This window comes from Acinetobacter sp. GRABPA_MV_2, assembly GCF_056725885.1.
This window is the reverse complement of record NZ_JBWZNA010000018.1, coordinates 1-57,671: the sequence shown is the minus strand read 5'-3', so window position 1 is coordinate 57,671 and position 57,671 is coordinate 1. Positions and strand designations below refer to the sequence as shown.

The window sequence follows — 57,671 nt, the reverse complement described above, 5'->3', positions numbered from 1 at the left end:
CGTCTCAGGAGTGTTTCACGCCTAGTGAACCTGTGGCTAAAAAGAGTCAATGGGTAAGTTATTACCATATCCCCCGAATGGACTGTGCAGCCGAAGAGCAAATGGTACGGATGGCTTTGGTCTCTTACAATGACGATATTCAAGAACTTCATTTTGACTTACCAGCGCGTCATTTGGCGATTTATCACAGTGTTCAGGCTGAAATGATTACTCAAAGTTTACAGCGTCTAGGATTAGGAGCAGAGTTACAACAAACGCAGCCACATTATGAACCAGTTGAAAAACCTAAAAAGGTTCGAGCTAGTTCTTCAACTAATGCAGCACAAAAGCAAGTTTTACAATGGTTGTTACTGATTAATGGCGTCATGTTTGTCATTGAGTTTATGGCCGGCATCATCGCTTCCTCTACAGGATTAATTGCCGATTCGCTCGATATGTTTGCTGATGCGGCAATTTATGGCATTGCTTTATTTGTGGTGGGTAAAAATCTAAATGTGCAATTAAAGGCTGCGCATCTTTCAGGATGGTTGCAGTTTGGCTTAGCCATGATTGTGTTAATCGATGTGTTGCGCCGTTTTATTTATGGCAGTGAACCTGTTTCAATTCTCATGATTTTAATTGGCGGATTAGCTCTTGCGGCCAATATTAGTTGCCTTTATTTAATGAGAGACCATAAGGAGAGTGGGGCACATATGAAGGCGAGTTATATCTTTTCTGCAAATGATGTCATCGTTAACTTAGGTGTCATTATTGCAGGGATATTGGTTGCCATTACTGGTTCGCGTTATCCTGATTTAATGATTGGATTAATTATTGTTTTGTTTGTTTTAAATGGTGCACGAAAAATTTTACAGTTAAAAAACGAATAATATTTTCTAAAACAGGCAAGCTTTAGATAGGGGTTTGCCTTCATTTTTTATTTTAAAGTAAACTGAGTCCTCACATAAAGGAGGAACGACCTCCCCCATAATGGGTAATCATGTCGGGACGACCTGACACTATAAAAATTAGTGAATGTTATGGCTTGGGCTATTTTAATTTTAGCAGGTGTATTTGAAATCATTTGGGCATATTCTATGAAAATGTCTGAAGGTTTTACACGTTTAACACCTAGTGTTATTACCATAGTTTTTATGATTTTGAGCGTAATTCTGCTTTCAATGTCAATGAAAACTTTACCGCTTGGTACTGCTTATACGGTTTGGACAGGAATTGGCGCAATCGGGTCATTTCTAGTCGGTATTTTCTTTCTTCATGAGCCTGTTGGCGCTATGAGAATGATTGCCGCTGTATTGATTGTGTCAGGTTTGGTTTTAATGAAAATTTCATCGCCTTCCTAAGAGAATAAATTATGTTGCTGTCTTATAAGTATATCAATTCGCCTGTTGGGCAATTAAAACTAGTTGCAAATGAAAATGCTTTGGTGGCAATACTCTGGGACAATGAAAATCCAAAACGTGTTCGACTGGCCGAGCTGGTCGAACAACTTGAGCATCCAGTTTTATTAAAGACGGAACAACAATTACAAGAATACTTTGAAGGCAAACGCCGTGAATTTACATTGTCGTTAGATTTCGAAGGGACTGCATTTCAAAAACAAGTATGGGCTGCTTTACTGACCATCCCTTATGGTGAAACAAGAAGTTATAAAGATATTGCTGTTCAAATTGGCAATGAAAAAGCGGTGAGAGCAGTTGGCGCGGCAAATGGCAAAAACCCGATTTCAATTATTGCACCTTGTCATCGAGTCATTGGTGCGGGTGGGGCATTAGTTGGTTTTGCTGGTGGGCTTGATAAGAAAGATATTTTATTAAAACTAGAGCAACAATGAGCCGTTTTTGCGCTCGATTTTTTTAGACTTTTCTACTAAGCTGTCCACTATGATATTTCATACGGTCGGTACTTTACTGCATCGCTTTTTTTGAAATATTGATCTTATTCAACAAACTTTGGATGTTCTAAAAATGGCTGTCGGTGACGTAACAATGCCACAAATGCATGTGGTAAAAGGTGTAAAAATTGGCTCAACAGAAGCATATGTACGTTACCAAAACCGACGAGATTTAGTCATTTTTGAGTTTGCAGAAGGTTCAAATGTTGCTGGTGTATTTACTCAAAATGCATTTTGTGCAGCGCCTGTTCATGTCTCTAAAGCTCATCTTGCCAAAGGTAATCCTCGTTATTTAGTGATTAATACAGGTAATGCCAATGCAGGAACTGGACCTACGGGTTTGAAAAATGCTCAGGATACTTGTGCAAAGTTGGCGGAGATTGCTGGGGTCAACAGCTTTGAAGTCCTTCCGTTTTCTACGGGGGTGATTGGTGAGCAGCTTCCGATGGAGCGTTTACTTGCCGGTCTTCAGCCTGCATTAAATAGCGTACAAGACGAGGCTTGGAATGATGCTGCATCTGGCATTATGACCACAGACACAGTACCTAAAGGCGCATCTGAACAATTTGAGCTTGATGGCATTACTTATACCATGACAGGTATTAGTAAAGGCGCTGGCATGATCCGCCCGAACATGGCAACCATGTTAAGTTTTGTGGCAACAGATGCACCTATTAGCCGTGATTTAGTACAAAAGCTATTAAAGACCACGGTTGAGCATTCATTTAACCGTATTACGATTGATGGCGATACTTCGACCAATGACTCTTGTATTTTCGTAGCAACAGGTCAGGCGGGTGGCACTGAAATCACATCGGACAGTGATGCACGCTACGCTAAAGTGTTAGAAGTTCTTGCTCGTGTAATGAATCGTTTAGCACAGTTAATTGTCCGTGATGGTGAAGGGGCGACGAAATTTATTACTGTTGCTGTAGAAGGCGGCGCAAATACTCAAGAATGTTGTGATATTGCTTATAGCATTGCCCATTCACCACTTGTCAAAACTGCACTCTTTGCATCGGACCCGAACTGGGGACGTATTTTAGCTGCCATTGGCTATGCAGGCGTTAAAGACTTAGACGTGTCTAAAATTCAAGTGTGGTTAGACGACGTGCAAATCTGTAAAGACGGTGGCGCAGCTGAGGACTATACCGAAGAAGCGGGCGCGCGTGTTATGGCTCAAACCGAAATTACCATTTGTGTTGATTTAGGACGTGGTCAGGCCAAAGACACGGTATATACCTGTGACTTATCTTACGACTATGTCAAAATTAATGCTGATTACCGTTCTTAAATATCAGTTATAATCAAGCCTCGACAAAGAGGCTTTTTTATTAGCCCCATCTTTTGATATTAAATGATTCAATCCCTAAATCATTTAAGCAGTAACGTTATATGCGAGCAGGTATGCCAGCATGAAGGATAGAGAAGACGTTTTATGAGTGATGCGACTTTAATTGCCAACGATGCAAAAAACATTGTACAAGCGCATTTAGACCGTTTAGGTGAGCCAAAAGACAATCGCTTGAGTGAAGAAGCAAAACAACAAAAGTTTGCACAGATCGAAGCAGAGCTCAAAAAACGTGATGCTGTCCTTGTTGCTCATTACTATTGCGACCCTGAAGTACAAGAACTTGCCGAAAAAACAGGTGGATGCGTTTCTGACTCTTTAGAAATGGCCCGTTTTGGACGAGATCATGCTGCCTCAACACTGGTTGTTGCTGGGGTCAAATTTATGGGAGAAACAGCAAAAATTCTGTCTCCTGAAAAAACAATTTTAATGCCGACACTCGAAGCAACCTGTTCACTCGATTTGGGCTGTCCTGTCGATGAGTTCACGGCATTTTGTGATCAGCACCCTGACCATACCGTAGTTGTTTATGCCAACACATCGGCTGCTGTTAAAGCACGTGCCGATTGGGTCGTGACTTCGAGCTGTGCTGTTGAAATTGTTGAACATCTAGATAGCTTAGGCGAAAAAATTATTTGGGCGCCAGATCAGCACTTAGGTCGCTATATCCAAAAGAAAACTGGTGCAGATATGTTGCTTTGGGATGGGGCATGTATTGTGCATGAAGAATTCCGTGCACGTGGCATTGCCAACATGAAAGCACTGTACCCAGACGCTGCTGTATTGGTACATCCAGAATCGCCAGAATCGGTTGTAGAAATTGCAGATGCAGTAGGTAGTACTTCTCAACTGATTAAAGCTGCGCAGACTTTGCCAAATGAAAGACTGATTGTGGCAACTGACCGTGGCATTTTCTACAAAATGCAGCAAGCGGTTCCCAATAAGATTTTAGTTGAAGCGCCAACAGCGGGTGAGGGGGCAACTTGTCGTTCATGTGCTCACTGTCCGTGGATGGCAATGAATGAACTCGACGGAATTTTAGAAGTTTTACAAAAAGGTGATCAGGAAATACACGTCGATCCAGCGCTTGCTGAACGTGCCAAAATGCCTTTAGATCGAATGTTAGCCTTTAGTGCATCGTTAAAACGTTAAAAAACCTCAAAATGCTTGTTAAATATACATTTGATAAGGATTTTTAACTTTTTTTGAGAATAGGTGTTGACGTCTGAGGGCGTCGCGCCTAGAATGCACACCGTACCGCACGATGTGCGATACAGCAAAAGCTGAGATAGATCGGAGCATAGCACAGCCTGGTAGTGCACCTGGTTTGGGACCAGGGGGTCGTAGGTTCGAATCCTACTGCTCCGACCACTTAAAATAATATTTTAAGATCGGCGAAGTATCGCATGATAAGCATCATCGGTTAAGCGCCTGTAGCTCAGTTGGATAGAGCATCCGCCTTCTAAGCGGATGGTCACAGGTTCGAATCCTGTCAGGCGCGCCATTCGGTAGCTTGGTATATAGAACTTATTTGATGGTGGATGTAGCTCAGTTGGTAGAGCCCTGGATTGTGATTCCAGTTGTCGCGGGTTCGAATCCCGTCATTCACCCCAATTTCGGAGCATAGCACAGCCTGGTAGTGCACCTGGTTTGGGACCAGGGGGTCGTAGGTTCGAATCCTACTGCTCCGACCATATTTAAAAGCGTTCAAGCTTTATAAAATATCCCAAATATTAAAAATAATTTCTTCTTGTCTTATTGATAGAAGGAATTTTTTTGTTTTATATATCTAAATTTTAATTCAAACGCTTCCAATATTTGAATTCGTCTCCTTATATACATATAAGCTCTGTTCTCTGTTCTCTGTTCTCTGTTCTCTGTTCTCTGTTCTCTGTTCTCTGTTCTCTGTTCTCTGTTCTCTGTTCTCTGTTATTGATATTTCTGCCTTAACTCATCTTTTTCTTGATCTGATAAAAATGCGATTTTAAGTCCATTTTCTTGGGCTGTATAAATTTGCTCAGGGCTTAAACCTGCTAATGGAGCGGCACTTAAATATTCATGTTGTATCTCAATGCCTTCTACTGCTGGGTCATCTGTATTAATAGTGGCAAGTACACCATGTTCTAAAAAAGTCTTTAATGGGTGCTCTGCTAAAGAGGGAACTGTATTGGTTTGAATATTTGAGGTGAGGCAAGATTCAATACCAATCTGGTGTTTAGCCAAATAATCTAAAAGTTTTAAATCTTGAACTGCTTTAACACCATGTCCAATTCGTTCAGCACCTAATTCTTCAATGGCTTGCCAAATACTTTCTGGGCCAGCAGCTTCACCTGCATGTACAGTAATGTGCCAACCTGCATTACGTGCTTTTTTAAAGTGATCAATAAATAAATTGCCCGGAAAACCAAGTTCATCCCCAGCAAGATCCAACGCTTTAATATCATTTTTATAGGCGAGTAGAGCATTTAATTCTTTTTCGCAGGCTTCCTGACCAAAAGTACGGCTCATAATGCCGATTAAATTCGCTTTTACTCCGTAAGCTTGACTACCTTCTTTTACTCCAGCAATCACAGCTTCAACAACGCCCTCAAGGGGGAGTTGATGTGTCATGCCCATATAACCCGGTGAAAAACGTAGTTCTACATAGTCTAGGCCTTGTTGTGCTGCATCCTGCATATTTTCAAAAGCAATGCGTTTGCAGGCATCTAAGCTTGCTAATACTTTTACGCCCCAATCGAGCTTAGATAAAAAACTTAATAAGTCAGGTTGGTTATCCATTACTTGTACGTGTGGTCGTAAAGATTCAATGTCATAAGCTGGCAAATCTAAATTGTATTGTTGCCCCAATTCTAAAATGGTTTGAATGCGGATGTTGCCATCAAGATGGCGGTGTATATCTGTAAGTGGAAGCGTTTTAGTAATCATAAACTTCTTCTTATCTGTTCGTATCAATTCATCATGCCCGTTTAAGACTGCTGATAAAAGTTTGGATTTGCTATGTTTTTGTGAAAAGCGTTGAGTTGAGTTTTTTGAACTTACTATATTTGTATAAGTTTTAATTTTGATGACATTGTTCTGGCCTAAGAAGATAACGCAGTCTGTGTAAGATACAAGCATCAAGATTTTTATTGTTTTAATTTCGCTGAGCCTGTTTTTTGTTGACTCTTCAAGAGTGGATTGGCTGAAGAATGGTCATTGGTATTTTGCCTTTTACTTGTAAAGTTGAATAAAGGCTTGCTAAAGACCAAACTGATAAGGCGATTAATTTATCTGTAGAAATCTATTTCTGGCAAGTAAATGAAAAAGAAGAAATAGGAAGCGCTCAAATGAAGTCGGTACTTTGTCATCAAGCAACATTGCAAGTCGTGGACCAACCGAACTTACTGCCTGCAAAAGGGCAGGTTTTATTGGAAGTGGTGCGATGCGGGATCTGTGGTTCAGATTTACATATGCAGCATCACTGCGACCACATGCATGATTTAGCGGCACGTGTCGGGTTTAATGGTTTAGCCAAGTCTACAGATCCGTTTGTATTGGGACATGAGTTCTGTGGCAGGGTTTTAGACTACGGTCCAAAAACACGTCATAAATTTAAAGCGGATACACTCGTTTGTGCAATGCCGCTTTTAAACGTTGATCAGCATGGTTATTTGTCTACGGGGCTTTCCCCACATGCTTCGGGTGGCTATGCCGAGCAAGTATTGGTTCAATCAAGCTTGATGTTTGAAGTACCCAACGGTCTAGATGCAGATAGTGCTGCAATGACTGAACCTATGGCGGTTGCATTGCATGCTGTTCGTCGTAGCCGTGTAAAAACTAGTGAACCTGCGATTGTAATTGGCTGTGGTCCTGTCGGGCTAGGTGTCATATTAATGCTTAAAGCAGCTGGTGTTAAAACTGTAGTTGCCAGTGACTTTTCACCAAACCGCCGTAAGCTTGCCGAGCAATGCGGTGCTGATATTGTGGTAGACCCTAAAGAGACATCGCCATTTGCCAACTGGAAAGAGTTTGGTTTGCTTGGTAATGTTTCTGATGCCATTAACATGGGTATGGGGCTGTTTGATAAGTTACAAGCGACTCGCTTACCGTGGTGGCATGGATGGCGCATGATTGATAAATTGGGAGCTCTGCCAAAACGCCCTGTTATTTTTGAGTGTGTCGGTATACCGGGTGTTTTGCAGCAAATTATTGAAGGGGCGCCTTTGTTTTCCCGAATTGTTGGGGTGGGTGTCTGTATGCAAAGTGACAAAATAGAACCCGCACTTGCGATTAATAAAGAGCTAGAAATTCAGTTTGTGTTGGGCTATACACCGCTTGAGTTTCGAGATGCGCTACATATGATTGCAGAAGGTAAAGTAAACTGTTCACCGCTAATTACAGGTGTTGTTGGCCTAGAAGGTGTTACGAGTGCATTTGAAGCATTACGTGACCCTGAACAGCATGCAAAAATCTTAATTGACCCGAAACGTAGCGGTTCAGATATTCAATTGATGAGTCATTAATTCAAAGTCATTTACGCTTAACTAAAAAGATTGTGATCTCATCAATCACAATCTTTTTTATGAGTAGTTCGCGTTATTGGGCATAAATAAAGGCTATTGAGCTAATTCGTATTGGTCTTTAGTTGTTCTAGTTCTTGGTAAATCCACTCAACAAATTTTTGAATAGTCGGTGAGATATCTTGGCTCGAATGAATAAGGTAATACTTTCGACTACCTTTTAGTTTTTTATTAGAAACAATCACCAGTTCCTTTTTTTGTAGTTCAGACTCAATCAACATTTGCGGAATTAGAGCCATTCCCATGTCATGACTGGCAGCAACCGCAAGCATCGAAAATAACTCATGGCGCTGTCCATCAAAAGGTTTAGGGTGCTGCATGTGATGGGTCAGAAACCATTCTTGCCAAATGCTTGGCCGAGTGGTTTGTTGTAGCAGGGGAATTTTTAGCAAATTTTCTGAGCTTAAATCATAGGTATTTTCATTAATCATCACAGCATCTGGAAGATACTTTTCGATTAGACTTGGCGAGCATACAGGTACAATTTCTTCATCCATTAAATAATGCGCTTGTATGCCGGGCCAGTGGTCAATTTGCTGCTGCGTACCTGCAAAAATCGCAGCGTCAAAAATATTGTCATTAAATAAAAAGGGCTTGGTACTGGTTTCTAAATGAACCGTAATTTCAGGGTGTTTTTGATTTAAAAGATGGAGCTTGGGTAATAACCATCGCGTTGCAAAGGTAGGAACCACACCTAACTTTAATGTTCCACCTAAACCCTTATGAGAAATCACATCGGCCGTACATTTCTCTAGCCCTAACAAGTAGGGTTTAATGCTTTTAAAATACTGCTGACCAGCAATAGTGAGTTCAACACCATGCCGAGTACGTATAAAGAGTTCAACGCCCAAGAAGTCTTCTAACTGCTGAATTTGGCGAGAGACAGCGCTTTGGGTAATACATAACTCTTGCGCAGCATAGGTATAACTTAGATGTTTTGCTGCACTTTCAAAGCAAATTAGACCCTGAATGGACGGGATACTTCTTCGCATAAATAAATCCTTTTATTTGTCGTCATATTTCAAAACAGCATATGACCTAAATGCAGATATCAAAGTTTAGTATAAAAATAAGCCATTTTTAATGAAATACAATGAATTAAATAGTTAAATTTAAAGTAACTCATTTTAAATATGCGTAAGTCGCATATCTGCATGAACATTTATCGTTTGATTACTGCATTTTTCACGCATAACATCGAGTTAAATAAAGAAGATCCAATCAAGCAGAGGATGCGATGAATCACATGGTGACAACAAAAAAAGCAAAAGTTCAATTTAACTGGCAAGACCCATTTTTAATTGAACAACAGCTTACCGAAGATGAGCGCATGATTCGTGATGCGGCTCATGCCTATTGCCAAGAACGCTTGCAACCCCGTGTACTTGAACAATTCCGTCATGAAACAACAGATCCATCTATTTTTCGTGAAATGGGAGAGCTTGGCTTACTGGGTCCAACCATTCCTGAGCAATATGGCGGTGCGGGTTTGAACTATGTGAGTTACGGTTTGGTCGCACGTGAAATTGAATATGTCGACTCGGGCTACCGCTCTATGGCGAGTGTGCAAAGCTCATTGGTGATGGTTCCGATTCATGAATTTGGTACCGAAGAGCAAAAGCAAAAGTATTTACCTAAACTTGCCACTGGTGAATACATTGGTTGTTTTGGTTTGACCGAACCTGATCATGGTTCAGACCCGGGCAGTATGATTACCCGTGCTAAAAAAGTTGACGGTGGTTATCGTTTAAGTGGTGCAAAAATGTGGATTACCAACAGTCCAATTGCCGATGTATTTGTCGTCTGGGCAAAAGAAGTTTCTGCTGAAGGTAATGTCGGTGATATTCGCGGCTTTATTTTAGAAAAGGGCTGGGAAGGTCTATCTGCACCTGCCATTCATGGCAAGGTTGGTTTACGTGCCTCAATTACTGGTGAAATCGTGATGGATAACGTATTTGTACCTGAAGAGAATGCGTTCCCTGAAATTCGAGGTTTAAAAGGCCCATTTACCTGTCTAAATAGCGCCCGTTATGGTATTGCATGGGGTGCAATGGGTGCTGCCGAGTTCTGCTGGCATACTGCACATCAATACGCCATGGACCGTAAACAATTTGGTCGCCCGTTGGCTGCAAATCAGTTGATTCAAAAGAAACTGGCAGATATGCAAACTGAAATTGCTTTAGGTTTACAGGCAGCTTTACGTTTTGGCCGTATGAAAGATGAAGGCATTGCATCAGTTGAAGGTACATCTCTAATTAAACGTAACAACTGTGGAAAGGCGCTTGATATTGCCCGCATGGCACGTGACATGATGGGTGGAAACGGCATTAGTGACGAGTTTGGCGTAGCACGTCATTTGGTTAATCTTGAAGTCGTAAATACCTATGAAGGTACACATGATGTTCATGCCTTAATTTTAGGTCGTGCACAAACAGGCATAGCCGCATTTAGTAACTAACTCACTCATTTTTAAAAATAGAGGTGTTCTTTCGGGAGCACCTTTAGGGATTTTTACGCAAAAATTTATGGATAATGACAAGATTCATCGTAAGGATACTCATGTGTAGATGTACCTCTGTGCACTTAAAACTAAATGTAAGATGATGAAAAGTATAGAAGATTAAGTCATACAGAAAACATAAGTAAGCTGCCGATGACTCATTTGGGAAAATGAGGAACTAAAGATGAACAATGACGTTCAAGTAATATCGAAAGAATTAAGAAATACATTTCCAAGTAACCTTGGAACATATGAAAAAATTGGCCCTCATACATGGAAATGGGCATTGTTATTTGCCTATTTTGCGATGGTGGTCGATGGCATTGATATTATGCTGCTGTCTTATAGCTTGACCAGTTTAAAGGCAGAGTTTGGTTTAAGTACCTTTCAAGCGGGTGCATTAGGCAGTGCTTCTTTGGCAGGTATGGGGATTGGCGGTATTTTGGGTGGTTGGGCATGTGATAAGTTTGGCCGTGTACGAACCATTGCCAACTCGGTGACTTTCTTTTCTGTAGCGACTTGTTTGTTAGGCTTTACGCAAAGCTTCGAGCAATTTATGGCTCTACGTTTTATTGGTGCTTTGGGAATTGGAGCGCTTTATATGGCCTGTAATACCTTAATGGCTGAATATGTACCAACCACGTACCGTACAACGGTCTTGGGCACATTACAGACGGGTCAGACCGTAGGTTATATTGCTGCGACGTTATTAGCTGGTGCAATTATTCCAGATCATGGCTGGCGTGTTTTGTTCTTCCTGACCGTAGTGCCTGCTTTCGTTAATATTTTCCTACAACGATTTGTGCCAGAGCCAAAATCTTGGCAGCTCACCAAAATTGAAAGCTTACAAAGCAACAGACAACCTAAAGAAAGAGTGGTGGCTGAAAAGCCGAAAAGTAGCAGTATCTACAAACAAATCTTTAATAACTTTAAGCACCGTAAAATGTTTTTGTTGTGGATGACCACAGCATTTTTCTTACAGTTTGGTTATTACGGCATTAACAACTGGATGCCAAGTTATTTAGAAACAGAAGTACATATGAACTTTAAAAACTTAACCAGTTACATGGTGGGTTCATATACTGCAATGATTCTAGGAAAAATTTTAGCGGGTTATCTTGCTGACAAATTTAACCGCCGTGCTGTTTTTGTGTTTGGAACAATTGCCAGCGCTGTGTTCTTGCCAATCATTATTTTCTTCAATACCCCTGACAATATTTTGTATTTATTAATCACTTTTGGCTTCTTATATGGCATTCCATACGGTGTGAACGCGACTTATATGGCTGAAAGTTTTTCAACCGATGTGCGCGGAACAGCCATTGGCGGTGCTTATAACATTGGTCGTGTCGGGGCCGCTATTGCACCAGCTACGATTGGTTTCTTGGCATCGGGCGGTACGTTTACCATGGCCTTTATTGTGATGGGCGCTGCGTATTTTGTTGCGGGTGTATTGCCAGGATTATTTATTAAAGATCGTCAGTACGATCCACAAAGACAATCATAAACAATGACAAGAAGGTGCGTTGAGTACCTTCTAAAAAGATAAGGGTATCGTTATGGGTGCATTACAAGGAATTCGAGTTTTAGATTTAAGTCGTGTGCTTGCTGGGCCTTGGTGTGGGCAAATCTTGGCAGACCTTGGCGCGGAAGTGATTAAAATTGAACGTCCTCGAGTCGGTGATGACACCCGTATGTGGGGCCCACCATGGATGCCCGATCAAGACGGAAGCATGACCCGTGAATCTGGCTACTTTCAGTGTACGAACCGCAATAAATATTCGGTTGCTGTAGACATTACCACCCTCGAAGGTCAGGCCTTAATTTATGAAATTGCCAAGACTGCCGACGTGGTAATTGAAAATTATAAGACAGGATCTTTGGCTAAATATGGTTTGGATTATGCTTCCTTAAATGAGTTAAACCCAAATATTATTTATTGCTCGATTACTGGTTTTGGGCAAGATGGTCCACGTGCAGAAGAACCTGGTTATGATTTTATTATTCAGGGTATGTCTGGCTTAATGAGCATTACCGGTGAGCCTGATGATGTGGCAGGTGGTGGTGCGCAAAAGGTTGGAGTGGCTGTTGTAGATATTCAAACTGGTCTATATTCCACCATTGCCATTCAGGCAGCATTGATTGCACGCTCGCACACGGGGCGCGGTCAGTATATTGATATGTCCTTACTTGATGTACAGGTCGCGGCACTGGCAAATCAGGGAATGAACTATTTAGCCTCAGGTAAAGCCCCACAGCGCATGGGTAATCAACACCCGAGTATTGTGCCGTATCAAACTTTTAAGGCTAAAGATAAAGAATTTATTATTGCTTGCGGTAACGACAAGCAGTTTAAAGATTTGTGTATTGCGATTGGTTATCCAGAGTTACTCGAAAATGAAAAGTTTGTCCGTAATCAAGATCGTGTCAAATATCGAAATGAACTGATTCCTTTATTGTCCGAGCACTTTTTGCAAAAAACTGCTAAAGAATGGGTTGAGATGATTCATGCTTTTAAAGTACCCGTAGGTGTTATCAACTCTATTGAAGATACTTTGGCTGAACCACAAATCGTACATCGCAACTTGGTGGTGAATATTCCTCATCGTTTAAATGAAAACTTCCAAACCATTGGCTCACCCATCAAACTGTCTGATACTCCAGTTGAATATCATCATGCGCCGCCAGAACTTGGTGAACATACTGCTCAAATCTTATCGAGATTTAAAACAGCAGAGGAGCTGGCTACGTTAAAAGAGAAAGGCATTATTGATGGGAAAATTGCTTAAGCTATTGTGGTTTTTAATGTGATTCAATTTAAATGGAAACTGTGATTTGCCATAAATCACAGTTTTTTTATTAAAAAATAAGAGCTTTAATATTTAAAAATAAGCGGCAGTTCTGGTCTGAAATCATGAATCATTCCTTGAAGTTCATGATCAAAACTAATTTCCATTAAGTGTTCCGATCCATCAGTCACTTCAAAATTATCAACTGTATTGAACAGTAATGAAGTAGGATGCTGATTAAGGTTTGGAATAGAAACCTTAATCGCGGTGATCTCTGATAAATCTTTGCTATGCACAAGAGGTTGTTGTTTCTCTTTTGCAGCAAGGTCTGGTCGTGAAGCAAATGAAAGGAAGAACCACATTGGCTCAGATACAATAGAGTCTTTGGCAACATTTACTTCTAAGCTGGCTGGTAAATAGCTTGGCTTGTAAACCCAATTAGGAAATTTTGCGCCGTTATCATCTTTATTTTTAGGTCTAAAGCAAATTCCAAAAGGGGATGCGATATTATCTTGGGCACTGAGCCGTTCAAAAAGCAGAGTTGGTTTGGTGAGATCGCTTGAGGCTTCTTCTGGATTATTTAAAAAGATTAATTCGATAAAGCTATTTTTAAAGAAAAATCGTCTGTTTTCGGTACCTTGACCGGGATGCTTATTGGATGAACCTTCTGTTAGACCGAATTTTTTTAAAGTTTCAGCTTCGGGAGCGCCTGATTGTACACAAATAAAAATATGGTCCACTTCCATTTTAAGTTCTCATGCTAATGTTTATGAATATTAAATAATTGATTAATAGAGTTTTTCATGTTTGTCGCAAGTGTTTCATCGAAACCATCGACTAAAAAGCGGCTAATTAGCCCTTCAATCACCGTATAGATCAGCTCAGATAAAGCTTCACCATTGGGTATACTGCAGTTTTGTGCAATCAATACTTTAATCCATTGTTTATGGGCTTTAGAAATAGAAATAATGTCTTGATCATCTTGGTTAGATTCAGCGACAGCTCTTACAAATAAACAGCCCTTAAAAAAATCTTGTCTAAACCAGTTAGTGTGCCAATCCAGAATTTTATTGATGGCCTCTAACCCTGTTGCATCTCCCACATAGCCCAAAAGGCTTTGCTTGAATCGCTCATCACGTGCAACGAGCACAGACTTAACCAGTTGATTTTTATTTTTATAGTACGTGTACATGGTGGTTTTAGAGCAGCCAGATTCATCGCGAATCAGGTCAACGCCAACCCCGACAAAACTATTTTCATTAAATAACTTCTCGGCTGTATCTAATATTTTTAAGGCAGATTTTGACATGTGTCTTTTCCAAAAAATAAAATAGTACAGATCTGTACTATTTGAAATTTTATCTATATGCTTTTTAAAAAGCAATGTCTGTTTAAGGAATAAAACCATGTTCTCGATCTTTTATGGCAAAGAAAAACTGGCTCCGTCGCCCACTAAAGTTGATGTCTTAAGAAGCCTTGTTGGGGGTACGCTCAGTATTTTTATACTTCTGTGGTTGAGTAAGTTCACACACAATATCTTTATCATGGCGCCGTTTGGTGCGACCTGTGTATTGCTCTATACCGTGTCGCAGTCACCTTTGGCACAGCCCAGAAATATTATATTTGGGCATCTTATCTCGGCTTTTGTGGGTTTGTTTTTTCTAAAATTTGTCGGTGTTTCCATTTTTACAATTGCTTTTTCAGTGGGCTGTGCAATTGCACTCATGCAGGTTTTTAAATGCGTTCATCCACCTGCTGGAGCTAATCCTTTGGTTATTTTGCTCACCGCAAGCAGCATACATTACGAGTGGAATTTCTTAATTTTCCCTGTTTTGGTCGGTGCAGTGTCTTTAGTTTTAGTGGCGATGCTGATTAATAATATTAAAGCGAGTACCAAGTGGCCGATATATGGCTTGGGAATTTTAAATAGTAAAAAGTAGGGAAGCTATGAAGTGTTTTGAGCTGAAAAATAAGAAAAGTATTCACTACACCAAGATAGTGAATACTTTTGAATGAAATTATGACTTCTTCGAAATACGTTCTTCGATGGCAAATTTGAGTAAAGAGGCACTGCGGTAAAAACCGTGTGCGAACTTTCCAAATGGCATGGTAATAAAGAAGGTCATGACTGTGGCTAAATGGAAAATCAGTAAAAGTGCCATGTAAGGGGTATTGCGAAATGCCATGAGTGCTAACCCTGAAGCGCTAACGATAAGTAGAAGGAAGATAAAGCCTCGATCTACAGGTTTTTGCTCACGGTCACCATGCAACGGATGGCGTTTAAGATTTAAATAGAGCAAGCCGGATGGTCCAATCACTAAGCCAATTCCACCCAGAGTTCCTAAAATCACAGGTAAGCTTAGGTAGGGATAAGGTGCATGTAGGTCAAGAAAATAATGATATAAAGTCGCTACACCCGTAGCTGCGAAGCAGAGCATAAAGCCATAAAACGTCAGGTGATGGAACACACGGCGGATTTGTGTGTAACGATCATCTTGTTCATTACAGCCTTTGCCATGACCGCCATCTAAATATTTAAGTGTTAGTACATTTTGGGTAGCTTGAACAAGGTCGGGTTTCTCAACTTTGCCATGAATGACTTTAGAAGTTTGTCGCCAGAATTTGCTAATTCCAATGCCGAGCAGAACAATTGCAACTGTAAAGGTCGCTCCAAATAATAGAGCTAAAAAGTTATGCGGGAAAATCGCATAGAAATTACCTTGATAGCCTGCAAACAAGTCGGTACCTTTGTACCACACCACAGCTAACATGCAAAAAAAGAAAATAAGTGTTAGCACCGAGACAAAAGGAATCCCAACAGACTTATAAAGTCGACCTAAAGGCTGAGGGGTCGCAAATTCTTGGTAAGTTTCTAAACGTACTTGCGCCATCGCTTTAGGAATGTTTACGCCAAACTCATGCGGTGGGGCATATTGGCAAGCGTGTAAACACGCACCACAGTTATGGCACAGGTTTGCTAAGTAATGAATATCGGCTTGGTTAAACTCAAGACGTTTGGTCATGGCCGCAAAAACTGCGCAAAATGACTCACAGTAGCGACAAGCATTACAAATCTGTAGGGCTCTTTGGACTTCTTGCTCATGGTCAGAGAGCTGAACAACTGGAATTAGGGCTTTGCTATTAGCATTCATGTTCAACTCCTTGTGAAAGTGCATAGCGGGCGGCATTTTTTCCGGCAATTCGCCCAAATGTCGTTCCGATCGACATACCAACGCCTGCGGTATAACCCTGACCAAGTACGTTACCTGCCATCATTTCACCTGCGACAAACAGGTTGCGGCTTGGCTTATTGTTAAAACGTACAGCAGCATCATCTTCGACTTTTAAACCTAAATAGGTAAAGGTAATGCCGGGTTTAAGGGCATAGGCATAGAAGGGTGGCTGGTCGAGAGGAACGGCCCAATGAGTTTTGTTGGGAACAATATTTTCGGTGGTGCAGTCATCTAAAACAGTATGGTTAAAGGTGCCTTGCACACAGGCTTGATTAAATTCTTCTACGGTATGGCATAAGGTTTTGGCATCTAGCCCGATTTTTTCGGCTAACTCTTGAATGCTATTTGCTTTTACGCCAGCAAATACAGGTGGCATAAAACGACCAATGGCTTTTGAATCAATAATTGAATAAGCAATTTGCTGTGGCTGTTTGGCAACAAGACGGCCCCAAATCGCATAACGTTTTGGCCAAAAGTCTTCGCCTTCATCATAAAAACGTTCAGCTTTGTTATTGACCACAATTCCCAAGGAAACGCAGTCAATACGAGTACAAATACCACCGTCATATAAGGGTGCGCGTGCATCTACGGCGACACAGTGCGATTGTGATGGATCACCAATAATATCGGCGCCTTGATCTATCATAAATTTAAGCAAGTTGCCTTGATTAAAGCGGGTACCACGAATAATGAAATTATCGGCAGGCCATTCGCCGTTTTCATTTTGTCCCCATGCTTCTCTTAACCATTCAAGATTTGACTCAAAACCACCTGCGGCCAATACACAGCTTTTTGCTTTAAACACACGGCCATCTTCAGCAATTGCAGCTTCAAAATGTCCTTGATTTAACTTTAGATCTTTAATTTTTGTGCTGTATAAAATTTCGATACCAAGTTCTTGGGCACTACGGTAATACGCATTTATGAGGGCTTTACCACCACCCATAAAAAAAGCATTGGTACGTGCAACATGTAAAGCACCCGATAACGGCGGCTGAAAATTCACACCATGTTTACGCATCCAGTCGCGGCAGGTTGCAGTGCTACGAATGACCAGACGGGCTAAGTGCTCATTGGTTTTGCCTGCAGTCACTTTAAGTAGGTCTTGCCAATATTCTTCTTCGGGGTAGGCATCGACCAATACGTCTTGAGGAGCATCATGCATGCAGCGAAGGTTACGAGTGTGTTGTGAGTTACCACCACGCCATTCTTTAGGTGCTGCCTCTATGACAAGCACAGAAGCGCCGCTTTCTTTTGCCGTGAGCGCGGCACACAGTGCGGCATTCCCACCACCAATTACAATCACATCATGCATGGATTTCTCCCTTTCTCAGCTAGGGCTAATGTAGCTTTAAAAGGAAAGGTGAAGTGAGAGGCTAAGCTTGAATGGGTGTTTAGTAAAAATAAACACTAAGCGCTTAAGTATTTATGAGTTCCGCACCGGGCCAGCGCTTTTCATTAATCAAGTTGCTTATACAGGCGCGAATCACTACTTTGGTGGCTAAAGTAGCAGGTGAGAGTTCTTCTTCAGAAAGACTAATTAAATAGTTAATGCGTTCAATGGCAGGTTCTACAACACGCAGTAAACATAGGTCTTGCCGCGAGTTTAACGATGCACCCGCAGGTTGGATGGTTGCCATTTCAAGTTGGTTAATGCTTTCCATTAACAAATGCAGTCCATCAATTTCATATGCCACTTTAAGTTGGTGAATTTTCTGTTCGAGCAATAAACGCAGTCCATGTCGTTGACTTGGTAAAATCAGGGGAAGTTCTTTAAGCTGTGAATGATTAATGGTCTGAGTGTCTATACAGTTTTCAAGCCCGTACTGACTCAGCACTTCTTTAGGTGAGATTAAAAACATCTGTTCTTTGACTAAAGGTTGTATGGCCCACTGTGGGTCGACATCGTCACTAAAGATGATGGCAACATCGAGTTGCCTTGCATTAACTAAAGCTTTTAAGTCACCCGATAACCCTTCAATTAGACGGACTTTAATGTCGGGGTAACGGTTTCTCATGAGTTTTAAAAAGTGTGTGCCAATAACTGCTGCAACACTCGGCGAAAAACCGACGGTGACGTGGCCACTTAAACGTGAAGAATGCGCAGAGTCTACGGCATGGTCTAGGTGTCTAAGTGCCAGTTGCACTTGTTGAAAAAAAGCTAAGCCCGCAGGGGTGGGAACCGTACCCAAAGCGGTACGTTGTAAAAGGCGAATAGAAAGCTCGCTTTCTAATTTTGAGATTTGCTGGCTTAATGCAGAAGTTCCAATATCGAGATTTTTTGCAGCTTTACCCAAGCTTCCTGACTCGATCACTGCAATAAAATACTTTAATTGTTTCAGTTCCACGGCAAATACTACATTAACCCTTATGGATTAATTCTACACTGGTTTGTCGCTATAGTTTTTACTCTATTGCTTTGAGTAAACTGGCAATAGAGTAAAGGCAACATCACCTCAAGATGTTGCCTTTTAGAGCTTTTATTCTTTAACCTGCTCAAGACCCTGTTCTTCAATAATTTGTGTTGCTTGTGGCGATTTCACAAATTTAATTAACTCTTTTGCGACTTTTGCATGTTCCGAGTTTTTACCAATGCCTGCCGCAAATACCGTCACTTTTTGATACGGTGCAGGGATTGGGCCGACTAATTCAACTTGACCATATTTGCCTGTAAAAGGTTTGATTTCACTAATTTGCTGGAAACCAATATCAAACTGGCCTTCGGCGATACGTTTTGCAACGCGGTCACCCACTACTTTTTCTGCCTTACTCGAAATTACTTTGTACTCGACAGGCGGGAAGCTTGGGAAAACATCTTTTTCAAGATGCGTACCGCTCGCACTTGCTGAATAGCCGATGTGCTTGGCATTTAATAAAACTTTTTCAAATTTTTCTGCAGTACTAATATCTGGCTTTGGTGCACCTTTAGGCACAGCCATGCCAATGCTTGAATTCACTAATGCACTTTGTGAATTTGGGTCTACATAACCCTTTTCTGCGAGTTTGTTGAGTTCAGGAGCAGCCAAGACCACCACATCAAAACGTTCACCACGATCGAGTCGATTTGGAATTGCAGTCGGTGATGCACCCATTGATGAACCAGACGAGAGATGCACGGTATGGCCTGTTTGTTTTTCAAATAATGGAATGAGTTTTTCCATAGATGAATAAAAACCACCTGAGCTAATTACTTCTATAGTATCTGCGTTAGCAAGAGTTGAGCCTAAGCCAGCACTAGCTAGGCAAATGGTCATGAAGATAGGGGACTTTTTCATAGTATCTCGCTTTAATGACAGGAGAACACAGTACGGAGATTTAAAATCTGCCGTACTGTTCATTAAAATTTCAGGTTAAGTAGTAGTTGTTTTAAGCGCTAATTTTTGCAGGTTCAGCAATCGCGTCAGTATTTTTCTGTTTAGAACCGCGGCATAGATACAAGCTTGAGATGAGGCTACAGACCGCAGCAAGCATGAGCCAGAAAGCAGGGGTACTTGGGTTGCCTGTGTTTTCGACAAGGAAGGTACAAGCCATTGGTGTCATACCACCAAAAATAGCGGCTGCAAGGCTGAACGCTAAAGAGAAACCAACTGTACGCACACGTTTCGGCATTACTTCGGCAAGGGTTGCGACCATGGTTCCGTTGTACATACCAAAGAAGAACGAGAAGTAAGCAAGCGTAATTAGGAGGTTTGAGAAGCTAATGTTGCTCACTAACCAATTTAAAACTGGATAACTTGTAAAGAGAGCAAGAGTGGTAATACCGACTAGTACTGGACGGCGGCCAATTTTGTCTGAAAGCAAACCACCCATTGGTAACCAGAAGAAATTAGACAAACCAACAAACACTGTTGCTAAAAGGCTATCTGTTACTGACATTTCTAAAGTACGTTTTGCATACACTGTGGTGTAAACCGTAATAAAGTAGAAAGTGGTCGTCGTCATTGCACTCATCATCATGCCTGCAAGGACGATGCGCCAGTTGGTTGCCAGTGTGCTAAAAATTTCTTTTGTTGAAGGATGAGTCTTTTGCGCTTTAAAGTCTTCAGTTTCCTCTAACGTACGACGGAACAAGAAGATTAAAGGAATAATCAAACAACCGATTAAGAACGGAATACGCCAGCCCCATTCACCCACTTGAGCCGTAGTTAAGATGGTGTTGAGCCAGTAGCCAAGTAATGCGGCAAACACAACAGCAACTTGTTGGCTGCCAGACTGCCAGCTTGTGATAAAACCGCGGTTTTTATCCGTTGCAATCTCTGCGAGATAAATCGACACACCGCCAGATTCAACACCTGCCGAGAAGCCTTGTAATAGACGTCCAATCACCACCAAAATCGGCGCAATAATACCTATGGTTTCATAACCTGGTACAAAGGTAATTAAGATGGTTCCGATGGCCATAAGACTTAAAGTAACAATAAGACCCTTACGTCGACCAACTCTGTCGACATAAGCGCCCAAGAAAATAGCGCCGAGAGGACGCATAAGAAAACCCGCAGCAAATACGGTAAATGTCATCATTAAAGAGACATATTCATTTTCAGAGTGGAAAAATTTTGCCGCGATATAAGTGGCATAGAAACCAAAAAGAAAAAAGTCGTACTGCTCTAAAAAGTTGCCACTCGTTACATTTAATATTTTTTTAAAAGTAGCCCTACGGTTATTCACGACATCCATTGGAGACCTCCTTGGCCTGACAAAATGGAAACATTCACGATTTTCGAGGCTGGACCTAAATTGATTCAATCAATAAATCTAAAGAGCAAATGGGTTAGAGATGAGATTTAGCGAGGTCCTTTGCAGAAAATGTGATGCCTTGTTTCCAGTTCAAACTACACATCTATATTTCGATAAGCGGAAAACCACTTATCATTCGGACGAAAATGTAATCTCAAAAAGCAGGAGGGAGTGAGAGGGCAAAATTAATTAGGTATTTAATAAAATTAATGACTCTTTATAAAATAATTTCCGAACATGGCCAAATTTGGTTTTGAATCAAATCTTTCACGCAAGCCTTAATGGCTGACTTTGCAGCAAGTGCAGCAGGTGACAATTCTTCTTCGGCAAGGCTTACCAAGTAATTGATTCGTTCAACTTCAGGGTCTACTAACTTGAGTAATTGAAGCTTATGTTTGTACTCTTGCAGACAAGCGCTACCTGGGCGGACACTGGCAAGGTCGAGGTGAATTAGACTGTCCATGAGTAAGTGTAGGCCATCAATTTCATAGACGACATTAAGCTGACCAATCTTGTGCTCAAGCAACTTTCTTAAGCTATGGCGCTGACGTGGTAATACTAAAGGAAGGTCTCCAATTTGTTGAGACTGAATCACACCACTTTTGATGCAATCGGCAAGACCATATTCTTCTAGAACTTCCTTTCGTGCCATTAAATACATTTGCTCGCGTACCAAGGGTTGAATTGACCACTGTTTATCAATTTCATTGGTAAAAATAATGGCGATATCGAGCTGACGCGAGTTAATGGATTGAATTAGATTCCCCGATAGCGTTTCCACAATCTCTAAACGAATATCTGGGTAACGTTCAGACATTAGTTTCATTAAAGGGATGCCAATCAAAGCAGTAATGGTCGGTGGAAAGCCAAGGCTGACATGTCCAGACAGTCGTGCAGAATGAGCAGCATCTACCGCGAAGTTCACTTGACGTAAAATAAGTTGAGAATGTTTTAAAAAGGCGAGACCTGCTGGAGTAGGGGTTACACCAAAGGCATTACGCTGTAATAGGCGAATGCTTAGCTCTTGTTCTAATTTACTAATTTGCTGGCTAATAGCAGAAGCACCCACATCGAGTTTTTGGGCAGCTTTACCAATACTACCTGCTTCAACCACAGTCAAAAAATACTTTATTTGTTTGATTTCCATAATAAATGTGTTCGCTCATCATCCTTGATTTAATTTGTACAGATATGAAGGATTGGGAAATCTATCATGTGCTTTAATATTAACAGCAATCCATAAAAAAGATCTTTAATTTGATATTCTAAAAACAATAAAAACGATCTTTTTCAACTTTAATATTAAAATTTCTCCTCTAACTTTTAATTATTATTACGATAAATTTACCCTTAAATTTTCAGTCTCTCCCATTCTCTTTTCTTAGAGTTTTAACCTATTTAATTTTACTAATGCCCCCTTTAATTTATTGGTATCACGATGTTTTCTTGATCTGTGCTTTAATCTTTTCAAATGAGAAAAGGAGAGCATTAAATGCATGATGCATTAAAAAATATGATGGATTTTCAAATTATGAAGAAGAGTAACTGATTCAATAACTATTGGAAAAATATATGAGTATTTCGCTCATTTGATCAGAAGGGAAGATTGGGTAAACAGCGTTATTGATTTGAACATTAAACGTTACCCATAGCATGGATATGCAAAAGACAACACAATGGATTATTTTTTACTATCTTATTGTTATTCATCAGTATTATTTAACCGTAGCATTTCAGGATATTTTTGCAAAGGTTTTAATTCTCATTACAGATCTGGTGATTGTCCTAACTTTCCCTCTCCTTAGCTATTTCTTTCAGTCGATTGATTCGTAATTTTTATCGTAACGCTGCATTACAGAAGTTCGCTGTGAAAAGCGCATTTCAAACATAAGACCAAAACTAAAAACCGATAAGCATGATCGTGCCAAGGAGGTCGATTATGGAGATTGGTAAAAATCAAAATATGAATAGAGCAAACGTTATAAGGATGTATGTAACATGAAAAATTTAACTTTACTCGCATTAACATGCGTCAGTGTGACAATGGCTGGGTGTGGTTCAGGAAATGCTTCTAAAGAGGCGGGTCAGCCAAAACGTCCGGAATGTATAGCCCCAGCTAAGCCGGGTGGCGGGTTTGATATGACCTGTAAACTGATTCAATCTGGCTTTAAACAAACAGACCAGCTCAAAGATCCAATACGCGTAACCTATATGCCGGGTGGGGTAGGTGCCGTAGCCTATAATAAGATCGTAAACAGTGATCCTGCGAATAATAATGCCGTGGTTGCATTTTCCACTGGTTCACTCTTGAACTTAGCACAAGGAAAATTCGGACACTTCACTGAAAAAGATGTGAAATGGTTGTCTGGCGTCGCCGTCGATTATGGTCTGGTTTCGGTACATAAAGACTCACCATTGAAAAACCTTGATGACTTGATGAAAGCACTCCGAGAAAACCCAAAAGCACTTAGCTTTGGTGGTGCCGGAAGTGTGGGTGGTCAAGACTGGATGCAAACAGCAATGTTGGCAAAAAAAGCAGGTATTAGTCCTGCCGATTTAAGATTTGTTGCACTTGAAGGCGGTGGGGAAGTGCTGACTTCATTACTGGGGCAGCATATTCAAGTTGGGGTCGGCAATATTAGTGAAGTCAGTTCATACCTAGAGTCTGGTGATATTCGGGTATTGGCAGTTTTTGCTAACAAGCGTTTAGACGGAAAGTTCTCAAAATTACCTACTGCAAAAGAGCAAGGCTATGACATTGAGTGGCCGGTGATCCGTGGTTTCTATATGGGGCCAAAGGTCAGTGATGAAGCTTATGGTTGGTGGAAAAATGCCTTCGATAAAATGATGGCTAACCAGAAATTTGATGCAGTCCGTGAAAATCAGGATCTACTCCCATTCCAGCTGACAGGTGAAGAACTCACTGCTTATGTTTATAAACAGACCGCGGAAATGCGGCAGTTATCGCAAGAATATAAATTATCACAATAACAAATCGGCTGGGTTGAGAAGCTATTTTTCAGCTCAGTTTTTTTCTGAGGATAGATGATGAAATCTGAACGGATTCTTACCGCCATTATTACGGTTTGTGGGTTATTTTTGTTGATTTATGCGAGCAATTTTGAAGCCCCAATTTCCTACGATCCAGTGGGCCCTAAAGCTTTTCCTATTTTATTAATGGGCTTAATTACAGCGAGTGCAGCGTATCTCACTATTCGACCAGCCATTATGTTTGAGCCCGTGGAATTGGGATGGACAAAACATCTAGTCGTTAAGTTAGCGTTATGTGCGGTGGCTTTAACGTTATATGCATTAGTTTTTGAATGGCTAGGTTTTATTGTTGCAACCCTGTTGATGACCATTGCAGTGGGCAAACTTTTCCATGGCAAAACCATACCGGTTTTGGTGACAGGTTTGGTACTGAGCATGAGTACCTACTATATGTTTGACCGTTTCTTGGATGTGCCATTACCACTTGGATTTTTTGGTTAAGGATGACCCGATATGGATGTATTAAGTTTTTTAATGATGGGGTTTGAGGTTGCTTTACAACCACAGAATCTTTTAATTGCTTTGATTGGCGCATTTATTGGAACGATTGTTGGCTTATTACCGGGTTTAGGTCCAATTAATGGAGTGGCAATTTTATTGCCGTTTGCTTATGCCTTGGGTTTACCTGTAGATAGTGCCTTGATTTTATTGGCAGCAGTTTATTTGGGCTGTGAATATGGCGGACGTATTTCAGCGATTCTGTTAAACGTACCCGGAGATGCTGGAGCCATTATGACCACGTTAGATGGTTATCCATTGGCACAGCAAGGTAAGGCAGGAATTGCATTGTCTCTGTCATCGGTCAGTTCCTTTGTTGGGAGTACTGTCGCCTTTATTGGGATTGTGTTGTTTGCTCCTATATTGGCGAAATGGGCAATTGCGTTTGGACCTGCTGAATATTTTGCTTTGATGGTCTTTGCAATTGTTTGTTTAACTGGTCTGGTCAGTACGCAGCCTTTTAAAACCTTAATTATGGCACTCATGGGCCTAGCACTTTCAACTGTGGGAATGGATGCAATTACAGGTGTATATCGCTTTACCTTTAACAGTGTGGGTTTAAGTGACGGTATTGCTTTTACTACTTTGGTTATTGGCCTATTTAGTGTAAGCGAAATCCTATTAATGCTCGAACGTACGACAATTGGTCAAGTTGCCTTAAAACAAGGAAAGCGTTCTCTTTTTAATCTTAAAGAGTTCTTTTTCTCGTTGGTTGCTATTATCCGCAGTTCAGTGATTGGTTTCTTCTTGGGTATTCTTCCAGGAGCAGGTGCAACCGTTGCAAGTGCGATGGCCTATACCACTGAACGAAAAATGGCAAAAGATAGTAGCAAGTTTGGTAAAGGTGACTTACGTGGGCTTGCTGCACCAGAAAGTGCGAATAACGCAGCCGCTTGTGGTTCATTTGTACCTATGTTGACACTAGGTGTGCCGGGCTCGGGAACGACTGCGGTCATGATGGGCGCCTTGCTTATGTACAACATCGCACCAGGACCACAGTTATTTGTTCAGCAACCTGTATTGGTGTGGTCACTGATTGCATCGCTTATGGTGGGTAATATCATTCTATTGGTATTGAACTTGCCATTGGTAGGCTTCTTTGCCCGTATGCTGAGTATTCCTAATTACATTCTGATCCCGATCATTGCAAGTGTAAGTTTTGTTGGTGTGTATGCTATTCATAGCAATATCTTTGACTTGCTGTTATGTATGGGTTTGGGTGTGTTTGGATATATTCTCAGAAAATTTGATTTTCCCTTAGCTCCATTAATCTTAGGTTTTGTACTTGGCGAATTAATGGAATCGAATCTGCGCCGTGCACTTTCAATTTCTCAAGGGGAACTTAATGTCTTATGGAGCAGTAACATTAGTATAGGACTTTGGATCATGTCAGGATTATTATTGATCTTGCCAATCGTTCGTAAGTACTTGTTTATCAAAAAGCAGCAAGCTTAATAGGACAGCAATAATAGTCAGCATTGGTTGGCTATTATTGCTCTGAATTATGGAAAAAATAAGCTCAAATCTCAAAGGATTAGCAATTGCTCTGGTCGGAGCTTTAATTGCCAAATATTTGCATATTCCCTTGCCTTGGTTGCTTGGACCTTTATTGACGGCCTTATTGTTCGGTAGTGTTGGTCATCCACTTGCCTGTGATCCCCAGTGGCGACGCATAGGACAGGTCATTATTGGTATGGCTTTAGGCCTATACTTTTCACCAGCTTTGGTACAGGCAGTGGCAGCATATTGGGGCTTTATCCTCATAGGTTTGGCATGGTCACTTGTGTTGGGTACGTTGCTGGCTGGATTGCAATATCGAGTTAATGCCTTGGATTGGGCAACTGCATGGTTTTCTTCTGCGATTGGTAGCGCCAGTGAAATGGTGAATATTGCAGAACGATATCAAGCTCAAGTCGATAAAGTCGTTGCTGCCCATAGTTTGAGAATTGTGATTTTGGTTGTGCTGGTTCCAATTTTTATGGAGCTTTATTTTCATGTTGAATGGACTGGTTTAAAGATACCAGTGTCGGATCAATTTAGCTTTTTTCAGGTTGTATTGCTGTTTTGTCTGGCTCTGTTTGTGGGTAAGGTTTTTCAATTTTTTAATCTTTTGAATGCTTGGATTTTGGGGCCACTCGCCATTATTGGGTTATTGTCATTTTGTGGAATACTTCAGATGAAATTGCCTGAGTGGTTTACTGCCTTTGGTCAAGTCTGTATTGGCTGGTCATTAGGTAGCAAATTTCCATTTAGCTTTTTAAGGAAAAATAAAAAATTTATTGGAGTCACACTGATATTCAATTTACTGGCTTTAGCGTTATCGATCAGCGTTGCTTTATTACTGGTTAATTTAAGTCATACAGAAAAACAAATCTTGATTTTAGGGCTTTCACCCGGAGGCATCGCAGAAATGTCACTGATGGCTAAAGCTCTCGGACTCGCAGTACCCATCGTCGTTTCCTTTCAACTCTCAAGATTAATTTTCGTCATTCTCACTACACGCTTTTTTTATCAATACAGTCTGCAATTGTTTTTTAAATCTAAAAAGTAAGTAAGACATTTTTAAAGAGCTGAAAAGCTACTTAAGGGGGGACTATATCTACAATTTTTGTAAATGGATGAACAGCACGCTTTATTGAAATAAAACAAAGGAATGCAAAATGAAATTTAACTCACCTAAGACAGTACTAATCGTTAGCTTGACCACGATTACTACATTTACCCATGCCAATCAGAGCAGTGAACTTGAACAGTTACGTGCAGAAGTGAATGAACTCCGACAAATGCTTCAGGCTCAGCAAGCAATACCTACAAATAGCGTACAGGTTCCACACGTACCTACGGCAAGTGTTATCACGCCGCCTGAAAAAAATACTCAAGCTATATTCAAATGGCAAACAAAATCCGGTGCCGATGTTAATTTGTATGGCTTTGTTCGTGCTGATACTGCCTATCAGTTTGAAGGTGCGAAAGGTATGTTTAACCGCATTAATGGTGTGTTACTAGAAGGTGATCCTGATAAAAAATCGACTGAAGATCGCTTGGATTCGACCGTCAATGCCTCTCGTATTGGTTTAGATTTTAATACTCCTATAGGGAAAAAGACGTTAAAAGGGAAAATTGAAATAGATTTTCGTGGTGGGACAAATAAAGACAATGCCCGTCTGCGACATGTTTATTTAAACTATGATCGGTGGTTGATTGGTCAAACCACGTCTACTTTTCTTTCAACTGAAACAGCACCAGAAATGCTAGATTCAAATACCGCATTAGGTGGAGGTACCAATCGTAATCCAATGGTGCGTTATTCTGGGCCAATTAATGCATCAACCTCTTATTTCTTAAGCTTAGAAAAAGGCAATGACGAGAACCGTCTGCCTTTACTGGCGAGTAAATTGAAATATGAATTTGCTACGGACAAAGGTGTAATGACCGCACGTGGTTTGATCCAAGAAGTCCGTCTACGCAATGAAAATGATGAAACTAAAACGGGATGGGGTGCTGCATTAGGTCTTCGCTATAAAATCACGCCATCCTTATTATTTAATAGCAACTATTCGCATGTTTCTGGAGACAATAAGTTATTACTGGCAACTTCGGATAATGTCCGTCATATTCAAAACGGGGATGATGTCGAATTAATTGATTTTGATGCATTTCAATTGGGTCTTACTTATCAATTTAATGAAAAGCTAAGGGGCACAATAGGTCATGGTGCATTGATCTATGAAGATAAAGACGTAATAACAAAAGATGCCAATAAAAAGTTACAACAGAGTTGGGCGAATCTGATGTTTAAACCCAATAAACCACTAACTTTTGGGGTTGAATATGTCTATGGTGAGCGTAACACTGTCAGCCAGCAAGTAGGAAAAGATAAGCGTATAGAAATGATGGCGAAATATGAATTTTAGATCAGCGCTTATATGGTTAAGTCATGTAATGTCTTAATCTATTGACCAAAATAAGCTAAAGCGATGTTATGTATTTATTATCGCTTTAGCAATCAAGTGCCTTTACTGAAACTTAGTAAAAAGCAAAATCACACCTAACACACATAAAATTGAGCCAATCACCTTATTAATCTGTACTTGCTTGGCTAACATTTTCTGTCTCAGTAGCATGGATGAAAACAGCACAGCCACCAGTGAAAACCATACAAAATGGGCAAATGACATAAAAAAGCCATAAGCCAAAAGAATGGTTTTAGGCGTGGTTAAACTCACAATTTGCGTATAGGTACTAATCACAAATAGCGTGGTTTTAGGGTTCAGGGCGTTAGTAAAAAAGCCGTATTTTATGGCTTGCAAAGTACCTATAGAAGTTAAAGCCGCAGTGTCTAAAACTGGTTTTTGAGTAAAAGTTTTATAGCCAATATAGATCAGATAAAGTGCGCCAATATACTTAACAATATTCAAAATTTGCGGCGTATAAGTCATCACAAAGGCAACGGCAACTAACGTATAGGTTACATGTACCAACACACCAAGCGATATTCCCAGTGAAGTGAACACACCTATTTTTCTGCCGTACAGATAACTATTTTTGGTAACGATCGCGAAGTCAGCGCCGGGGCTAACCACCGCCAAAATCGTAATGAGCATAACCGCAATGAACTCTGCCATTATTTTGCCCCTTCACTGAAAACGAGGGGGTTCATCTGTACTTTTTGGAATGTATTTGAGAGGAGAGCTGTTCTACTTAGAGCTGTTATTTTTTTGGTGAGGAAGATTGGGGCTTTACATTTATGAAGATAGATAGCGATATCCAATATGTTTTTCATCATCTAAAATGGGGTTTAATAAAGATGATTTTTATTTTGAACAGAAATCTAAAAATAAAAATCGATAAAAACGACTACACATTTATGAGTTTTTGGAATGATTGAAAGAATATCGCTGAATTCATTAAAATTTTTCTATTTTGTGGCGAAGTATGGCAGCGTTACTTTAGCTGCAAAGAAATTATTTGTGACGCAAAGTGCGGTCAGTAAACAGATTTATAATTTGGAAGAAGCTTTAAATACGACTTTATTCGATCGTAAAAATAAAACACTTGTGATGACCGAGCAGGGCGAAATTTTATTGAGTTGTTGCCATCAAGTTTTTGGTCAACTCGATGAATGTTTAATAGAACTCAGCCAGCCTAAAACTCACAATAAACAACTGGTTTTGTCGTGTGAACCGACTCTTTCCATGAAATGGCTTATTCCACGGTTATCAAAATTTAAAAAGCTTGGTCATGATTTTGAGGTTGTGCTACTCACAGCAGGCGGCGTGGTCGATTTTGAAAAAGATAATATTGATATCGCAATTCGCCGAAATGACTTTGATTGGGGAGAACATATTTATAGCGAAAAGATTGCCGATGAATATATCGCTCTAGTTCAAGCAATCAAGCCATCGGAAACAAACGACGTACTCATTTCGACCTCTAGACCCAATTTTTTCAAAAGCATGAGTCGCATTGTTGAATTAAAGCAGAGTTTAAAAGGCTACACCAAAGTTGAACTCGAACATTTTTATCTATGTTTAGAAGGCTGTTTGGCGGGACTTGGCGCAACAGTCATCTCAATTTATATGATTGAAAAAGAGCTTGAGTGGAACTTACTGAAAAAAATTTCACCTGTTGTGCAAGATAATTCAGCCTATTTTTTAATTTCTCATGGCGCTTTTGAGGAAGATTCACGCAAAACCATATTTTTAGAATGGCTAAAAGCAGAGATGAATGAAAGTCAGCACACATTACTTTAGCTTGATTCTTTTTAACTTAAATTTTTGCTATTAAGTATTTGAAAATAATAATTAATATTTGAAATGATTAAGGTGCTGTGTGAGCGCCGTATCTTGAATTTCTGCTGTCTAAAATTCCCAAAGATGAAAAATATTTAACTTCATACTTATTTATTAAACCCTAAACATGAATTTCACTCAGTTTGTAATGAGACTAAATCATTTTTATTCATGTTCTGATTGCGGTATAAATCTATTCATGCTCTGAAGCGCTCCAGTAATTCACTTTGATAAGACCATAAGGCACAAATCTGACAAGTCTGGAAAGTTTAAAAAGAGCAAAAAGTTTTTATTTAGGTTTTATCTCAGAAATTAGGGTACTGATCACAATGAGTAAAGAATTTACATTTACGATTAAGAGTATTTGTTTCGATGAGAACTATCGTCCAGCAGACAATACACGTATTACAACCAACTTTGCTAACTTGGCAAGAGGGATGAGCCGCGAAGAGAATTTGCGCAATACATTGCAGATGATCGACAATCGTTTCAATGCCTTAGCTCATTGGGACAACCCTAAAGGTGACCGCTATGGCGTTGAACTTGAAATCATTTCAGTTGAAATGAACATTGATGCCGAAAACCGTACTAGCGGGCTTCCTCTCATCGAAATATTGAAAACCAATATTGTTGATAAGAAAACCAATGAACGCATCGAAGGTATTGTAGGCAACAACTTCTCGTCTTATGTACGTGACTATGACTTTAGTGTGCTGTTGTTAGATCACAACAAAAACAAGTCTACGTTTAGCACGCCAGAAAAGTTTGGTGAATTGCACGGTAACTTGTTTAAGAGCTTTATTAACTCTGAAACTTACAAAGCCAACTTTAAAAAAGCACCTGTGATTTGCTTAAGCGTTTCGACGACTAAAGAGTACCACCGTACTGAAAACGAACATCCAGTTTTAGGTGTTGAATACAAGCAAGAAGACTATTCACTCACTGATGAATATTTCCAAAAAATGGGCTTAAAAGTTCGCTACTTCATGCCGCCAAATAGCGTTGCGCCGTTAGCGTTCTATTTTACAGGCGATTTGTTGAGTGATTACACCAACCTTGAGTTGATTAGTACCATTAGTACGATGGAAACATTCCAAAAGATTTACCGTCCAGAAATTTACAACGCAAATTCAGTGGCTGGAAAATCTTATCAACCAAGCTTGAAACACGAAGATTATTCACTTACTCGAATTGTGTATGACCGTGAAGAACGTAGCCGTCTGGCTATTGAGCAGGGGAAGTTTGTTGAAGAGCAATTTATCAAACCATACCAAGCGATTCTTGAGCAGTGGTCTGCTAATTACGCTCCTAATTAATCAACATACGGGTTATTGATCATGAAAAAATTATTACCGACTTCAACTGCTGGCAGCTTACCAAAACCGTCTTGGCTTGCAGAACCTGAAAAGCTTTGGTCACCTTGGAAACTTGAAAACGAAGGCTTAGCCGAAGGTAAAAAAGATGCGTTACGTTTGGCGTTGCACGAACAACAACTTGCTGGCATTGATATTGTCAGTGATGGTGAACAAACTCGCCAACACTTTGTGACTACGTTTATTGAACACTTAAATGGCGTAGATTTTGAGAAGCGCGAAACAGTTCGTATTCGTGACCGTTACGATGCAAGCGTGCCATCTGTTGTAGGTGCAGTGTCTCGTCAAAAGCCTGTGTTTGTTGAAGATGCGAAGTTTTTACGTCAGCAAACCAATCAACCAATTAAGTGGGCATTACCTGGCCCAATGACTATGATTGATACGCTTTACGATGGTCACTACAAGAGCCGTGAAAAACTTGCTTGGGAATTTGCCAAAATCTTGAACCAAGAAGCACGTGAGCTAGAAGCTGCTGGTGTAGACATTATTCAGTTTGACGAACCTGCATTTAACGTATTCTTTGACGAAGTAAATGACTGGGGCATCGCGACTTTAGAGCGTGCAATTGAAGGTCTTAAGTGTGAAACTGCGGTGCACATTTGCTATGGTTACGGCATTAAAGCCAACACTGACTGGAAAAAGACACTCGGTTCTGAATGGCGTCAATACGAAGAAGCTTTCCCGAAACTTCAAACGTCTAACATTGATATCATCTCGTTAGAATGTCACAACTCACATGTGCCTATCGATTTACTCGAACTCATTCGCGGTAAAAAAGTAATGGTCGGCGCAATTGATGTCGCATCTAACCAGATTGAAACACCAGAAGAAGTGGCTAACACACTACGTAAAGCGCTTCAGTTTGTAGATGCTGACAAGCTTTATCCTTGCACAAACTGCGGTATGGCACCTCTTTCTCGTGAAGTGGCACGTGGCAAGTTAAATGCTTTAAGTGCAGGTGCAGAAATCGTTCGCCGAGAACTGACTGGTTATGATCTTACTGCTTAATATTTACCAATAAGTGGTATAAAGGGTTACTTTTTTGATGGCAGTTGATAATCAAACAAGTAACCCTCATTTTACTTACTACATGTCGCTCTAATCAGAACGCATGTCGAGAGTACCTTCCTGATGGAGTTGGGCGGTATAGCAAACACACAGGACAAGGTACGGTTCAATTTAGGAATAATGTCATGGTTCAAGCAACAGACTTTAGAAATGCAATGTCTTTACTCACAAGTGCAGTCAGTGTTGTGACTACGGCAGGCATGTCTGGCCGTTTTGGATTTACTGCCTCTGCTGTTTGTAGTGTGACTGACACACCTCCGACATTATTGGTGTGTATGAACCAATCTGCGAGTTCACATGCACATTTCCTAGATAATAAAATCTTAACTGTGAATGTGTTGGGCGCACACCACGAACATATTTCAAAAGCATTTTCATCTAAACTCACACCAGAAGAGCGCTTTAAACATGGCGCATGGATTGAGTTAGAAACGGGTTCACCTGTGTTGGACGATGCTTTAGTAAGTTTCGATTGTGAGATTGAGCAAATTCAACAAGTCGGCACACACACGATTTTTATATGTCCGATCGTGGCAATTAAACAAAGCCAACATGACCAAAGTTTGGTTTATTTTAACCGTGCTTATCACCAAGTTGGGCAGACCGAGATTGTCTAATCCCACTTTCCATTTTGTTGTTTCAAATTAAAAGTTAAAAGATAGAAATGAAGAAGCATGGATCGCTTCACTTAATTAAAAATACAATTAAATATAATATCTAAAATAATAATTAAGTTAATCTAATGAAAAACAATAAGAAATTTAAATACTTGTCATAAAAGCTACATTGACACCACTAAACTCTCAGATTATCCTTTGCCTGCTGGCCACATTGCCAGTCGGTTTTAGCAGACCGTTCTTTGAGGACATTGAAAAAACACGTTTTTTTGATGTAGACCCACTCGTCTCCCTTTTTGTAGAGGTAGGACGGAAGGGGGACACCTTCGGGTGTGCTGGGTTCTCGAAGCCAGTCTGCTAACCCTCTTTCGTTCTGCCACCATAATTCCAAATGAATGCTTTGGCAGAACTCCCAAAATCAGGAGTTGGCTATGCACATCCATCATTTCTTGGTACTCCGTGCCAAAAGCTATAACGACACAGCTTAAAAAATTACAGCAGCTTGAATGCCATAAGGTTTTCAGGCTTTAAGTCATTTTTACTTAAAACTTAGCAAAACAAAACTTGAGATGTGCCAAGCACCGTCTTACGGCTTTGCTGTGCCTTTTTTTCTCCCAGAAAGGGCACAGGCTTTTTATCTCATTTAGACACAACAAGAATTTATAACGGTAAAACTATGCCAACTTTAGAAATATCTTCCAAAAAATTACAGGTGGTTCAAACCGCCATCCAACTTTTTACCACGCATGGATTTCATAGTGCAGGCGTAGACCTGATTATTAAAAAATCTAAAATTCAAAAAGCCACGTTTTATAACTACTTTCACTCGAAAGAACGGCTTGTTGAAATGTGTCTAATCTTTCAAAAAAGCCGACTTAAAGAAGAAGTTCTGGCAATTGTCTACTCACATCGCTACCCAACCGCAGCCGATAAACTCAAAGAAATTGTCCGCTTACATGTCGATGTGAATAGCCTTTACCACCTGTTGTTTAAAACCATTTTTGAATTAAAACTGCTTTATCCACGGGCTTACCGCATGGCAGTTGAATACCGTAAATGGCTACTGAAAGAAATTTTTGATCTGGCCTTTAGTCTGGAAACTAACAAACCCAAACCCGATGCCAACATGGTTTTAAACTTAATTGATGGCTTGATGCTACAGGTTTTAAGCTCTAACTGTTTGAATGAACGGGATGTGGTGTTGGAAAGGTTTTGGGGGAGGGGGATAAATAATAAAATAGTATATAGTGATTATAATTAAGATTATTTAATAAGCTTTTATTTTTATGCTAATATTTCCGTGCTAAGGATATATAAAATATATTTATATATTATTTGTGGGTTAATGTAAAATTCGTTATTTCGGTCAGGATATATTAATAATGAAATTATTTATAAAAATTATTTTATTCTTGGTATTTGTTTTTCTTATTTTATTGGTTGTAACTTCATCTTTTAATCTGCAATCAAAAGTTTTTAAATTATTACATCCTGACTGGGTTGAATTAGAAGATTATAAAATTTTAGATTATAACGTTTATTGTAAAAGAAAATATTGGCGACGAGGTATAGATAGAAGTGCACGTGGAGATATAAAGTATCAATATACATATCAAAATAAAGTTTATAAAGCAGAAGAAAAAGATTTTTTGGTTGTATATAGATTGATGATTTCGGAGAATTGTGATGAGATGAAAGAGCAAAACATATCTATATTTAATGAGATAAAAAAAAGTAATGAATTAAAAGTTTTTATTTCACCAGACAAAAAGAAATCGAAAATATTAATAACAAAAAAAGGTTTATTATTTAGAAATTCTTGGATGATAAACTTTGTATTAGAAATTCAATTAATATTTTTGGTCTTAATCGGTTTAATTATATATTTGACTATCACTTCTAAAAAATAATAGAGGACTAATTTACATGTTAATAGTATATAATTATCTGTCACTTACTAGAAATTAATCTATTGTAATTTTGAGTTATGAATAAATTTTTCTATAGCGGCCTCTATCTTGTGCTGTTTTTACTTGTTGTAATATTTTTTTGCACAAGCATTCCTGCTGCTAAGTTAAAAATCTTTAATGTAACTCATCCAAATTGGGTGCAGCTAGAAAAAATTCAGATCTTAAATTACGAAATTAAGTGCTCAAGTCCTTGGGGACGAGGCGGGGACAAAATGGCAAATCTAGCAGTTTCATATCAATATAATTATGAAAATAAAAGCTATCTTCAACAAGACCAAGTTTTTTATAGAATATATAAAACATATATTTTTGAAAGTTGTGATTCTTTTAAAGAAAAAAATAAAGAGATTTTTAATAAGGCTGTAAAAGATCAGACAATAAAATTATTCATAAATAAGAACTCCCCTAATAAAGCTAAGTTATTTCTTACGAATAAAGAATTTAACTATAGATTATCTTGGTTAAGTATTTTCTTTTCCGAAATACAAGGAATTCTATTAACCTTACTTGCGATTGTTACTCTTTATAGTATTTGTATTTTATTTTTAAGAAGATGATTTTGTAAGTGGTTTGGATTGATAGAAATTAAAAGAAATTTATATTTAAAGAAATAAAAGTAGTTAAAATTAAATTTTTTCTGATTGTTGAAAGTGTTGTTAATAAAATAGGTTTAATATTCAGAGTATACTGACTAATAAACCTATTTTATATAATTTAAAATTTTATTGTAATTTAATGAAATTGTTGTAAAGCTTCTTTTGCTGGTTCATATCCATTGTCAGCAGCTTTTTGGAACCAAAATTTAGCTTTTTCATAATCTGAGAAAACATTAGCATACATATAGGCTAGATTATTTTGGGCCTCAGGTATGCCTTTTTCTGCTACTTTTGTATATAGCTCTAAAGCTTTTTCATTATCTTGTTTAACAAGAGTACCATCAGAATAAATATTTGCTAAATTATATTGAGCTTCAGAAAGATTTTGATCTGCAGCTTTCTTATATAGTTCTAGCGCTAAATTAATATCTTTTTTTACTCCATTCCCTGAAAGATAAGCATTTGCTAAATTATATTGAGCTTTAGCATATCCTTGAGCTGAAGATAATTTATAAAACTCTAAAGCTTTTGATCGATCTTTATTTACATAATAGCCATTATCGTACATCAAACCCAAATTATATTGAGCTTCTGGAAAGTTGTTTTTAGCAGCTTTCTCATACCAATAGTAAGCTTTTTCTTCATTTTTCGGGGTGCCTATTCCTTTGGAATACATTCCTGCTAAATCATTTTGTGCAATAGGTAGGCCTTTTTCAGCTGCCATTTGGAAATAAGAAAAAGCTTTTTGATAGTCTTTAGGAGAATCTTTACCTAGGAAATATTTACTACCTTGTTCATATAATTGACTTGCTTCATTTTGAGTTTTATTTTGTTGTGGAGTAGGTTCTGAGCAGCCTGCACTACCTAATAAAAATATACTTATGAGGCTAGAAATCATTAAATACTTTAAATTCATAATCTATCTCTGTGAAATTAATCTGCTCCAACTATATGCCATTCTAGCATTGGATCTCTTTTTATAGCCTCTTGTTTCTCTCTTTCAGCCGCTTTTGTCTCAACTTGATCCAATATGTCTACTGCATCGAGAACGCCTTGAGCTGCCTCTATAGCAGTCTTTGTTTTTCCAACCGTATTTCCTAACTCATCTCCTTTGTCTTTTAACCAGTATTTCACACCTATGGCTGCACCAGCACAGGTGAGACCAACAACTGTAGCTTTTCTAGGATCTAACCGTTTTATTGCTACTTTTGCACATTTTCCAGCAGCAGCAAGTCCAGCTACTTCACCCGTTTTTTCTCCAGCTTTAGATAACACTAATGTAGAAGATTTTGTTGCAAGGGCTTCAGGGTTTCTATCGACAATAGCTAATGCTAACTCTACTCCATCTCCAAAATTACCTGCTTTTGACCCTAATTTATCAATCTTGGTTCCGAATTTTTTAGTATCGAATACTTTTGTATGCTGATTACCTTTAAAAATTCGTCCTGTCTGAGGATTTTCTTTATAAAATCGGAATTCCTTAGCTTTTTCTAACCTTTCTTTACTAAACAAAGGCGTATTCTTTGAATGGATAAGACCCCATCTAAAATTGTAATTATCTACAACCGAAGTTCCATCTTTTAAATAACCTAATATATCTGAAGATTCTGAGGCTACATTAGCAGCTGTTTCAAGATGCTCTCTAGTAAAAACTGAAACAGGCCTACCATTTTGGTTTACTTTCTGTTGTAAATCTTTCTGTTCATTTGCCATCTTTATCGCTCACAATACTTTTTGAATATTCAATTATTTATGATAGTTACTTCTTAAATAATCGCCTTTCTCATCTGTTTCTTGTAATAAATCGATTTCTTTTAAGATCTTGGGACTTATTAAAATTATCTCCCTTACCAAGTTATTTTCTATTCTTAGTATTGGTTTAAATTCATTAGTAATTAAACTTTTCACGGATAGTATTGGAAAGTCATCTTTAGGACATACAAATACGGCTTCACCATCATTATTTGTTCTACATTCCATAAGAATTTTATTATTATCATTACTTAAATTAAACTCTAAATTTGGTATAGGATCTCCTATAAGATCTAGGAATTTAATATAAGTATTATCCTCAATAGTTCCACCAAAACGGCTAATATAATAGTGCCATTCATCGCCACCAATCAGAACTTTAACTTTTTCCTGTTCCTGAGATCTGATGCGTCCAGTCCTACCATACTGGTCAAGGAAGCCAGTTTTTACTTGTCCATTTGAATGTAAAACAGAATATTTAATATTTGATGTATCTGGAAATAGATTATAAACATCTAATTTATTACTAAAAGGAGATTGAACGTTAGGGATTTCGGGTAAAGAATAATTAGCTTTTTCCCCGTCTTTAAAAAGGTGTTGTCCAGCTTTCGGCTCAAATTTTCCTGGTGTAATCAGAGTAATACCATCTTTATTAATAATAATTTGAGAACCACCAGCCATCAATAACCTCAATTTTTATAAAAAAATATTCAGAATTTTGTATGGATATAGCCTAAAATAAATGTATATCAAATGTCTCGTTATTTTACGTAAAATATGACTTTCATCTTAGCTATTCAATTAAACGATAGCATTGTCGTTGCAGCTGATAATAAAAGAGTAACTGTAAATGAAACCTTAGATGTTGAACTTTCTACTACACATTACTCGAAGTTATATACTTGGGAGCAAGGTATTATTACTGGCACTGGCGAATCAAGAGTGGTTCAGCAATCAGTTGATATCTTTAAAAATATAGCAAAATCTAAATTAAGAACTTTACCTGAATGTTTAGATATTTCTAAGAGAATACGAACCTTAGAGTTAGGTCAAAACCTTGATCAGGTTCATAATGGAAAATTACTTTGCTCTAGTTATAGTCAAGAAGGTGCGCAATTATATAAAATTGAAAGATTTGATAAAACTTCTCAGCATACGCTGAAAAAAGTTTCTCCCATGGAGATTATTATTTGGCTGTTTCATCCTAATGTAGACTTGATTGCAGATAATTTGAATAACCTATATTTTGACCTTAAAGATTATTCTTATTTTTCAAATCAAGTTGATTGGATCAATTATTATATCAATAGGCTTACACCAATTTATCAAAAACAAAGTGAAGTTGATCCATTTATGAGTCAAAGCTTTGATATCTTTTTTCAAACAAAAGATGAGCATTTTTTTGGGCATATACCTAACACACAAAATATTCCTTTAAGTTTTCAACAAGTTTTTAAAAATAACAGCTATATTAAATAGATATAAAAAATTTTAAATAAAGCTACTAAATTTTACGATGGCTATTACCTTAGGCATAGCCATAAAATTACTGGCTTAAAGCATCACTGGTTTGATAAAAAGTTATACCCGTTTACAGGAAACTTTCTTCATACTCCACATACCCATCTTCAATTGCTGGAATAATCTCTACAAACTCAAAGTAGGGTACTGTACAAAACTCAGAGTCTCGAATCGCATCAATTACAAAATAATAATCTTGCAAAGATGTGGTCTCAAACACAGCAATATCACTGGCTTTAGTGCTAAACGCTTCAATGTCATACCATCAAACTTTTACAGTCGGGTACTTCTCAAAATAGGTTCAAGCTTCTGATCTGTTTATACGCTCTGGCATTTCAAATGCATAGACGGCCGCACAAGATGTAATTGCTTTAAGCAAAGGAATGATTAACACGGCAGGCATAGCAGGGCAAAGTGATTTAAATCATTTACAGCAGCGAGTTGAAAAAGCTGTGTTTGGGTATTTGGATTTGTATTAAAGCCGACATTTTAGATTTACTGCAAACTCATCTATTGAGCTTGCAGTAAGTTTATCTTGTAAATATTTCTGCAAAAAAACCTTCTTCAATGATTTATTCTGCTAAGAACTTGGAAGGATTCTTAAGGTTTCCAGTCGTGTAATTTACAAATTACCTTTTCTTCGGGTTTCATTTTCTTTATATCTATTGGATCACCAGAGATAGGTTGGCATAACCGAGTGGATTGCTCATTATCTTGTCCAGTTGTACGAGCCCAAACTGTGACTAAACCAGAATTTTGAATTGTTTGATTACAGCCCTCAAGTGCATGGAATGCATGAATGGAATTACGTTCAAAGTAGGTTAGCCACTTCTGGTCTGGATCTTGATTGGAAAACCATTTTTTCCATTTACCTTTTGACCCATCAATTTGTACATTCCAACCTTTATCACCGCGTTTATGTTTGAACTGGTCACTGTCCCAATGCATCACCATAAACTTATTTTGATCAATACATTGCGGCTTGGTTAATGTCATGTAGATCTCTTGAGGGTGGTGATAATGGTAGGGATAAGAAGTATTGAATAATTGTACGGTCATGCCAATTTCTGCACCGACTTTTTCACCATCAATTTCCTTAATCCGTAAGTTACCCCATGGACCCATGAGCTCTGCATAAAGATATCCACCACGGAAACGGTCGCTTCCCGCATTTGGGTTCTCAGCGTAAAACGGAATCCAACCTACGGAAGACCAAAGTGTTGGTAGTCCTTTGATGCTGACATCCTTCGTCCAGTGTGAAGTAGTGTCGGTGCGAGATGTAATGGCTAGGAAATTTTCGTTCAACTCCAAGCCTGCCGCACCAATTGTGCCACCCATTTTTTTGTAGTAATCGGTCAGCAATGGACGGTTAATCCATTTTGAGGTTGCTGATAAATTTTGTACCTGTGAGCTAGGGGTGTAGAGTGTGAAATCTTTATAATTCTTTTGTGGGTCGAAACATGCCTTTGCTTTGTCTGGCTCGGCTAGTACAGCCTTGAGGTGTTTTGCAACCAGTTCTACATCTCGGTACTTCATGATGCAACGTGTTTGTGCTTTTCCTGTTTCGGAAGAATATGTTTGGGTCGTTGCTTGTGCTGAGTCCTTGCACTGTCCAGTAGGTGTCTTAAGTGCTTTTAGATATTGGTCTAAATAGACCAGTGATTCGGCCCAGAACTGGTCGACCAGCTTTTGTTCCTCGGCAGTAACAGGTGTAGGTTTTACATCGTCTTGGCATTTGAACTGGGCTGCTTGTGCTTGAAAGCATGCAAGCGTAGTCCCAAAAACTACACCTAAAATTCGCTTATTCATGTTTCCATTTCCTTGGTTTTAAATAATTGGGAACCCTCCATTTTGTAGGTTCCGTCTTCCGTATTTAATTATTCATATTGGGTTTTATCCATTAGACCCTAATTCGTTTGGTGTCTATTCGCCATTGAAATAGCCGTTTCTGGGTTAATTTCCTCCTTTAAGAGTGGCCAAGCATTGAATCATTTTTAAAAATTAGACCGCTTGTCTATAAATGCGTACAAAAAAAGACGTTGGTAACTACCAAGGTCTAACCGATTGATGAAAAGGAAAGCTATTTTGTCCTTGATTCTCGATATTAGACTGGGTGTTTTTAAATTGCAATACACTTAATTCAACGAACAAAAGCGGGTCCCCAGTAAGCTTCCCAGTTCTTAATTGAATTTAATTTTTCCTTTTAAAAATATTGTGATAACGCATGTAAATCAATATTGATGAAGCTAAAAAATCGATAATAAAGTCATGCGAGTATGCTTTCAAAAGGAGGGCAAACATACAGATATGGAACATTGAATAGGTTTTAGCATGGAGGCCCACAGATATTTTTAAACTTTAGATTTATCAAAAAAAATAAGGATAAAAAATCAACATAATTATATAAAAATTATTGTTTTTTTCCCTTTGATGGCATTCAAATTTTTTTAAATTTTCTTATTACATCAGCGTATTGATGTATAGAAATTAACCTAAAAATTAGAAGTAAACCTTTGAATTTATAGCTAAGATTTTGAAAAAAAGGTAACTGATTTAGTAAAATATTCCAGTAAATATGATGAGTTGACTTGTAAAAATGCTTGGTCTAGTATCCAAGCACACTTAGTCTTTTTTTTACTCTATTTCTAGGTGGGTGGTCTAATATTTTTTGGTGTCGGCTAAGCTTGTCTATCTTTTGAGGGGCTGTCCAAGATGTTGTAAATACTCGATATATTTTTTTTGCTTATTTCTAGATGGTTGGTCTAATTAGTTGGTGGGAAATATTAGGATCGGTAATGTCAACAGCTCAACACTCATGATGACCAAAGAAGCCATTCACTAGATCAGTAGGGATACAAAATTTGTTAAACAAGGAGATATAACAATGGATACCTCACAAGGCTTGCCTCCCAAAAAAGGCCCTCTAGATGGCATCACAGTATTGGACTTTTCACGTGTCCTTGCGGGTCCTTATTGCACAATGATATTGGCTGATCTCGGGGCACGTGTCATTAAAATTGAAAGAATTGCGACTGGTGATGATACTCGTGCATTCGGACCGTTCATTGACGATGAGTCAGCGTATTTCATGTGTTTCAATCGAGGCAAGGAGAGCATCGCATTAGACATTAAGAGCCCGCGCGATCGTGATCTGCTGGAGCGTATGCTTGATCAGGCCGACGTACTCGTCGAAAACTTTCGCCCTGGTGTAATGGATCGTTTAGGTTATGGGGCGGAACGACTTGCGCGAACCCATCCGCATCTTGTCTATGCTTCAATCTCTGGATTTGGACATACTGGCCCCCTTAGCGATCTGCCTGGCTATGACATGGTGGTACAGGCTATGGGGGGAATTATGAGCTTGACTGGCTGGCCCGATGCTCCGCCAGCTCGAGTAGGTACTAGCTTCGGCGACCTCAGTGCAGCTTTGTTCGCAGCCATCGGTATAGTTGCATCACTCTACAAAAGAACTCGTGACGCACAAGGATCGCGAGTAGACATTGGTATGTTGGATTGCCAAGCAGCACTCATGGAGACTGCATTGGCACGTTATGATGTCGAAGGTAAAGTTCCTACACGTACAGGTGACAACCATCCATCACTTGCCCCATTTGAGACTTTTTCAGCGAAAGATGGTCGTTTCGTAATTGCCGCAGGTAATGATCAGCTTTTCATGCTCATGGCAGATGTGCTTGGCAACCCACAATTGGCACTAGATCCACGATTTATCACTAATGATTTACGCTGCCGCAATCGTCCTGCACTGGTTCAAGCGATTGAGGAGATTACACGCACAGAACCTATGGAACATTGGATTGATCAATTAAATATAGCCGGCGTTCCATGTGCACCAATCAATACGATTGATCGATTGTTGGATCATCCTCAGCTTGCTGCACGCAATATGATTATTCAAGTTCAGGGAGCGGCAGGTCGTTCCTTCCGAACGGCAGGCAATCCAATCAAGCTCAACACCTTTTCTGATATTGACGTTAATACTCCACTACGTGCGCCAGCACTCGATGAACATCGCGAACGTATTCTCGCTGAGTTGATGTCAGGAACAGGGGATTATGCTCCTGCCGCTGGCACAGATGATGAACCACTACCACAAGAAGATCATGACCAACTCAAGCAGGCCATTGCTTAAATTTATTCGATTATCGTTTTATCTAGGAGATACCACCCATGACTGCATCAGTTAATAAAAATGTAAACACTCAATCTAGTACTACAAAATCTGCAACTGTAGCCAATACCCCTGTTGAGTCTGTATCTGCACAGCGCTATGAGACCATTTTGGTTGAGCGACGTGAACGCGTAGGACTAATTACTTTAAACAGACCAAAAAGTCTTAATGCGCTGAACGTGCGTATGTCTCGTGAGGTGGTCGCTGCTCTTCGACAGTTTGATGCCGATGACAACATTGGTGCAATTGTTATCGCAGGGAGCCCAAGAGCTTTCGCAGCTGGTGCTGACATCGAAGAGATGGCTGATAAAACCTTCGCTGAATTGCAAGCAAATGACATCTTTGCTGCTTGGCAGGAACTGCTAAGCATCAGTAAACCTATTATTGCAGCCGTTAGTGGTTATGCACTTGGCGGGGGCTGTGAATTAGCGATGATGTGTGACTTTATTATCGCTGCTGAAGATGCACATTTCGGACAGCCAGAGATAAAGCTGGGTATTTTACCTGGGATTGGCGGATCGCAACGACTTACTCGATCAGTCGGAAAGGCACTTGCTATGGACCTAATTCTTACTGGACGAAGCATTAATGCTGTGGAGGCAAAGGCGGCTGGGTTAGTCGCTCGTATTGTACCTTCAACTGAATTACTGCAAACCGCGCTAGAGGCTGCACATACTATTGCTGGCTATAACGCTCCTGCGGTACGGATGGCGAAAGAAGCAGTGAACCGTGCATTAGAAGTTGGTTTGACTGAAGGCATGCTGCATGAGCGAAGACTATTTCAAGCAGCATTCGCGACTGATGGCCAGAAGGAGGGTATGCATGCATTCCTTAGCAAGCGTGCGCCAGTCTTCCGTCATCGTTAAGGTTTGGTGGCCCTAAGAGTACATTCAGGATAGTTAGGTGTACTTGTGCCAAAAGGACGAGGGAAAACAATAAATCACCTCGTCCAACAAAATATGGTTCATTACAAGGAGAGAAAAATGAATGATTCCATTGTTGAAAGGATCCAACAAAATCCCGAATATATTGCACTGCGTAAAAAACGCAATCGCCTCGGTTTCGTTTTGACGTCAATGCTATTGCTGGTGTATTTCGGTTATATTTCGCTTATTGCATTCAATAAGCCATTTCTGGCACAACCGATTGGTAGCGGTGTAACAACATTGGGTATTCCAATCGGTATGGCGGTGATCATCTTCACCATTGTGATCACGGGTATTTATGTACGCCGAGCTAATAGTGAGTTCGATTTAATCACAAAGCAAATCCTGAAGGAGGCTACACGATGAAGACCTCCATCAGCTTTCTAACGGTAATACTTAGTTTATTGGTTACAACTGTCGCACATGCTGCTGGTGGTGATGTAGGCGAAACGGCCAAGCAAGCCACCAACTGGACAGCTATTGGTATGTTTGGCACCTTTGTGGTTGCTACGCTTTTGATTACGAAATGGGCCGCCACGAAAACAAAGTCTGCTGCGGATTTTTATACTGCTGGTGGTGGTATTACTGGCTTTCAGAATGGTTTAGCAATTGCTGGTGACTATATGTCGGCAGCATCATTCTTAGGCATATCGGCTGCTGTTATGACTACTGGTTATGATGGGCTGATTTATTCCATTGGTTTTTTGGTAGGTTGGCCGATCATCACTTTTCTAATGGCTGAGCGTTTACGCAACTTGGGTAAATTTACTTTTGCGGATGTTGCTGGTTACCGTTTTAGACAGACACCAATTCGTGCATTTGCAGCATGAGGAACGCTAGTGGTGGTGGCATTTTACTTAATTGCTCAGATGGTTGGTGCTGGTCAACTCATCAAATTGCTATTTGGCTTAGATTATTGGGTGGCAGTAGTCATTGTTGGTGCATTGATGATGTTGTATGTACTTTTTGGTGGTATGACGGCTACCACATGGGTACAGATAACAAAAGCTTGCTTATTGTTAGCAGGTGTGACGTTTATGGCCTTTATGGTACTAGCCCAGTTTGGATTTAGCCCAGAAGCTTTATTCGCAAGAGGTGTAGAGGTACGAACGGCAATTGCAGCCAACGCTGGTCATTCACCAGATGAAGCTAGTCAGCTCGGTCTAGCCATTATGGGGCCTGGTGGTTTTGTGAAAGACCCAATATCAGCTATTTCGTTTGGTATGGCACTTATGTTTGGCACCGCTGGTTTGCCACATGTTTTGATGCGCTTTTTTACCGTGCCTGATGCCAAGGAAGCACGTAAATCTGTACTTTGGGCTACGACTTGGATCGGTTATTTCTACGTATTAATTTTCATTATTGGTTTTGGTGCCATAGCGCTAGTGCTAACTAATCCTGAGTTCGCAGATGTTACCAAGGGTGTAATTAATGGTGGAGCAGGCACTGCTAATATGGCAGCAGTACTTGTAGCTAAGTCAGTGGGCGGTAACGTTTTCTATGGCTTTATTTCTGCCGTGGCATTTGCAACTATTCTTGCAGTGGTTGCAGGACTCACACTATCAGGTGCTTCGGCTGTGTCGCATGATTTGTATGCCACATTATTTAAAAAGGGTAAAGCAGACAGTAAAAGTGAACTTAAAGTTTCCCGAATCACTACTGTGGTATTAAGTATCATTGCAGTCTTATTAGGCATTGCTTTTGAAAAACAGAATATCGCATTCATGGTATCTCTGGCATTTGCTATTGCCGCTTCGGCTAATTTTCCCGTGCTTTTTATGTCAGTGCTATGGAAAGATTGCACAACTCGCGGTGCCGTAATAGGCGGCTTTTTGGGGCTACTATCGTCTGTTGTGCTAACTTTGGTCTCGCCGTCGGTGTGGGAGACTACACTTGGAAATCCAGAGGGTTCCGCTTTATTCCCCTATACTTCGCCAGCGCTTTTTTCAATGACTATAGGTTTCGTTAGTATCTGGTTTTTCTCAATCACTGACCGTAGTACTAGCGCGGAGCGTGAGCGGGCAGCCTTTGTTGCTCAACAGGTACGATCTGAGACTGGGTTAGGGGCAGAGGGAGCATCAGGACATTAAAGTGGTTTTGCTACCCGGTTTTACTCTGTTTTCTTGAGCGTGAATAGTTCTAAGAAATAAGGTAAATCGGGTAGATCTAGCTTGATCTTTACATTCAACGTTCAAATTAAGTTTTTTTTATAAAAAATAACTACATGTATGGATGCAAGTATGCTTCGTTCAGCACATTTCTTGTCGTTTTTTATGACGTAATATCAATCTCAATTTAAATCCAAAAATAAAATTCTTCGCTTTTTCTAACTTCAATTTTGTTCATTTAAATCACGAACTAAAAAAGGTTTGACACTCTTAATAGAATCTCTTATAAATGAATAATGATACGAATCGTATCATTTTAAGTTTTTTGTTTTGATAATAAGATTCAAAATAGAACTTAAAACATGGATTGGAATATGGTCAAAGGATTGAATTATGCTCGGACTGACAGGAATAGTCTTGTCCCTGATCTTGCTGATGTATTTGGCATATAAGGGACATAGCGTCATTATTTTGGCGCCATTTTTAGCTTTGTTTGCGGTGTTATGGAGCGGCCTAAGTCATGAAGTATTGGGTGTTTATACCCAAATATTTATGACTGGACTTGGTGGCTATATCATCAAGTATTTTCCATTATTTTTGCTTGGGGCAATCTTTGGCAAACTGATGGATGATTCAGGCTCAGCGCAAACAATTGCAGAGTTTTTTGTACAAAAACTAGGGCACCAAAGTGCTGTGCTTTCGATAGTACTGTCCTGTGCAGTATTGACCTATGGTGGAGTCTCATTGTTTGTGGTTGGTTTTGCGGTATATCCAATTGCTTCAGCTTTATTCAAGCAATTAGATATTCCTAAGCGACTCATTCCAGGGGTGATCATGTTAGGGGCATTAACCTTTACCATGACTGCATTACCAGGTACACCTGCGATTCAGAACGCGATTCCAATGCCATTTTTCCATACCGATCTTTATGCAGCACCAGGACTTGGGGTATTGGGCTCAATCTTTATGTTAGTGACTGGGATGTGGTGGTTAAACAGACGGGTCAATATCGCACAAGCTATGCAAGAAGGTTATGGTCACCATCATGAACCAGTTTCTTTAGCAGTAAACAATGCCCATGGTGGTATGCAACAGCCCTCACTTTTAGTCGCGATTATGCCTATCTTGGTAGTCATTGTAAGTAACTTTGTACTGACTAAAGTGATCCTGCCGAATTTAGATAACACTTATCTTGCTACAGCAAAATATGGAAATGTCGGTCTAAGTTCAGTATTGGGATTATGGGCAATCATTTGCGCACTGGTGTTGGCATGTTTAATTATCATTCTATTGAATTGGCATCGTCTTAATGACCTCAAAGGCTCTATCCAACAAGGCGTATCCTCTTCATTTTTACCAATCTTTAATACGGCATCTGAGGTTGGTTATGGCTCAGTGATCGCATCTTTGGCTGGATTCTTAATCTTACGTGATTTTTTAGTTGGATTAGCTCCCAATAGTCCTCTGATTTCAGAAGCGATTGTGATTAATGTCTTGGCTGGGATCACGGGTTCTGCTTCAGGAGGTTTGAGTATTGCACTCAACACTATGGGTGATACCTACATGCAGTTAGCCCAACAATTTAATATTTCACCCGAATTAATGCATCGCGTCGCATCAATGGCCTCTGGGGCATTAGATTCACTACCTCATAACGGTGCTGTGATCACAATTATTACCCTCTGCGGCTTGACCCATAAACAATCTTATTTCGATATGTTTGTGGTGGCTGTGGTCATTCCACTGTTCGCACTGATAGGTGTCATCACACTCGGCACATGGTTCGGCTCATTTTAATAAAACTCAACAAATTGCTTAACACAATGGATCTATTACAGAAAGGAAAATAGCATGGCCTCAAGCATACAACTCCCTAGAATTATAGAAGTCGGTAAAGATGCTCGACTCAAACTTCCACAAATCTTAAACAGTCTTGGCTGTCATAAACCTTTGATTATCACTGATAAGGTTATGGTCTCCTTAGGATATATTGATGAAATTCAAAATATTCTCAAAGCGGAGCAGATTGAATCAGATTATTTTGATGAAACCATTCCTGAGCCCACTTCTAGTTCGATTGCAGCTGGAGTAGAGCATATCCGCCGTCATGACTATGATGCGATTATTGCTATAGGTGGTGGTAGTCCAATCGACAGTGCTAAAGCAATTGGGATCTTAGGTAAATTTGGCGGTGAGATGCGCGATTATAAGTTTCCGCGTCAGGTCAACGAAACTGGTTTACCGATCATTGCAATCCCGACGACAGCAGGTACGGGCTCTGAATGTACCCGTTTCACAATCATAACTGAAGATTCGACCAGTGAAAAAATGCTCTGTGCTGGCATGGGTTTTTTACCTGTCGCTGCGATCATTGACTATACGTTAACTATGTCTTTACCAGCACGTACTACGGCTGATACAGGTATTGATGCTCTAACTCACGCTATAGAAGCTTATGTCAGTAAAAAAGCAAATGCCTATAGTGATGTGCAAGCTATGGCTGCAATGAAATTAATTGGGCCAAATCTACAAAAAGTTTATAGCGAACCAAAAAACGAAGCTGCCCGTGAAGCGATGATGCTGGGTTCAACTTTAGCAGGAATTGCATTTTCCAATGCCTCTGTAGCACTAGTGCATGGCATGAGTCGACCAATTGGGGCATTTTTCCATGTACCACATGGACTATCGAACGCTATGTTATTGCCTATGATTACCGCTTACTCGATTAAAGCTGCACCTGAAAAATATGCGCAATGTGCAAGAGCTATGGGTGTCGCTCACACTGATGATGCAGATGAAATCGCAAATCAAAAATTGGTTAATGCATTAATTGAAATCAACCGCGATTTGCAGGTACCGACGCTAGCTGAGTTTGGAGTACAAAAAGCTGAGTTTGATCAAGTGGTACAGGTCATGGCAGAACAAGCTTTGGCATCTGGCTCTCCAAGTAATAACCCTATCGTACCGACTGTCGAAGAGATGGTGAACCTATATCAACAATTGTGGATTACGGAATAAGTCTGAAAAGCCTTTGGACATGAGCTAACTAGTTAGCGCAGAAGTAATTTACAAAGCTGAAAAGTAAATACAGTAACAGTCATAATTTAAAGAGGAAGAACCTAATGACAATTTTAGGACATTTTATTAATGGTGTGATGACCACCGAAAGCAACAATGTACGTAGCCAACCAGTTTATAACCCTGCGACAGGGGAGTCAGAGAAATCTGTGGCTTTGGCTAGTGTAGAAACAGTAGAGCAAGCGATTGCAGCAGCTGAGGCAGCATTCCCTGAATGGCGTAATACTCCTGTAATGAAACGCGTTAGAATCATGTTCCGTTTTAAAGAGCTACTTGAGAAAAATGCAGATCAAATTTGTGCTTTGATTGGAGCTGAACATGGCAAGATTGTTCATGATGCGGCAGGTGAATTACAACGTGGAATTGAAAATGTTGAATATGCTTGTTGCGCAGCAGAGTTCTTGAAAGGTGAATACAGCAAAAATGTCGGACCTGGTATCGACTCTTGGAGTGAGATGCAGCCGTTAGGTGTAGTAGCGGGTATTACACCATTTAACTTCCCTGTGATGGTGCCATTATGGATGTTCCCAATGGCGATTGTTTGCGGTAATACTTTCGTACTTAAACCATCTGAGCGTGATCCATCATCAACCTTGTACATCGCACAGTTGTTGAAAGAAGCTGGTCTGCCAGATGGAGTTTTGAACGTAGTTAATGGTGATAAGGTTGCAGTTGATACCTTGCTTACTAGCCCAGTGGTACAAGCTGTTAGTTTTGTTGGATCAACCCCAATTGCTGAATATATCTATGCGACCGCAACTGCCAATGGAAAGCGTTGCCAAGCCTTGGGTGGTGCAAAGAACCATGCTATCGTGATGCCGGATGCAGATATTGATAATGTAGTAAATTCATTATTAGGTGCAGCATTTGGTTCTTCGGGTGAGCGCTGTATGGCTCTATCTGTAGCAGTAGCTGTTGGTGATGAAATTGCAGATAAAATCATTGCAAAACTGACTGAGGCGATGAAAGATCTGAAAGTTGGGCATTATTCAGATAAATCTAATGACTTTGGGCCTGTTATCACAGCTCAGCACAAAGCTAAAGTACTTGGTTACATCGACAGCGCTGAAGAACAAGGTGCGAAAATTGTGGTTGATGGTCGCCAGATGAGTCCTGAAGGTTATGAAAATGGTTACTTTGTTGGTGCGACACTGATTGACCAAGTGACAATGGACATGACTAGTTATAAAGAAGAAATCTTTGGGCCAGTACTACAGATTATGCGAGTCGACAGCATGCATAAAGCGATGCAACTGATCAATGACCATGAATATGGCAATGGTACATGTATATATACCCGTGATGGTGAGGCAGCTCGATACTTTAGTGATCATATTAAAGTGGGGATGGTTGGAATTAATATTCCATTGCCAGTGCCTGTTTCTTATCACAGCTTTGGTGGCTGGAAACGTTCATTATTTGGTGATTTAAGCGCTTATGGTCCAGATGGTGCACGCTTCTATACCCGTCGTAAAACGATTACTCAACGTTGGCCTGCTAGTGATGTACGTGAAGGTGCTCAATTTGCTATGCCTACCTTAAATTAAATTCACTCGCAAATTTTAGATCGAGTTTTGCGCTGTTTCCAAGTGAAACAGCGCTTTTTCATGAATTGACTAAAGATTCTAATGCAGTTGCTGCCTCACGTAGCAAAGGCTCAAAGGCCTGAAGTTCTTCAAGAGATTTGCGAATGGTAGGTGCATGTACATATAGACAGGCAATAATATTTCCATCTTTTAAAATCGGTACAGAACAAGCAACCATACCTGCAATAAATTCTTCGTTGTCACTACCCAGTTTTTTTTCAAAGATCTCAGCCAAGTGCATATCTAATTGATCGATATCGATCATCGTATTTTTTGTCATCTGCGTGATTGGCAGCTGAGATAATATTCTTTTTCGTTGTATCGGTTCTAGAAAGCTTAGGAATAGTTTTCCGCTGGAACTACACCATAATGGAACAGTTGAGCCAACCGGTAGATAAACCTGTAAGGGCCAGTTGGTTTGCACACGATCAGTATATAGCATTTGGTTTTCACTAAGGATTGCTATCCCGCAGGTTTCACCGATTTGATCAGAAAGTTTTTGTAGAATTGCAAGACGTTCGATCTTACGAGATTCTTGCTCCCAAATACTCATCAGCCATTTATAAGTGCGATCACCAACCACAAAACCACCATAGGTGTCACATTTGAGAAACCTTTCTTGCTCTAGTGTTTGTAGCAAACGGTGAATACTCGGTTTAGGAATATCTAGATCTACGGCAAGATCAAGTGGAGTGGGTGGGTGTTTTGAAGTAGCAACGGCTTCTAAAATATCAAGTACCCGTGTAATTGAAGAACCTTTTTTCTTCATAGTTGGTCTAAATAAAAAATAATTAAGTAATGATTATAATAGAGGATCTGCTGTTTTTATAGTTAATAGTCTATTTGCTATTTAATCACTTAAATATGGTCTTTTAGTCTGACTTAAACTAAGTTAAATATAGGAAGTTACTTAAAAATTACTAGTGTGGTTGTTAGATTTAGCTTATCTAAACTCCTACGATAGTATAAGATCGAATGACATTGCTATTTCTAGATAGATAGTCTATTTTGTAAATATGAACTATTCAAACTTACCCAAAAGACCACGTGGTCGGCCCACTAAGCATGGAAGCAATTATGCAGATACGAAAGATGTATTAATACGTCGTGGTATTGAATTGCTTACAGAACGTGGAATGAATGCCATGAGTTTAGATGATTTAATGAAGCCTATTCAAATTCCTAAAGGCTCTTTTTATCATTATTTTGAAAACAAAGAGGCATTTATTTTAGAAGTCTTAAAGGCCTACGAAATTTATTTTGTGAGACGATTGAATAAGTTTTTAAGTCAACCAGATCTCCCTCCTCTAGAAAAACTACAAAACTTTGTAAATGATGCTGGAGAAAAGCTACAGAAATATGATTTTAAGCGAGGTTGTATTCTGGGAAATTTAGGGCAAGAGGTTTCTTATTTAGCCCCTGAAATTATTGATCGAATAGAAAGTATTTTTCAGGTCTGGCAGAAAATGGTTTCTGATTGTTTGCATGAGTTTTACTCTCAATATAACTTAACAGATTGTGATGAAATGGCTTACCAATTTTGGATTGGGTGGGAAGGCGCAGTTCTTAGAGCTCGGTTAATCAAGTCTACGAGTCCTCTAGAAGCATTTTATCGTTTGTTTACATTGGGTGTAGAACAACTCAATAACATAAGAAACTAATTAAAAAATAAATGCATAACATGCATTTATTTTTTAATTAATTCTAGGCAATTGGTCTAATTAAATAAAGAGGATATTTTTATGTATACAGGTATCGTAATTACTAAAGATGATGCTGGTTATCTGGCAAAGGTTACTGAGATTACTCCAAAGCCTTTGCAGGAAGGAGAGGTAACCGTTGAAGTAAAATATTCAACATTAAATTATAAAGATGCTTTAGCCATTACTGGGCGTTCTCCAGTAGTTCGTAGTTTTCCATTAACACCAGGCATAGATTTTTCAGGTGTTGTAATTGCATCAAAACATCCAGCATGGAAAGAAGGAGATGAAGTTCTATTAAATGGCTGGGGTGTTGGTGAAAAATATTCTGGCGGATTAGCTGAACAAGTGACTGTTTCAGGTGATTGGCTCATACAGAAACCTTCTGCTTTTTCTTTTAAGGATACGATGATTATTGGTACAGCAGGTTATACCGCAATGCTGTGTGTAATGGCCTTGCAAAGGCATGGAATCAAGCCAAGTGATGGAAAAATTTTAGTGACAGGTGCAAATGGTGGAGTAGGTAGTATTGCCATTATTATTTTGAGTCATCTTGGTTATGAAATTACAGCATCAACTGGTAGACCCCAAGAAACAGAATATTTAACGAGTTTAGGGGCAAGCGAAATTATTGATCGTGCTGAATTATCTTCACAAGGAAAGCCGCTAAACAAGGAAATTTGGGCAGGTGTGATTGATACTGTGGGCAGTCATACTTTAGCCAATGCTTGTGCTAGCACAAAATATCGTGGTGCAGTTGCTGCGTGTGGTCTGGCTGGTGGAATGGATTTTCCTGCAACAGTTGCTCCATTTATCTTGAGAGGAATTACCTTATATGGAATTGACAGTGTTATGGCACCAATCGAGCTAAGAAAAGAAGCTTGGGAGCGTTTAGCTAAAGAATTAGATAAAACAAAATTGGAAACAGTAACGACTGAGATTCAGTTAAGTGATGCCTTAAATTTTTCAAATGAAATTTTAGATGGAAAAATAAGAGGCAGAGTTGTTGTAAAGCTCTAAGCCTTAAAAAAAGAGCGTTAATGACTCTTTGTATACCTTGGGTGAAATGATTTAAGTTTATAAACACAAAAGCCATCCACTGAGATGGCTTTTGTTTTAAGTAATTTCAATTCTCGTTTTTCGGCAGATGTCTGAACTTACCACCTTAACGTATCACCAGTTTGGTAGTGAGTTACATGGATTATGAATGAGGATTTATTGAATCAGGTAATAAAGGAAATTTCAAAAGAATATAGAATTAAGACTCCATTATACTGACATCAGCTTTCTTATTTTTCTCCAGCAGTTTAAATAATGAATGATATTATGTTAAGCACTCAACAACAATCTTGGCTACCGTAGGGAATGAAGATGCTTAAGCATGAGGGGCAAAGTCCACTCGATATATACAACTCTATGATTAATAATGGCGTTGTTCTTGCAGATCCATCTCAGCGACAAGCTATTGAAAAATTAAATGAAATTTGGAATAAAATTGAAAACCAGTCTAATCATTTCTTTAGTCCCCAGATTAAAGGTTTATATATGTGGGGGAGTGTAGGAACAGGCAAGACCTGGATTATGGATTTGTTTTATAACTCTCTAAATTTTAAAAAGAAAATGAGAGTTCATTTTCATCATTTCTTAAAAGATGTTCACAAACAACTTATTGGCTATCGGGGAAATAAAGACCCTTTAAAACTGATCGCTAATGACATAGCAAGCCAGTATAAGCTCATTTGCTTCGATGAGTTTTTTGTATCAAATGTTGCTGATGCAATGATACTTTCAAATCTATTTAATCTGCTATTTTCAAAGAAAGTAATATTGGTTGCTACCTCGAATATTGATTCGAAGGATCTTTATAAAGATGGCTTAAATCGCGATAGATTTTTAGAGACCATAGATCATATCAATAAGAATTGCACCGTCTTGAAGATCGGTAATCAACTAGATTACAGAACCATAAAAGAAAGCAACGCCAATGATGATTTCTATAGATTTCCATTAAATGAAGAATCAGAACAATGGCTTCATTCGGTTTATCAGCAGCTTACAAATAACCAGAAAGAACGCAAGACTAGCATCATGATCAACCACAGATCAGTAGAGGTTAAATCTTGCTATAAGAATGTGATTTGGTTCGACTTCGAAAACCTTTGTCGGGAAGCCAGAAGCCCAGCTGATTATATTGAGATAGCAACGCAATATGACTATGTTCTCATCAGTGGAATTGGTGATCTAACAGATAGAATTTATGATACCGTGAGACGTTTTATTTATTTGATTGATGAGATTTATGATCAAAAAATCAAACTATACTTTGCTGCTTCACAACCATTAAATCAATTATATAAAGGCGAGAGGCTTAAATTTGAATTTCAAAGAACCTATTCACGATTACAGGAAATGCAAAGCATAAGTTATAACAAGGAACTTCAGGAGCCCGCTTAAACTTATCAGCTTAACGCACCACCAGTTTGGTAGTCAGTTACGCAAGTTGAAAAGGCTGTATTTGGTTATTTGGATCTCACATAAAGATCATATATTTTTATAAAGATGTAAATGTAAAAAGGGCTACTATTGGCAACCCTTTTAAAGCACATGTGCTGTGCTCTAAAATAAATAGAAAATATTTTATTTGTTTAATATGTTTTTAATCATGTGTTTTAATTTTATTTTAAATAAATCATTATTGATGAATTTAAATAAATAATATATTTTTACTAATATGATTTTTTAGAGTTTATAGCCTACCACTTCCCCAAGAGGTAGGTTTTTTTTATGGAAATTATTTATTCTGATAATTGAATATTATAGTTTTTTTAAGTGTTTAATTGGTTTTTAAATATATGTGTTTAAAACTCATTTTTATAATTTAAATTGTAAGTAAATTAGATGCTTAGTTGCCGCTGTTGAAAATTAATCATTTTTTACTTTATTTTTTCTCAAAGAAAATTATTCTGAAAATTATTTATTTAAAGTATGGAATTTAATATTTTTGATAATTTTTAACTGAGTTTTTGATTGTTTTACAATATTTCAAGAGATTAGATTTTCTAATGAGTAAATTGCCTTTTTCCCACAATGATTTCCAACTTATAATCAGATCAGGTACGAAGTTTTTTTTATATTTTTGTATTGCTTCTAGTGTATCAATATCAATTACAAAGGCAGAGACCGCGTCTGTTAACTCGGGAAAAAGTTTAACAAAAAAAGTTTCTCAACTCTTTAAACCTACGCCAGATGAAAGCTACCGATCTGTCGATTTCCAAAAATTAAGCAATTTAGGGTTTGATCAGAGCCAATTTCAACAACTAGGAAATGATGGGAACTATTTACCGACGTCTACTGCGATGTGGAGCAATCAAGTCAGTTTAATTGATGCGATTCAATATGCAGTTCAACGAAACCCTAATATTTCTCAAGCCATTTCAACTCTAGCTGGCCAAAATGCTGGTATTGATGTTGCGAAGGCAGGTTACTATCCTCAAATTTCAGGTGGTATTACCACAGGTGATTTGAGTAGTGGTGAGCGGGGTAGACAGTTACTCACGTTATCTGCGACTCAAATGCTTTTTGATTTTGGCAAAGTAAAATCAGGTGTATCTGTTGAGCGTGCCAAAGTACAAGTCGAGCAGGCCAACGTGCTGGTTAGCATTGATGATATTGCACTTGATGTGGCACAGTCGATTATCAATATTCAGCGCTATCTCCAATTAAATAAAATCGCCGAGCAGCAAATTGCTGGGATTCAACGTATTCAGGAAATTGCCAATTTACGTGCAAATGCCGGTATTAGTAGCCAAGCCGATCCAGTTCAGGCACAAACATATTTAGAGTCTGCACAGTCGACACTCATTGCACAGCAATCTTTATTACGTCAGTACCAGCAACATCTAAGAACTCTGGTAGGAGTAGATGTTTTTAATAAGGCATGGGTCATTCCTGATGATTTGGTAAAGCAATCTGGCCTCTATAATGAGCCTGAGTTTAATACCATTCCTAAAATGATCGCTGCACAAGCGGGTGTTGAAGTTGCCAAAGCTCAAAAAGAACAGACCCGACTAAGTCGTTATCCGACTTTGGCGGTAAAAGGTTCGGTCAGTCAGGCCATTAATGGCAGAAACCCGAACAATGATGAGGACGATGGTTTATATAGCTCGGTCATGCTTGAAGCCACCAGCCAGTTTTATCAAGGTGGGGCAGTTTCTTCCCAAGTAAAAATGGCAAGTTATGCAGAAGAAGCTGCTAAATCTAAAGTGAATTCTGTGTATCTGGATGTGCTCGATCAGATCAGAACCAGTCGTGAGCAAATTGAAAATAAACAACGCCAAATGCAGGTACTGACCAATCGCCAAGGCACTACGGTTCGTACACGTGAACTTTATCAAGAGCAGTACAAACTCGGTACACGTTCATTGGTCGATTTATTGAATGCAGAGCAGGCCATTCATAGTGCCAATTCAGAACTCGAAACCGCACGTTATGACATCTACAACAGTATTGTTCAGTACATTGCGGCAACAGGACGTTCTCGCCAAGCCTATGGCTTGAATAATATTTCAATTCAGGGGTTCGAAGTACAACCATGATGACAAAAATAAATTACCAGCCCTGGTTACAGGCGGTCTTAACGATTGCTAAACATTATAGAATTGAGCCTTCAGAAGAAAGAATCCGTTTACAACTTGACTGGAACCAAAATCAAAACCTTGATGATGTTTTACAGCTCATTACACGTCAGGTAGGACTCAATTTACGTAAAGTGCCGTTTTCTTTAGAG

49 protein-coding genes, 4 tRNA genes and 4 pseudogenes (1 of these 57 running past the window's edge) are annotated in these 57,671 nt (G+C 39.3%); 40 read left to right on the top strand and 17 right to left on the bottom strand.

Annotation, left to right across the window (positions count from 1 at the left end):
• The 9 genes from ACXM0J_RS14825 to ACXM0J_RS14785 form a co-directional block, all read left to right on the top strand.
• Window positions 1-869, top strand: the 3' portion of a protein-coding gene (locus tag ACXM0J_RS14825) for a cation efflux transmembrane domain-containing protein (protein ID WP_213034417.1). The gene continues 127 nt to the left of window position 1, outside the view; 869 of the gene's 996 nt are visible here — the last part of the coding sequence; its start codon lies beyond the left edge, outside the window; its stop codon occupies window positions 867-869.
• Between the two features lie 150 nt (window positions 870-1,019).
• Entirely contained in the window at window positions 1,020-1,340 is a 321-nt protein-coding gene (locus ACXM0J_RS14820) for a DMT family transporter (RefSeq protein ID WP_086265252.1), read from the top strand.
• A gap of 11 nt (window positions 1,341-1,351) precedes the next feature.
• The gene (locus ACXM0J_RS14815) at window positions 1,352-1,831 is read left to right on the top strand and encodes a methylated-DNA--[protein]-cysteine S-methyltransferase (RefSeq protein WP_044432203.1); all 480 of its coding nucleotides are present in this window, start codon (window positions 1,352-1,354) and stop codon (window positions 1,829-1,831) included.
• 133 nt (window positions 1,832-1,964) lie between these two features.
• Window positions 1,965-3,185, top strand: a complete 1,221-nt coding sequence (gene argJ / locus ACXM0J_RS14810; protein ID WP_086265251.1) for a bifunctional glutamate N-acetyltransferase/amino-acid acetyltransferase ArgJ — start codon at window positions 1,965-1,967, stop codon at window positions 3,183-3,185.
• 144 nt (window positions 3,186-3,329) lie between these two features.
• Window positions 3,330-4,394 carry a quinolinate synthase NadA gene (gene nadA / locus ACXM0J_RS14805; protein WP_002115913.1) on the top strand — a complete coding sequence of 355 codons (1,065 nt, stop codon included), beginning with the start codon at window positions 3,330-3,332 and terminating at the stop codon, window positions 4,392-4,394.
• A 142-nt stretch (window positions 4,395-4,536) separates the two neighbouring features.
• A tRNA-Pro gene (locus ACXM0J_RS14800) sits at window positions 4,537-4,613 on the top strand.
• Window positions 4,614-4,669: 56 nt separating this feature from the next.
• A tRNA-Arg gene (locus ACXM0J_RS14795) sits at window positions 4,670-4,746 on the top strand.
• Between the two features lie 33 nt (window positions 4,747-4,779).
• A tRNA-His gene (locus tag ACXM0J_RS14790) sits at window positions 4,780-4,855 on the top strand.
• Window positions 4,856-4,859: 4 nt separating this feature from the next.
• Window positions 4,860-4,936 (top strand) — tRNA-Pro (locus ACXM0J_RS14785).
• A gap of 235 nt (window positions 4,937-5,171) precedes the next feature.
• Here ACXM0J_RS14785 and add read toward each other — a convergent pair.
• Window positions 5,172-6,167, bottom strand: a complete 996-nt coding sequence (gene add, locus ACXM0J_RS14780; RefSeq protein WP_086266013.1) for an adenosine deaminase — start codon at window positions 6,165-6,167, stop codon at window positions 5,172-5,174.
• A 401-nt stretch (window positions 6,168-6,568) separates the two neighbouring features.
• Between add and ACXM0J_RS14775 the strand changes: the two genes are divergently transcribed.
• On the top strand, window positions 6,569-7,744 hold the full coding sequence (locus ACXM0J_RS14775) for a zinc-binding dehydrogenase (RefSeq protein ID WP_086266012.1): 1,176 nt from the start codon (window positions 6,569-6,571) through the stop codon (window positions 7,742-7,744).
• A 101-nt stretch (window positions 7,745-7,845) separates the two neighbouring features.
• On the opposite strand, the gene ACXM0J_RS14770 is transcribed toward ACXM0J_RS14775, so the two are convergent.
• The gene (locus tag ACXM0J_RS14770) at window positions 7,846-8,793 is read right to left on the bottom strand and encodes a LysR substrate-binding domain-containing protein (protein WP_086266011.1); all 948 of its coding nucleotides are present in this window, start codon (window positions 8,791-8,793) and stop codon (window positions 7,846-7,848) included.
• Between the two features lie 245 nt (window positions 8,794-9,038).
• Here ACXM0J_RS14770 and ACXM0J_RS14765 point away from each other — a divergent pair, with 245 nt between their 5' ends.
• From ACXM0J_RS14765 to ACXM0J_RS14755, 3 genes are all read left to right on the top strand, one after another.
• Complete coding sequence (locus tag ACXM0J_RS14765; protein WP_086266010.1) at window positions 9,039-10,259, top strand: acyl-CoA dehydrogenase; 1,221 nt, start codon at window positions 9,039-9,041, stop codon at window positions 10,257-10,259.
• A 226-nt stretch (window positions 10,260-10,485) separates the two neighbouring features.
• Window positions 10,486-11,808 carry an MFS transporter gene (locus ACXM0J_RS14760; protein WP_086266009.1) on the top strand — a complete coding sequence of 441 codons (1,323 nt, stop codon included), beginning with the start codon at window positions 10,486-10,488 and terminating at the stop codon, window positions 11,806-11,808.
• Between the two features lie 52 nt (window positions 11,809-11,860).
• Window positions 11,861-13,090: a CaiB/BaiF CoA transferase family protein gene (locus ACXM0J_RS14755; RefSeq protein ID WP_086266008.1), complete on the top strand. Its 1,230-nt coding sequence runs from the start codon at window positions 11,861-11,863 to the stop codon at window positions 13,088-13,090.
• Window positions 13,091-13,176: 86 nt separating this feature from the next.
• On the opposite strand, the gene ACXM0J_RS14750 is transcribed toward ACXM0J_RS14755, so the two are convergent.
• Together ACXM0J_RS14750 and ACXM0J_RS14745 are read right to left on the bottom strand one after the other, a co-directional pair.
• Window positions 13,177-13,836, bottom strand: a complete 660-nt coding sequence (locus ACXM0J_RS14750; protein WP_086266007.1) for a VOC family protein — start codon at window positions 13,834-13,836, stop codon at window positions 13,177-13,179.
• A gap of 14 nt (window positions 13,837-13,850) precedes the next feature.
• On the bottom strand, window positions 13,851-14,399 hold the full coding sequence (locus ACXM0J_RS14745) for a TetR/AcrR family transcriptional regulator (RefSeq protein ID WP_086266015.1): 549 nt from the start codon (window positions 14,397-14,399) through the stop codon (window positions 13,851-13,853).
• A gap of 97 nt (window positions 14,400-14,496) precedes the next feature.
• Here ACXM0J_RS14745 and ACXM0J_RS14740 point away from each other — a divergent pair, with 97 nt between their 5' ends.
• Entirely contained in the window at window positions 14,497-15,030 is a 534-nt protein-coding gene (locus ACXM0J_RS14740; RefSeq protein WP_139841485.1) for an HPP family protein, read from the top strand.
• A gap of 78 nt (window positions 15,031-15,108) precedes the next feature.
• On the opposite strand, the gene tcuB is transcribed toward ACXM0J_RS14740, so the two are convergent.
• The 6 genes from tcuB to ACXM0J_RS14710 all read right to left on the bottom strand — a co-directional run bounded on the left by tcuB (window position 15,109) and on the right by ACXM0J_RS14710 (window position 22,207).
• Window positions 15,109-16,242 carry a tricarballylate utilization 4Fe-4S protein TcuB gene (tcuB, locus tag ACXM0J_RS14735; protein ID WP_086266006.1) on the bottom strand — a complete coding sequence of 378 codons (1,134 nt, stop codon included), beginning with the start codon at window positions 16,240-16,242 and terminating at the stop codon, window positions 15,109-15,111.
• The gene (gene tcuA / locus ACXM0J_RS14730; RefSeq protein WP_086266005.1) at window positions 16,232-17,638 is read right to left on the bottom strand and encodes an FAD-dependent tricarballylate dehydrogenase TcuA; all 1,407 of its coding nucleotides are present in this window, start codon (window positions 17,636-17,638) and stop codon (window positions 16,232-16,234) included. The genes tcuB and tcuA overlap by 11 nt, the downstream gene beginning before the upstream one ends.
• A 103-nt stretch (window positions 17,639-17,741) precedes the next feature.
• The gene (locus ACXM0J_RS14725; protein WP_086266004.1) at window positions 17,742-18,671 is read right to left on the bottom strand and encodes a LysR family transcriptional regulator; all 930 of its coding nucleotides are present in this window, start codon (window positions 18,669-18,671) and stop codon (window positions 17,742-17,744) included.
• Window positions 18,672-18,803: 132 nt separating this feature from the next.
• On the bottom strand, window positions 18,804-19,598 hold the full coding sequence (locus ACXM0J_RS14720) for a substrate-binding domain-containing protein (RefSeq protein WP_213034460.1): 795 nt from the start codon (window positions 19,596-19,598) through the stop codon (window positions 18,804-18,806).
• 91 nt (window positions 19,599-19,689) lie between these two features.
• A complete protein-coding gene (gene tcuC / locus ACXM0J_RS14715) occupies window positions 19,690-21,000 on the bottom strand; it encodes an MFS transporter (RefSeq protein WP_086266002.1) in 1,311 nt (436 codons plus the stop codon).
• A gap of 277 nt (window positions 21,001-21,277) precedes the next feature.
• Window positions 21,278-22,207 carry a LysR family transcriptional regulator gene (locus ACXM0J_RS14710; protein ID WP_005071169.1) on the bottom strand — a complete coding sequence of 310 codons (930 nt, stop codon included), beginning with the start codon at window positions 22,205-22,207 and terminating at the stop codon, window positions 21,278-21,280.
• 792 nt (window positions 22,208-22,999) lie between these two features.
• Between ACXM0J_RS14710 and ACXM0J_RS14705 the strand changes: the two are divergent.
• The 5 genes and pseudogenes from ACXM0J_RS14705 to ACXM0J_RS14685 all read left to right on the top strand — a co-directional run bounded on the left by ACXM0J_RS14705 (window position 23,000) and on the right by ACXM0J_RS14685 (window position 28,523).
• A pseudogene (locus ACXM0J_RS14705) lies at window positions 23,000-24,051 on the top strand (Bug family tripartite tricarboxylate transporter substrate binding protein).
• Window positions 24,052-24,105: 54 nt separating this feature from the next.
• Window positions 24,106-24,552: a tripartite tricarboxylate transporter TctB family protein gene (locus tag ACXM0J_RS14700; RefSeq protein WP_005803309.1), complete on the top strand. Its 447-nt coding sequence runs from the start codon at window positions 24,106-24,108 to the stop codon at window positions 24,550-24,552.
• Between the two features lie 12 nt (window positions 24,553-24,564).
• Window positions 24,565-26,064 carry a tripartite tricarboxylate transporter permease gene (locus ACXM0J_RS14695; RefSeq protein ID WP_086266000.1) on the top strand — a complete coding sequence of 500 codons (1,500 nt, stop codon included), beginning with the start codon at window positions 24,565-24,567 and terminating at the stop codon, window positions 26,062-26,064.
• Between the two features lie 49 nt (window positions 26,065-26,113).
• Window positions 26,114-27,160, top strand: a complete 1,047-nt coding sequence (locus ACXM0J_RS14690) for an AbrB family transcriptional regulator (protein ID WP_086265999.1) — start codon at window positions 26,114-26,116, stop codon at window positions 27,158-27,160.
• Between the two features lie 109 nt (window positions 27,161-27,269).
• Window positions 27,270-28,523 (top strand): DcaP family trimeric outer membrane transporter, encoded by a 1,254-nt coding sequence (locus tag ACXM0J_RS14685; RefSeq protein ID WP_086265998.1) that lies wholly within the window; start codon window positions 27,270-27,272, stop codon window positions 28,521-28,523.
• Window positions 28,524-28,625: 102 nt separating this feature from the next.
• On the opposite strand, the gene ACXM0J_RS14680 is transcribed toward ACXM0J_RS14685, so the two are convergent.
• Entirely contained in the window at window positions 28,626-29,234 is a 609-nt protein-coding gene (locus ACXM0J_RS14680) for a LysE family translocator (RefSeq protein WP_086265997.1), read from the bottom strand.
• A 255-nt stretch (window positions 29,235-29,489) separates the two neighbouring features.
• On the opposite strand from ACXM0J_RS14680, the gene ACXM0J_RS14675 reads away from it, so the two are divergent.
• The 7 genes from ACXM0J_RS14675 (at window position 29,490) to ACXM0J_RS14645 (ending at window position 35,986) form a co-directional block, all read left to right on the top strand.
• Entirely contained in the window at window positions 29,490-30,362 is an 873-nt protein-coding gene (locus ACXM0J_RS14675; protein ID WP_086265996.1) for a LysR family transcriptional regulator, read from the top strand.
• A 368-nt stretch (window positions 30,363-30,730) separates the two neighbouring features.
• The gene (locus ACXM0J_RS14670) at window positions 30,731-31,717 is read left to right on the top strand and encodes a DUF1852 domain-containing protein (RefSeq protein WP_000031350.1); all 987 of its coding nucleotides are present in this window, start codon (window positions 30,731-30,733) and stop codon (window positions 31,715-31,717) included.
• 21 nt (window positions 31,718-31,738) lie between these two features.
• Complete coding sequence (locus tag ACXM0J_RS14665) at window positions 31,739-32,782, top strand: methionine synthase (RefSeq protein WP_017400049.1); 1,044 nt, start codon at window positions 31,739-31,741, stop codon at window positions 32,780-32,782.
• A 185-nt stretch (window positions 32,783-32,967) separates the two neighbouring features.
• Window positions 32,968-33,459, top strand: coding sequence for a flavin reductase (locus ACXM0J_RS14660; RefSeq protein ID WP_000249487.1), 492 nt, complete (start codon window positions 32,968-32,970; stop codon window positions 33,457-33,459).
• A 676-nt stretch (window positions 33,460-34,135) separates the two neighbouring features.
• Complete coding sequence (locus ACXM0J_RS14655) at window positions 34,136-34,720, top strand: TetR/AcrR family transcriptional regulator (protein WP_213034459.1); 585 nt, start codon at window positions 34,136-34,138, stop codon at window positions 34,718-34,720.
• Window positions 34,721-34,841: 121 nt separating this feature from the next.
• Complete coding sequence (locus ACXM0J_RS14650; RefSeq protein WP_086265993.1) at window positions 34,842-35,369, top strand: hypothetical protein; 528 nt, start codon at window positions 34,842-34,844, stop codon at window positions 35,367-35,369.
• 110 nt (window positions 35,370-35,479) lie between these two features.
• Window positions 35,480-35,986: a hypothetical protein gene (locus tag ACXM0J_RS14645; RefSeq protein ID WP_235823132.1), complete on the top strand. Its 507-nt coding sequence runs from the start codon at window positions 35,480-35,482 to the stop codon at window positions 35,984-35,986.
• A 175-nt stretch (window positions 35,987-36,161) separates the two neighbouring features.
• Here the strand turns inward: ACXM0J_RS14645 and ACXM0J_RS14640 are convergent, their stop codons facing one another.
• The 3 genes from ACXM0J_RS14640 to ACXM0J_RS14630 are packed head-to-tail and all read right to left on the bottom strand — an operon-like array spanning window position 36,162 to window position 38,458.
• Window positions 36,162-36,941, bottom strand: coding sequence for a tetratricopeptide repeat protein (locus ACXM0J_RS14640; RefSeq protein ID WP_086265991.1), 780 nt, complete (start codon window positions 36,939-36,941; stop codon window positions 36,162-36,164).
• Window positions 36,942-36,958: 17 nt separating this feature from the next.
• Window positions 36,959-37,738 carry a hypothetical protein gene (locus ACXM0J_RS14635; RefSeq protein ID WP_086265990.1) on the bottom strand — a complete coding sequence of 260 codons (780 nt, stop codon included), beginning with the start codon at window positions 37,736-37,738 and terminating at the stop codon, window positions 36,959-36,961.
• Window positions 37,739-37,771: 33 nt separating this feature from the next.
• Window positions 37,772-38,458, bottom strand: a complete 687-nt coding sequence (locus ACXM0J_RS14630; RefSeq protein WP_086265989.1) for a type IV secretion protein Rhs — start codon at window positions 38,456-38,458, stop codon at window positions 37,772-37,774.
• Window positions 38,459-38,554: 96 nt separating this feature from the next.
• Here ACXM0J_RS14630 and ACXM0J_RS14625 point away from each other — a divergent pair, with 96 nt between their 5' ends.
• Entirely contained in the window at window positions 38,555-39,256 is a 702-nt protein-coding gene (locus tag ACXM0J_RS14625; protein ID WP_086265988.1) for a hypothetical protein, read from the top strand.
• Between the two features lie 112 nt (window positions 39,257-39,368).
• Here the strand turns inward: ACXM0J_RS14625 and ACXM0J_RS14620 are convergent.
• Window positions 39,369-39,610, bottom strand: a pseudogene (locus ACXM0J_RS14620) (darcynin family protein); the annotation flags it as partial.
• On the opposite strand from ACXM0J_RS14620, the pseudogene ACXM0J_RS14615 reads away from it, so the two are divergent.
• A pseudogene (locus ACXM0J_RS14615) lies at window positions 39,607-39,777 on the top strand (TetR/AcrR family transcriptional regulator); the annotation flags it as partial. The pseudogenes ACXM0J_RS14620 and ACXM0J_RS14615 overlap by 4 nt on opposite strands.
• A 121-nt stretch (window positions 39,778-39,898) precedes the next feature.
• Here the strand turns inward: ACXM0J_RS14615 and dddY are convergent.
• Window positions 39,899-41,107 (bottom strand): dimethylsulfonioproprionate lyase DddY, encoded by a 1,209-nt coding sequence (dddY, locus tag ACXM0J_RS14610; protein WP_086265987.1) that lies wholly within the window; start codon window positions 41,105-41,107, stop codon window positions 39,899-39,901.
• A gap of 1,075 nt (window positions 41,108-42,182) precedes the next feature.
• Here dddY and ACXM0J_RS14605 point away from each other — a divergent pair.
• From ACXM0J_RS14605 to ACXM0J_RS14575, 7 genes and pseudogenes are all read left to right on the top strand, one after another.
• Window positions 42,183-43,448, top strand: coding sequence for a CaiB/BaiF CoA transferase family protein (locus ACXM0J_RS14605; RefSeq protein ID WP_086265986.1), 1,266 nt, complete (start codon window positions 42,183-42,185; stop codon window positions 43,446-43,448).
• A 38-nt stretch (window positions 43,449-43,486) separates the two neighbouring features.
• A complete protein-coding gene (locus ACXM0J_RS14600) occupies window positions 43,487-44,353 on the top strand; it encodes an enoyl-CoA hydratase (protein WP_086265985.1) in 867 nt (288 codons plus the stop codon).
• 117 nt (window positions 44,354-44,470) lie between these two features.
• Window positions 44,471-44,779, top strand: coding sequence for a DUF485 domain-containing protein (locus ACXM0J_RS14595; protein WP_086265984.1), 309 nt, complete (start codon window positions 44,471-44,473; stop codon window positions 44,777-44,779).
• Window positions 44,776-46,503, top strand: a pseudogene (locus ACXM0J_RS14590) (cation acetate symporter). The gene ACXM0J_RS14595 and the pseudogene ACXM0J_RS14590 overlap by 4 nt, the downstream one beginning before the upstream one ends.
• Window positions 46,504-46,914: 411 nt before the next feature.
• Window positions 46,915-48,318 carry a GntP family permease gene (locus tag ACXM0J_RS14585; RefSeq protein WP_086265983.1) on the top strand — a complete coding sequence of 468 codons (1,404 nt, stop codon included), beginning with the start codon at window positions 46,915-46,917 and terminating at the stop codon, window positions 48,316-48,318.
• 54 nt (window positions 48,319-48,372) lie between these two features.
• Complete coding sequence (locus ACXM0J_RS14580; RefSeq protein WP_086265982.1) at window positions 48,373-49,539, top strand: iron-containing alcohol dehydrogenase; 1,167 nt, start codon at window positions 48,373-48,375, stop codon at window positions 49,537-49,539.
• Window positions 49,540-49,643: 104 nt separating this feature from the next.
• Window positions 49,644-51,146 carry a CoA-acylating methylmalonate-semialdehyde dehydrogenase gene (locus ACXM0J_RS14575; protein ID WP_086265981.1) on the top strand — a complete coding sequence of 501 codons (1,503 nt, stop codon included), beginning with the start codon at window positions 49,644-49,646 and terminating at the stop codon, window positions 51,144-51,146.
• A 58-nt stretch (window positions 51,147-51,204) separates the two neighbouring features.
• On the opposite strand, the gene ACXM0J_RS14570 is transcribed toward ACXM0J_RS14575, so the two are convergent.
• Window positions 51,205-51,954 (bottom strand): IclR family transcriptional regulator, encoded by a 750-nt coding sequence (locus tag ACXM0J_RS14570; protein ID WP_086265980.1) that lies wholly within the window; start codon window positions 51,952-51,954, stop codon window positions 51,205-51,207.
• 247 nt (window positions 51,955-52,201) lie between these two features.
• Here ACXM0J_RS14570 and ACXM0J_RS14565 point away from each other — a divergent pair, with 247 nt between their 5' ends.
• The 5 genes from ACXM0J_RS14565 to ACXM0J_RS14545 form a co-directional block, all read left to right on the top strand.
• Window positions 52,202-52,846, top strand: coding sequence for a TetR/AcrR family transcriptional regulator (locus ACXM0J_RS14565; RefSeq protein ID WP_086265979.1), 645 nt, complete (start codon window positions 52,202-52,204; stop codon window positions 52,844-52,846).
• 81 nt (window positions 52,847-52,927) lie between these two features.
• Window positions 52,928-53,905 carry an acrylyl-CoA reductase (NADPH) gene (gene acuI, locus ACXM0J_RS14560; RefSeq protein ID WP_086265978.1) on the top strand — a complete coding sequence of 326 codons (978 nt, stop codon included), beginning with the start codon at window positions 52,928-52,930 and terminating at the stop codon, window positions 53,903-53,905.
• Between the two features lie 351 nt (window positions 53,906-54,256).
• On the top strand, window positions 54,257-55,339 hold the full coding sequence (gene zapE / locus ACXM0J_RS14555; protein ID WP_086265977.1) for a cell division protein ZapE: 1,083 nt from the start codon (window positions 54,257-54,259) through the stop codon (window positions 55,337-55,339).
• Between the two features lie 608 nt (window positions 55,340-55,947).
• The gene (locus tag ACXM0J_RS14550; RefSeq protein WP_262470894.1) at window positions 55,948-57,480 is read left to right on the top strand and encodes a TolC family outer membrane protein; all 1,533 of its coding nucleotides are present in this window, start codon (window positions 55,948-55,950) and stop codon (window positions 57,478-57,480) included.
• A partial coding sequence (locus ACXM0J_RS14545; RefSeq protein WP_479750618.1) for a hypothetical protein occupies window positions 57,477-57,671 on the top strand: 195 nt, incomplete at its 3' end. The genes ACXM0J_RS14550 and ACXM0J_RS14545, both read left to right, overlap by 4 nt.

What these genes read in the sequence shown, in the direction of transcription:
- ACXM0J_RS14585 (WP_086265983.1), top strand. Translation starts at nt 46,915, where the DNA reads ATGCTCGGACTGACAGGAATAGTCTTGTCCCTGATCTTGCTGATGTAT.
- ACXM0J_RS14580 (WP_086265982.1), top strand. Translation starts at nt 48,373, where the DNA reads ATGGCCTCAAGCATACAACTCCCTAGAATTATAGAAGTCGGTAAAGAT.
- ACXM0J_RS14680 (WP_086265997.1), bottom strand. Translation starts at nt 29,234, where the DNA reads ATGGCAGAGTTCATTGCGGTTATGCTCATTACGATTTTGGCGGTGGTT.
- argJ (WP_086265251.1), top strand. Translation starts at nt 1,965, where the DNA reads ATGGCTGTCGGTGACGTAACAATGCCACAAATGCATGTGGTAAAAGGT.
- ACXM0J_RS14605 (WP_086265986.1), top strand. Translation starts at nt 42,183, where the DNA reads ATGGATACCTCACAAGGCTTGCCTCCCAAAAAAGGCCCTCTAGATGGC.
- ACXM0J_RS14625 (WP_086265988.1), top strand. Translation starts at nt 38,555, where the DNA reads ATGACTTTCATCTTAGCTATTCAATTAAACGATAGCATTGTCGTTGCA.
- ACXM0J_RS14665 (WP_017400049.1), top strand. Translation starts at nt 31,739, where the DNA reads ATGAAAAAATTATTACCGACTTCAACTGCTGGCAGCTTACCAAAACCG.
- ACXM0J_RS14685 (WP_086265998.1), top strand. Translation starts at nt 27,270, where the DNA reads ATGAAATTTAACTCACCTAAGACAGTACTAATCGTTAGCTTGACCACG.
- ACXM0J_RS14675 (WP_086265996.1), top strand. Translation starts at nt 29,490, where the DNA reads ATGATTGAAAGAATATCGCTGAATTCATTAAAATTTTTCTATTTTGTG.
- tcuB (WP_086266006.1), bottom strand. Translation starts at nt 16,242, where the DNA reads ATGAATGCTAATAGCAAAGCCCTAATTCCAGTTGTTCAGCTCTCTGAC.
- ACXM0J_RS14710 (WP_005071169.1), bottom strand. Translation starts at nt 22,207, where the DNA reads ATGGAAATCAAACAAATAAAGTATTTTTTGACTGTGGTTGAAGCAGGT.
- dddY (WP_086265987.1), bottom strand. Translation starts at nt 41,107, where the DNA reads ATGAATAAGCGAATTTTAGGTGTAGTTTTTGGGACTACGCTTGCATGC.
- tcuC (WP_086266002.1), bottom strand. Translation starts at nt 21,000, where the DNA reads ATGGATGTCGTGAATAACCGTAGGGCTACTTTTAAAAAAATATTAAAT.
- ACXM0J_RS14655 (WP_213034459.1), top strand. Translation starts at nt 34,136, where the DNA reads ATGCCAACTTTAGAAATATCTTCCAAAAAATTACAGGTGGTTCAAACC.
- ACXM0J_RS14760 (WP_086266009.1), top strand. Translation starts at nt 10,486, where the DNA reads ATGAACAATGACGTTCAAGTAATATCGAAAGAATTAAGAAATACATTT.
- ACXM0J_RS14600 (WP_086265985.1), top strand. Translation starts at nt 43,487, where the DNA reads ATGACTGCATCAGTTAATAAAAATGTAAACACTCAATCTAGTACTACA.
- ACXM0J_RS14630 (WP_086265989.1), bottom strand. Translation starts at nt 38,458, where the DNA reads ATGGCTGGTGGTTCTCAAATTATTATTAATAAAGATGGTATTACTCTG.
- ACXM0J_RS14565 (WP_086265979.1), top strand. Translation starts at nt 52,202, where the DNA reads ATGAACTATTCAAACTTACCCAAAAGACCACGTGGTCGGCCCACTAAG.
- add (WP_086266013.1), bottom strand. Translation starts at nt 6,167, where the DNA reads ATGATTACTAAAACGCTTCCACTTACAGATATACACCGCCATCTTGAT.
- ACXM0J_RS14570 (WP_086265980.1), bottom strand. Translation starts at nt 51,954, where the DNA reads ATGAAGAAAAAAGGTTCTTCAATTACACGGGTACTTGATATTTTAGAA.
- ACXM0J_RS14700 (WP_005803309.1), top strand. Translation starts at nt 24,106, where the DNA reads ATGATGAAATCTGAACGGATTCTTACCGCCATTATTACGGTTTGTGGG.
- ACXM0J_RS14595 (WP_086265984.1), top strand. Translation starts at nt 44,471, where the DNA reads ATGAATGATTCCATTGTTGAAAGGATCCAACAAAATCCCGAATATATT.
- ACXM0J_RS14635 (WP_086265990.1), bottom strand. Translation starts at nt 37,738, where the DNA reads ATGGCAAATGAACAGAAAGATTTACAACAGAAAGTAAACCAAAATGGT.
- ACXM0J_RS14650 (WP_086265993.1), top strand. Translation starts at nt 34,842, where the DNA reads ATGAAATTATTTATAAAAATTATTTTATTCTTGGTATTTGTTTTTCTT.
- ACXM0J_RS14740 (WP_139841485.1), top strand. Translation starts at nt 14,497, where the DNA reads ATGTTCTCGATCTTTTATGGCAAAGAAAAACTGGCTCCGTCGCCCACT.
- ACXM0J_RS14770 (WP_086266011.1), bottom strand. Translation starts at nt 8,793, where the DNA reads ATGCGAAGAAGTATCCCGTCCATTCAGGGTCTAATTTGCTTTGAAAGT.
- ACXM0J_RS14775 (WP_086266012.1), top strand. Translation starts at nt 6,569, where the DNA reads ATGAAGTCGGTACTTTGTCATCAAGCAACATTGCAAGTCGTGGACCAA.
- ACXM0J_RS14815 (WP_044432203.1), top strand. Translation starts at nt 1,352, where the DNA reads ATGTTGCTGTCTTATAAGTATATCAATTCGCCTGTTGGGCAATTAAAA.
- ACXM0J_RS14750 (WP_086266007.1), bottom strand. Translation starts at nt 13,836, where the DNA reads ATGGAAGTGGACCATATTTTTATTTGTGTACAATCAGGCGCTCCCGAA.
- acuI (WP_086265978.1), top strand. Translation starts at nt 52,928, where the DNA reads ATGTATACAGGTATCGTAATTACTAAAGATGATGCTGGTTATCTGGCA.
- nadA (WP_002115913.1), top strand. Translation starts at nt 3,330, where the DNA reads ATGAGTGATGCGACTTTAATTGCCAACGATGCAAAAAACATTGTACAA.
- ACXM0J_RS14745 (WP_086266015.1), bottom strand. Translation starts at nt 14,399, where the DNA reads ATGTCAAAATCTGCCTTAAAAATATTAGATACAGCCGAGAAGTTATTT.
- zapE (WP_086265977.1), top strand. Translation starts at nt 54,257, where the DNA reads ATGCTTAAGCATGAGGGGCAAAGTCCACTCGATATATACAACTCTATG.
- ACXM0J_RS14660 (WP_000249487.1), top strand. Translation starts at nt 32,968, where the DNA reads ATGGTTCAAGCAACAGACTTTAGAAATGCAATGTCTTTACTCACAAGT.
- ACXM0J_RS14575 (WP_086265981.1), top strand. Translation starts at nt 49,644, where the DNA reads ATGACAATTTTAGGACATTTTATTAATGGTGTGATGACCACCGAAAGC.
- tcuA (WP_086266005.1), bottom strand. Translation starts at nt 17,638, where the DNA reads ATGCATGATGTGATTGTAATTGGTGGTGGGAATGCCGCACTGTGTGCC.
- ACXM0J_RS14690 (WP_086265999.1), top strand. Translation starts at nt 26,114, where the DNA reads ATGGAAAAAATAAGCTCAAATCTCAAAGGATTAGCAATTGCTCTGGTC.
- ACXM0J_RS14640 (WP_086265991.1), bottom strand. Translation starts at nt 36,941, where the DNA reads ATGAATTTAAAGTATTTAATGATTTCTAGCCTCATAAGTATATTTTTA.
- ACXM0J_RS14695 (WP_086266000.1), top strand. Translation starts at nt 24,565, where the DNA reads ATGGATGTATTAAGTTTTTTAATGATGGGGTTTGAGGTTGCTTTACAA.
- ACXM0J_RS14765 (WP_086266010.1), top strand. Translation starts at nt 9,039, where the DNA reads ATGAATCACATGGTGACAACAAAAAAAGCAAAAGTTCAATTTAACTGG.
- ACXM0J_RS14755 (WP_086266008.1), top strand. Translation starts at nt 11,861, where the DNA reads ATGGGTGCATTACAAGGAATTCGAGTTTTAGATTTAAGTCGTGTGCTT.
- ACXM0J_RS14820 (WP_086265252.1), top strand. Translation starts at nt 1,020, where the DNA reads ATGGCTTGGGCTATTTTAATTTTAGCAGGTGTATTTGAAATCATTTGG.
- ACXM0J_RS14550 (WP_262470894.1), top strand. Translation starts at nt 55,948, where the DNA reads ATGAGTAAATTGCCTTTTTCCCACAATGATTTCCAACTTATAATCAGA.
- ACXM0J_RS14670 (WP_000031350.1), top strand. Translation starts at nt 30,731, where the DNA reads ATGAGTAAAGAATTTACATTTACGATTAAGAGTATTTGTTTCGATGAG.
- ACXM0J_RS14720 (WP_213034460.1), bottom strand. Translation starts at nt 19,598, where the DNA reads ATGAAAAAGTCCCCTATCTTCATGACCATTTGCCTAGCTAGTGCTGGC.